Origin of the sequence: Glycocaulis sp. (assembly GCF_050485565.1) — a bacterium.
Taxonomy (GTDB): Bacteria; Pseudomonadota; Alphaproteobacteria; order Caulobacterales; family Maricaulaceae; genus Glycocaulis.
The window spans coordinates 56,026-112,756 of sequence record NZ_JBJHBQ010000003.1 but is presented as its reverse complement, the minus strand read 5'-3'; the positions used below and the strand labels follow the sequence as shown (position 1 = coordinate 112,756).

55 protein-coding genes, 1 tRNA gene and 1 pseudogene (2 of these 57 running past the window's edge) are annotated in these 56,731 nt (G+C 62.7%); 12 read left to right on the top strand and 45 right to left on the bottom strand.

Annotated features, from left to right (window positions below; all coding sequences use genetic code 11):
• From ACQ5ID_RS04385 to ACQ5ID_RS04205, 37 genes and pseudogenes are all read right to left on the bottom strand, one after another.
• Positions 1-360 carry the 5' portion of an OmpH family outer membrane protein gene (locus ACQ5ID_RS04385; RefSeq protein ID WP_429911250.1) on the bottom strand. The gene continues 237 nt to the left of window position 1, outside the view, so 360 of the gene's 597 nt are visible here — the first part of the coding sequence; the start codon lies at positions 358-360; its stop codon lies off the left edge, out of view.
• A gap of 4 nt (positions 361-364) precedes the next feature.
• Positions 365-2,737: an outer membrane protein assembly factor BamA gene (gene bamA, locus ACQ5ID_RS04380; RefSeq protein WP_429911249.1), complete on the bottom strand. Its 2,373-nt coding sequence runs from the start codon at positions 2,735-2,737 to the stop codon at positions 365-367.
• A 34-nt stretch (positions 2,738-2,771) separates the two neighbouring features.
• Entirely contained in the window at positions 2,772-3,971 is a 1,200-nt protein-coding gene (locus tag ACQ5ID_RS04375) for a M50 family metallopeptidase (protein WP_429911248.1), read from the bottom strand.
• 6 nt (positions 3,972-3,977) lie between these two features.
• A complete protein-coding gene (gene dxr, locus ACQ5ID_RS04370) occupies positions 3,978-5,177 on the bottom strand; it encodes a 1-deoxy-D-xylulose-5-phosphate reductoisomerase (RefSeq protein WP_429911247.1) in 1,200 nt (399 codons plus the stop codon).
• Positions 5,178-6,005, bottom strand: coding sequence for a phosphatidate cytidylyltransferase (locus ACQ5ID_RS04365; protein ID WP_429911246.1), 828 nt, complete (start codon positions 6,003-6,005; stop codon positions 5,178-5,180).
• Positions 6,002-6,724, bottom strand: a complete 723-nt coding sequence (locus tag ACQ5ID_RS04360; protein ID WP_429911245.1) for an isoprenyl transferase — start codon at positions 6,722-6,724, stop codon at positions 6,002-6,004. Before ACQ5ID_RS04360 ends, ACQ5ID_RS04365 begins: the two co-directional genes overlap by 4 nt.
• A gap of 43 nt (positions 6,725-6,767) precedes the next feature.
• Positions 6,768-7,334, bottom strand: a complete 567-nt coding sequence (frr, locus tag ACQ5ID_RS04355; protein WP_429911244.1) for a ribosome recycling factor — start codon at positions 7,332-7,334, stop codon at positions 6,768-6,770.
• Positions 7,335-7,341: 7 nt separating this feature from the next.
• Positions 7,342-8,106, bottom strand: coding sequence for a UMP kinase (gene pyrH, locus ACQ5ID_RS04350; protein ID WP_429911243.1), 765 nt, complete (start codon positions 8,104-8,106; stop codon positions 7,342-7,344).
• A gap of 69 nt (positions 8,107-8,175) precedes the next feature.
• A complete protein-coding gene (tsf, locus tag ACQ5ID_RS04345) occupies positions 8,176-9,117 on the bottom strand; it encodes a translation elongation factor Ts (RefSeq protein WP_429911242.1) in 942 nt (313 codons plus the stop codon).
• Positions 9,118-9,151: 34 nt separating this feature from the next.
• On the bottom strand, positions 9,152-9,997 hold the full coding sequence (gene rpsB / locus ACQ5ID_RS04340; protein WP_429911241.1) for a 30S ribosomal protein S2: 846 nt from the start codon (positions 9,995-9,997) through the stop codon (positions 9,152-9,154).
• A gap of 207 nt (positions 9,998-10,204) precedes the next feature.
• Entirely contained in the window at positions 10,205-13,663 is a 3,459-nt protein-coding gene (dnaE, locus tag ACQ5ID_RS04335) for a DNA polymerase III subunit alpha (protein WP_429911240.1), read from the bottom strand.
• A 319-nt stretch (positions 13,664-13,982) separates the two neighbouring features.
• A complete protein-coding gene (locus tag ACQ5ID_RS04330) occupies positions 13,983-14,663 on the bottom strand; it encodes an ABC transporter ATP-binding protein (protein WP_429911239.1) in 681 nt (226 codons plus the stop codon).
• Positions 14,656-15,978: a lipoprotein-releasing ABC transporter permease subunit gene (locus tag ACQ5ID_RS04325; RefSeq protein WP_429911238.1), complete on the bottom strand. Its 1,323-nt coding sequence runs from the start codon at positions 15,976-15,978 to the stop codon at positions 14,656-14,658. The genes ACQ5ID_RS04330 and ACQ5ID_RS04325 overlap by 8 nt, the downstream gene beginning before the upstream one ends.
• Positions 15,975-17,309: a proline--tRNA ligase gene (proS, locus tag ACQ5ID_RS04320; RefSeq protein ID WP_429911237.1), complete on the bottom strand. Its 1,335-nt coding sequence runs from the start codon at positions 17,307-17,309 to the stop codon at positions 15,975-15,977. Before proS ends, ACQ5ID_RS04325 begins: the two co-directional genes overlap by 4 nt.
• 314 nt (positions 17,310-17,623) lie before the next feature.
• A complete protein-coding gene (locus ACQ5ID_RS04315; protein ID WP_429911236.1) occupies positions 17,624-18,001 on the bottom strand; it encodes a DUF1467 family protein in 378 nt (125 codons plus the stop codon).
• Positions 18,001-18,429 carry a methylmalonyl-CoA epimerase gene (mce, locus tag ACQ5ID_RS04310; RefSeq protein ID WP_429911235.1) on the bottom strand — a complete coding sequence of 143 codons (429 nt, stop codon included), beginning with the start codon at positions 18,427-18,429 and terminating at the stop codon, positions 18,001-18,003. Before mce ends, ACQ5ID_RS04315 begins: the two co-directional genes overlap by 1 nt.
• Positions 18,430-18,442: 13 nt before the next feature.
• Positions 18,443-20,056 (bottom strand): ribonuclease J, encoded by a 1,614-nt coding sequence (locus tag ACQ5ID_RS04305; protein ID WP_429911418.1) that lies wholly within the window; start codon positions 20,054-20,056, stop codon positions 18,443-18,445.
• Between the two features lie 63 nt (positions 20,057-20,119).
• Positions 20,120-20,902, bottom strand: coding sequence for a type III pantothenate kinase (locus ACQ5ID_RS04300; RefSeq protein WP_429911234.1), 783 nt, complete (start codon positions 20,900-20,902; stop codon positions 20,120-20,122).
• 5 nt (positions 20,903-20,907) lie between these two features.
• Entirely contained in the window at positions 20,908-21,645 is a 738-nt protein-coding gene (locus ACQ5ID_RS04295; RefSeq protein WP_429911233.1) for a biotin--[acetyl-CoA-carboxylase] ligase, read from the bottom strand.
• On the bottom strand, positions 21,646-23,097 hold the full coding sequence (nuoN, locus tag ACQ5ID_RS04290) for an NADH-quinone oxidoreductase subunit NuoN (protein ID WP_429911232.1): 1,452 nt from the start codon (positions 23,095-23,097) through the stop codon (positions 21,646-21,648). It abuts the gene before it with no gap.
• A gap of 19 nt (positions 23,098-23,116) precedes the next feature.
• Positions 23,117-24,631 (bottom strand): NADH-quinone oxidoreductase subunit M, encoded by a 1,515-nt coding sequence (locus ACQ5ID_RS04285; protein ID WP_429911231.1) that lies wholly within the window; start codon positions 24,629-24,631, stop codon positions 23,117-23,119.
• Between the two features lie 2 nt (positions 24,632-24,633).
• A complete protein-coding gene (nuoL, locus tag ACQ5ID_RS04280) occupies positions 24,634-26,607 on the bottom strand; it encodes an NADH-quinone oxidoreductase subunit L (protein WP_429911230.1) in 1,974 nt (657 codons plus the stop codon).
• Positions 26,608-26,617: 10 nt separating this feature from the next.
• The gene (gene nuoK / locus ACQ5ID_RS04275; RefSeq protein ID WP_429911229.1) at positions 26,618-26,929 is read right to left on the bottom strand and encodes an NADH-quinone oxidoreductase subunit NuoK; all 312 of its coding nucleotides are present in this window, start codon (positions 26,927-26,929) and stop codon (positions 26,618-26,620) included.
• Positions 26,929-27,537: an NADH-quinone oxidoreductase subunit J gene (locus tag ACQ5ID_RS04270; protein WP_429911228.1), complete on the bottom strand. Its 609-nt coding sequence runs from the start codon at positions 27,535-27,537 to the stop codon at positions 26,929-26,931. The genes nuoK and ACQ5ID_RS04270 overlap by 1 nt, the downstream gene beginning before the upstream one ends.
• A 102-nt stretch (positions 27,538-27,639) precedes the next feature.
• On the bottom strand, positions 27,640-28,128 hold the full coding sequence (gene nuoI, locus ACQ5ID_RS04265) for an NADH-quinone oxidoreductase subunit NuoI (RefSeq protein WP_429911227.1): 489 nt from the start codon (positions 28,126-28,128) through the stop codon (positions 27,640-27,642).
• A gap of 9 nt (positions 28,129-28,137) precedes the next feature.
• The gene (nuoH, locus tag ACQ5ID_RS04260; RefSeq protein WP_127567170.1) at positions 28,138-29,190 is read right to left on the bottom strand and encodes an NADH-quinone oxidoreductase subunit NuoH; all 1,053 of its coding nucleotides are present in this window, start codon (positions 29,188-29,190) and stop codon (positions 28,138-28,140) included.
• 6 nt (positions 29,191-29,196) lie between these two features.
• On the bottom strand, positions 29,197-31,308 hold the full coding sequence (nuoG, locus tag ACQ5ID_RS04255) for an NADH-quinone oxidoreductase subunit NuoG (protein WP_429911226.1): 2,112 nt from the start codon (positions 31,306-31,308) through the stop codon (positions 29,197-29,199).
• A gap of 28 nt (positions 31,309-31,336) precedes the next feature.
• Positions 31,337-31,633 (bottom strand): YciI-like protein, encoded by a 297-nt coding sequence (locus ACQ5ID_RS04250; protein ID WP_429911225.1) that lies wholly within the window; start codon positions 31,631-31,633, stop codon positions 31,337-31,339.
• A gap of 6 nt (positions 31,634-31,639) precedes the next feature.
• A complete protein-coding gene (locus ACQ5ID_RS04245; RefSeq protein WP_429911224.1) occupies positions 31,640-31,834 on the bottom strand; it encodes a DUF2283 domain-containing protein in 195 nt (64 codons plus the stop codon).
• The gene (locus ACQ5ID_RS04240; protein WP_429911223.1) at positions 31,834-32,091 is read right to left on the bottom strand and encodes a DUF4258 domain-containing protein; all 258 of its coding nucleotides are present in this window, start codon (positions 32,089-32,091) and stop codon (positions 31,834-31,836) included. The genes ACQ5ID_RS04245 and ACQ5ID_RS04240 overlap by 1 nt, the downstream gene beginning before the upstream one ends.
• 6 nt (positions 32,092-32,097) lie before the next feature.
• Complete coding sequence (gene nuoF / locus ACQ5ID_RS04235) at positions 32,098-33,399, bottom strand: NADH-quinone oxidoreductase subunit NuoF (RefSeq protein WP_429911222.1); 1,302 nt, start codon at positions 33,397-33,399, stop codon at positions 32,098-32,100.
• A gap of 209 nt (positions 33,400-33,608) precedes the next feature.
• Positions 33,609-34,310: pseudogene (gene nuoE / locus ACQ5ID_RS04230) on the bottom strand (NADH-quinone oxidoreductase subunit NuoE); the annotation flags it as partial.
• 5 nt (positions 34,311-34,315) lie between these two features.
• A complete protein-coding gene (locus tag ACQ5ID_RS04225) occupies positions 34,316-34,687 on the bottom strand; it encodes a nuclear transport factor 2 family protein (RefSeq protein ID WP_429911221.1) in 372 nt (123 codons plus the stop codon).
• On the bottom strand, positions 34,687-35,889 hold the full coding sequence (locus tag ACQ5ID_RS04220) for an NADH-quinone oxidoreductase subunit D (protein WP_429911220.1): 1,203 nt from the start codon (positions 35,887-35,889) through the stop codon (positions 34,687-34,689). Before ACQ5ID_RS04220 ends, ACQ5ID_RS04225 begins: the two co-directional genes overlap by 1 nt.
• A gap of 116 nt (positions 35,890-36,005) precedes the next feature.
• On the bottom strand, positions 36,006-36,611 hold the full coding sequence (locus ACQ5ID_RS04215; RefSeq protein WP_429911219.1) for an NADH-quinone oxidoreductase subunit C: 606 nt from the start codon (positions 36,609-36,611) through the stop codon (positions 36,006-36,008).
• A gap of 32 nt (positions 36,612-36,643) precedes the next feature.
• Positions 36,644-37,207 carry a NuoB/complex I 20 kDa subunit family protein gene (locus ACQ5ID_RS04210; RefSeq protein ID WP_429911218.1) on the bottom strand — a complete coding sequence of 188 codons (564 nt, stop codon included), beginning with the start codon at positions 37,205-37,207 and terminating at the stop codon, positions 36,644-36,646.
• Between the two features lie 6 nt (positions 37,208-37,213).
• On the bottom strand, positions 37,214-37,579 hold the full coding sequence (locus ACQ5ID_RS04205) for an NADH-quinone oxidoreductase subunit A (RefSeq protein ID WP_371394354.1): 366 nt from the start codon (positions 37,577-37,579) through the stop codon (positions 37,214-37,216).
• A 335-nt stretch (positions 37,580-37,914) separates the two neighbouring features.
• Here ACQ5ID_RS04205 and ACQ5ID_RS04200 point away from each other — a divergent pair, with 335 nt between their 5' ends.
• From ACQ5ID_RS04200 to ACQ5ID_RS04185, 4 genes are all read left to right on the top strand, one after another.
• Complete coding sequence (locus tag ACQ5ID_RS04200) at positions 37,915-39,402, top strand: efflux RND transporter periplasmic adaptor subunit (protein WP_429911217.1); 1,488 nt, start codon at positions 37,915-37,917, stop codon at positions 39,400-39,402.
• Positions 39,402-40,091 (top strand): ABC transporter ATP-binding protein, encoded by a 690-nt coding sequence (locus ACQ5ID_RS04195; protein ID WP_429911216.1) that lies wholly within the window; start codon positions 39,402-39,404, stop codon positions 40,089-40,091. The genes ACQ5ID_RS04200 and ACQ5ID_RS04195 overlap by 1 nt, the downstream gene beginning before the upstream one ends.
• Positions 40,088-41,326, top strand: a complete 1,239-nt coding sequence (locus tag ACQ5ID_RS04190; RefSeq protein ID WP_429911215.1) for an ABC transporter permease — start codon at positions 40,088-40,090, stop codon at positions 41,324-41,326. Before ACQ5ID_RS04195 ends, ACQ5ID_RS04190 begins: the two co-directional genes overlap by 4 nt.
• Before the next feature lie 77 nt (positions 41,327-41,403).
• Positions 41,404-42,813: a fibronectin type III domain-containing protein gene (locus tag ACQ5ID_RS04185; RefSeq protein ID WP_429911214.1), complete on the top strand. Its 1,410-nt coding sequence runs from the start codon at positions 41,404-41,406 to the stop codon at positions 42,811-42,813.
• A gap of 83 nt (positions 42,814-42,896) precedes the next feature.
• On the opposite strand, the gene ACQ5ID_RS04180 is transcribed toward ACQ5ID_RS04185, so the two are convergent.
• The 4 genes from ACQ5ID_RS04180 to ACQ5ID_RS04165 all read right to left on the bottom strand — a co-directional run bounded on the left by ACQ5ID_RS04180 (position 42,897) and on the right by ACQ5ID_RS04165 (position 47,214).
• Positions 42,897-42,973 (bottom strand) — tRNA-Asp (locus tag ACQ5ID_RS04180).
• A 115-nt stretch (positions 42,974-43,088) separates the two neighbouring features.
• Complete coding sequence (locus tag ACQ5ID_RS04175) at positions 43,089-45,329, bottom strand: GumC family protein (RefSeq protein WP_429911213.1); 2,241 nt, start codon at positions 45,327-45,329, stop codon at positions 43,089-43,091.
• A gap of 125 nt (positions 45,330-45,454) precedes the next feature.
• Positions 45,455-46,753, bottom strand: coding sequence for an outer membrane beta-barrel protein (locus ACQ5ID_RS04170; protein WP_429911212.1), 1,299 nt, complete (start codon positions 46,751-46,753; stop codon positions 45,455-45,457).
• Between the two features lie 98 nt (positions 46,754-46,851).
• Entirely contained in the window at positions 46,852-47,214 is a 363-nt protein-coding gene (locus ACQ5ID_RS04165; protein WP_429911211.1) for a hypothetical protein, read from the bottom strand.
• Positions 47,215-47,600: 386 nt separating this feature from the next.
• Between ACQ5ID_RS04165 and ACQ5ID_RS04160 the strand changes: the two genes are divergently transcribed.
• The 4 genes from ACQ5ID_RS04160 (at position 47,601) to ACQ5ID_RS04145 (ending at position 51,290) form a co-directional block, all read left to right on the top strand.
• Positions 47,601-47,903, top strand: a complete 303-nt coding sequence (locus ACQ5ID_RS04160) for a hypothetical protein (protein ID WP_429911210.1) — start codon at positions 47,601-47,603, stop codon at positions 47,901-47,903.
• 583 nt (positions 47,904-48,486) lie between these two features.
• Positions 48,487-49,797 (top strand): hypothetical protein, encoded by a 1,311-nt coding sequence (locus tag ACQ5ID_RS04155; RefSeq protein ID WP_429911209.1) that lies wholly within the window; start codon positions 48,487-48,489, stop codon positions 49,795-49,797.
• Positions 49,798-50,350: 553 nt separating this feature from the next.
• Positions 50,351-50,812, top strand: a complete 462-nt coding sequence (locus ACQ5ID_RS04150; protein WP_429911208.1) for a hypothetical protein — start codon at positions 50,351-50,353, stop codon at positions 50,810-50,812.
• Between the two features lie 43 nt (positions 50,813-50,855).
• A complete protein-coding gene (locus tag ACQ5ID_RS04145) occupies positions 50,856-51,290 on the top strand; it encodes a hypothetical protein (RefSeq protein ID WP_429911207.1) in 435 nt (144 codons plus the stop codon).
• A gap of 146 nt (positions 51,291-51,436) precedes the next feature.
• On the opposite strand, the gene ACQ5ID_RS04140 is transcribed toward ACQ5ID_RS04145, so the two are convergent.
• Positions 51,437-51,880, bottom strand: coding sequence for a hypothetical protein (locus ACQ5ID_RS04140; protein ID WP_429911206.1), 444 nt, complete (start codon positions 51,878-51,880; stop codon positions 51,437-51,439).
• A 148-nt stretch (positions 51,881-52,028) separates the two neighbouring features.
• On the opposite strand from ACQ5ID_RS04140, the gene ACQ5ID_RS04135 reads away from it, so the two are divergent.
• On the top strand, positions 52,029-52,916 hold the full coding sequence (locus ACQ5ID_RS04135; RefSeq protein ID WP_429911205.1) for a CopD family protein: 888 nt from the start codon (positions 52,029-52,031) through the stop codon (positions 52,914-52,916).
• 38 nt (positions 52,917-52,954) lie between these two features.
• Here the strand turns inward: ACQ5ID_RS04135 and ACQ5ID_RS04130 are convergent, their stop codons facing one another.
• Complete coding sequence (locus tag ACQ5ID_RS04130) at positions 52,955-53,713, bottom strand: copper resistance protein CopC (RefSeq protein WP_429911204.1); 759 nt, start codon at positions 53,711-53,713, stop codon at positions 52,955-52,957.
• 181 nt (positions 53,714-53,894) lie between these two features.
• On the opposite strand from ACQ5ID_RS04130, the gene ACQ5ID_RS04125 reads away from it, so the two are divergent.
• The 3 genes from ACQ5ID_RS04125 to ACQ5ID_RS04115 are packed head-to-tail and all read left to right on the top strand — an operon-like array spanning position 53,895 to position 55,191.
• On the top strand, positions 53,895-54,182 hold the full coding sequence (locus tag ACQ5ID_RS04125) for a hypothetical protein (RefSeq protein ID WP_429911203.1): 288 nt from the start codon (positions 53,895-53,897) through the stop codon (positions 54,180-54,182).
• Complete coding sequence (locus ACQ5ID_RS04120; RefSeq protein WP_429911202.1) at positions 54,179-54,619, top strand: Spy/CpxP family protein refolding chaperone; 441 nt, start codon at positions 54,179-54,181, stop codon at positions 54,617-54,619. The genes ACQ5ID_RS04125 and ACQ5ID_RS04120 overlap by 4 nt, the downstream gene beginning before the upstream one ends.
• On the top strand, positions 54,616-55,191 hold the full coding sequence (locus ACQ5ID_RS04115) for an RNA polymerase sigma factor (RefSeq protein ID WP_429911201.1): 576 nt from the start codon (positions 54,616-54,618) through the stop codon (positions 55,189-55,191). Before ACQ5ID_RS04120 ends, ACQ5ID_RS04115 begins: the two co-directional genes overlap by 4 nt.
• 19 nt (positions 55,192-55,210) lie before the next feature.
• Here ACQ5ID_RS04115 and ACQ5ID_RS04110 read toward each other — a convergent pair whose 3' ends face one another.
• Entirely contained in the window at positions 55,211-56,548 is a 1,338-nt protein-coding gene (locus ACQ5ID_RS04110) for a multicopper oxidase family protein (RefSeq protein WP_429911200.1), read from the bottom strand.
• Positions 56,548-56,731: the final stretch of a TolC family protein gene (locus tag ACQ5ID_RS04105; protein WP_429911199.1), read on the bottom strand. 1,259 nt of this gene lie beyond the right edge of the window; the window shows 184 of its 1,443 coding nt (coding positions 1,260-1,443); its start codon lies beyond the right edge, outside the window; its stop codon occupies positions 56,548-56,550. The genes ACQ5ID_RS04110 and ACQ5ID_RS04105 overlap by 1 nt, the downstream gene beginning before the upstream one ends.

Here is a 56,731-nt window from a genome sequence, read left to right as displayed (position 1 = left end):
CAGACGGCGCAGACGCTCGAGCTGCTGGGCGTTCTGCTGCAGCTGCTGGGCGCGCTGGATCAGGTCCGGGCGCTGCTGGATGGCTTCCTGGCTGAGAGCCGAAGTTTCGGCCTGCAGGGCCTCGTTTTCCTGTGAGAGAGGCTGGGCGGCCGCCTCCAGTTCGGTCTGGATTTCGCGGCCGATCACCTCCAGCTGGCTGGCAATATGCCGCCCGACCTGGCTCTCGGTCAGAATGGTCTCTTCGTTGATCACCAGAATGTTCTGTGCGTGAGCAGCACCGAGCGTGCCCAGAGCAAGAACGATACCGGCAAAAAACGCACGCATGCGCTTGCTGGCAATCTGGCTGGTTTGGAAAGTCATGATGTTAGAACCCTGTGCTTGTGCTGAAACGGAAGAACTCCCGGCGGTCATAATCTTGATAAACCACGGCCTCCGCAAAGTCGAAACGGACGGGGCCAAACGGAGAGTCCCAGAAAATACTGATGCCAACCGACACGCGCGGTGCCAGTTCATCGATAGTGAAGGGTGATGTTGTTCCGCCTACGTCAGCAATCTGGTCAACTGAAGGCAGGATACCCATTGTCCCGAACTCACTAAACACGCTGCCGCGGACGCCATACTGCTCAGGCAAGCCCAGCGGGAAGCCCAGCTCAAGCGCACCGATAGCATAGAAATTGCCGCCCAGCGCATCGTCGCGCATCAGAAGGCCATCCGTGTCACGCTGAACCACGCGCGGCCCGATGCCCGCCGTTTCAAAGCCACGGAATGAGTTGCCGCCTTTGAAGAAGCGGTCATTGATCCGCACGTCATCACCGCCCCAGCCGAGGATCATCCCGGTCTCACCGGTCAGGCTGAGTACAACATCGGAGCGGAAGACATTGCGGTAGATTGCACCGCGCCCTTCAGTGCGAACATAGCGCACATCACCGCCGAAGCCCGCAACTTCCTGGTTCAGGCTCAGCCGGAAACCATTTGTCGGACGCTGGAAATCGTTAACACGGTTCCACGAGACGGAATACCCGACCAGCGAGGTCATACGCGACCCCGCCGCGCGTGCAATTGCACCCGAAACACCATAGAAAGTACGGACCTCATCATTGCGAAGTGTGAAATTCAACCCTGCCTCAACGGACGCTGTTAGCGGGAAGCCGGTGCGAAGGCTGAACCCCGTGGATTCGGTCTCGAATGACGCTTCCCGGGAGAAGTTGGAACGGACCTGGAACAGGTCGAAGCCCGCCGCAAGATTGCGGTCCAGGAAGCGCGGCTCGGTGAAGCGGATATCGATCTGACGGCGGCGCGAGCTTTCCGAAACACGGAATCGCAGAAACTGGCCGCGCCCGCGCAAATTGCGCTCTGACACCGAGAAATCGACAAGGAATGCGTCGGTCGACGAATAACCAACGCCGAACGCCAGCTCGCCCGTCGGCTGCTCGGTCACGGCGACCTGCAGCTGCGCGCGATCTGCACTACTACCCTGTACCGGCGTAATTTCAACGTTTTCAAAAAAACCAAGACGGCGGACACGCTGGCGTGACAGATTAACCAGTACCTGGTTGAACGCGTCGCCCTCCACCAGTTCCATCTCGCGCCGGATCACGCGGTCAAGCGTGCGGGAATTCCCCGCGATATCAATCCGTTCGATATACACGCGCGGCGCCGGGTTGATGACGTATTCGATGTCTACGGTTTGCGTCTCGCGGTTCGTGCGCACGCGAGGACGCACATCCACGAACGCATATCCCGCCGCACCCGCAGCAAATGTCAGTGTGTCTACCGACTCCTCAATACGGCTGCCCACATACAGCGCATCAGGCCGGGTCGACACGATGGCTTGCAGATATTCCGGGTCGAGATCCTCAATCTCGGTCGTAACCGTGATCTCGCCAAAGCTGTAAACCTGCCCTTCGTCGACCGTGTAGGTGACGTAGAATCCCGATTGATCGGGCACCAGCTCTGCGACGGCCGAACTCACGCGAAAATCGGCATAACCGCGATCAGCGTAGAATTCGCGCAACTGCTCACGGTCAAACTCGAGCCGGTCGGGATCATAATTGTCATTGGAGTCGAAAAACCGCCACCAGCGCGACTCGCTCGTCACGACCTCTCCGCGCAAACGCCGGTCGGAATAGGCCCGGTTGCCGACAAAGTTGATCCGCCTTACGCCTGTCGTCGGCCCTTCAGAAATCTCGAACACCAGATCAACGCGGTTTTGCGGCAGCTCGACGATCTGCGGGTTCACCTGAACGGCAAAACGTCCAGACCGGCGATATACCTCAAGGATACGCTGAACATCCGCCTGCACGCGGGTGCGCGTGAACAGGGAGCGCGGGCCGAGCTGTATCTCATCGTTAATCCGGCTGTCATTGATGGCCCGGTTGCCTTCCAGCACCACCCGGTTGATGACCGGATTCTCGCGCACATAGACGATCAATGTGGACTGTTCGATCGCGACCCGGACATCGGCAAACAGATTGGTCGCAAACAGCGTCTGGATAGACAGGTTAATCAGGCGCGGATCGGCCACATCACCCGGCCGAACCAGCATATAGGACAGGATAGTGTCCGCCTCGACGCGCTGATTGCCTTCGACAAATACCTGAAGGATCCGGGGAGCTTCCCGGCTCTCCTGCGCACTCGGCAATTCCGCAGCGGCGGCGTCTTCGCGGGCCGGCTGGGCATGGGCGAGCGGTGAGCACAGGAGCGCCAGGGCCGCTATCGTCCAGACGAAAACCTTCATTGACTGCACCACCCTGGTCCCGTTCCGCCAGCCATCAGGAGAAGAGGCCGGCCAGATAATTCAAATCATTCCATGTAGCGACCACCATCAGCCCGAGGATCAGCGCCAGACCGGCCTTGAGGCCAAGCGACTGAACCGAGGGGCTGGGTGGATGTTTCGCCACGGCTTCGTAGGCGTAATACACAAGGTGGCCACCGTCTAGAACCGGGATTGGCAGGAGATTCATCAATCCGATCGCCACGGACAGGAGTCCGGCCAGCAGAACGAGATTGGTAGCCAGACGCATCAGCGCTACGCTAAGGTCGTAGCTGCTGCCCTCTCCTGCGCCAGGATCGGCAACGGCGATGTTGGCGACCTGCCCGGCCGTGGTCGCGATGCCCAGCGGGCCATTGATGTGCTCCAGCGACGCCTGGAACGTGACCAGACGCGCCAGATAATCAACAATTGTTACCAACACGCGGCCCGTCTGGGTAACGCCATGGCCAAGCGCCTCAACCGGACCGAACCGGCGCTGTATGATTTGCGCCTCGGAAGACAGGCCAACGCCCAGAAAGCCGAACGCGCGCGTGCCGCCCAGCCCGTCAGCGCGCATCTCGCGGCGCGGCGTGGCGTGCAGGGTCAGTTCTGCCCCGTCGCGCTCCACGGTGAAGCGCATGGGCTGTCCTGCCCGCGTCATTACCGCTTGGGAAAGATCGGTGAAGGTGCGGGCGCGCTGACCATCGATCGTGAGCAGCAGGTCGCCGCTCTGGAAGCCTGCCGCTTCAGCGGGACTTTCAGCCGTGATTTCGCCGATGAGCGGCTCAATGGTGGCCTCCCCACGGGCCATGCCGACCGCGGCAAACAGGATTATGGCGAGCAGAAAATTGGCCACCGGACCGGCCAGCACGATGATCGCGCGCTGCCATACCGGCTTGAAATGAAACACCTTGTCCGCATCGGCGCGAGCGGCCTTCAGCCGCTCCAGCGTTGCCTGATCGCGGGCGCTTACTGCATCAGCATCGCCCAGAAAGCGGACATAGCCGCCCAGCGGCAAGCCCGCGATACGCCAGAGCGTGCCCTTTCTGTCATGCCAGCTGGCCAGGGTCGGGCCGAACCCGATTGAAAACACTTCCGCGTGCACGCCGAAATACCGGCCTGCCAGATAGTGACCAAGCTCATGAATGACCACGACAAACGAGATCACGGCCACAAAGGCCGCGACGCTGAGCAGTCCCGATCCAAGCAAGTCTGTCACGCTGCCTTATGCTCCCTGTGCGCGGCTAGCGCTGTGCTGCGCGCGCGCCTTCACCAGCGATGCCGCCAGCTCGCGTGCCGCAGCGTCCGCCGCATATACCGTATCGAAATCGGTCAATGAACCTCTGGCTACCCCCTCACCCCGCTCCAGAGACTCCGCAACGATTGCGGCGATGTCAAGGAAGCCGACATGACCATTCAGAAAGGCATCCACCGCGATCTCGTTGGCGGCGTTCAATACCAGCGGGCTGGTACCGCCCTGCCGGAACGCGGCGCGCGCCAGTTCGAGCGCCGGAAAGCGCTTCGGATCAGGCGCTTCAAAGGTCAGCTTGCCCAGGGCGGGCAGATCAAGGCGCGAAACGCCGGTCTCCATACGGTCCGGCCAGCCCAGCGCATGGGCTATCGGTGTGCGCATGTCCGGCGTGCCCATCTGGGCGAGAAGCCCGCCATCATAATGCTCCACCAGCCCGTGCAGGATCGATTCAGGGTGGACGATCACATCCACCTTTTCCGGCGGCAGGGCGAAGAGATGGCAAGCCTCTATAACCTCCAGCCCCTTGTTCATCATCGTCGCCGAGTCCACCGAGATCTTGGCCCCCATGGACCAGACGGGATGGGCGACGGCGTCGCGCACGCTGGCACGCGCCATGGTCTCAAGGCTGGCATTGCGGAACGGACCGCCAGATGCGGTCAGAATGATCCGGCGCACTTTGGCGGGATCGCTGCCGCCGAGTGCCTGAAAGATCGCGTTGTGTTCGGAATCAACCGGCAGAACCGTCGCGCCGGAGCGGCGCGCGCTCTCCATGAATAGCGGGCCGGCACACACCAGCGCTTCCTTGTTGGCCAGCGCGACGACCTGGCCGCGTTTTACGGCTGCCAGCGTGGGCGCCAGCCCCGCCGCGCCGACAATCGCCGCCATGGTCCAGTCGGCTTCCATGGACGCGGCTTCAGCGACGGCGGAAGGCCCTGCACCCCATTTGAGACCGGAACCGGCCAGCGCCGCCTCCAGCACAGGTGCGTGACGCGCATCGCCAAGGGCGGTAAAGCGCGGGCGCAGACGCAGGGCGATGTCTGCCAGCTCCTGCGCGCGGGTATTGGCCGTGAGCGCTACAAGCTCGTAGCGGCCCTCCGGCGCGGCGTCGATCAGGTCCAGCGTCGCCAGCCCGACAGAGCCCGTAGCCCCCAGAATGGAGATCGTGCGCGTCATCTAGATACCACTGCCCGGCCAGCCAGCGGGAGCCAGCATTGCAAACAGGCCGGCAAAAACGGTCGCAAGCATCAAGGCGTCCACCCGGTCGAGCACCCCGCCATGCCCGGGGATCAGCGTGCCTGCATCCTTCACGCCAAACCGGCGCTTGGCGAGTGACATTACCAGATCACCCGCAACAGCCATGCCAGCGGCAGGCAGAGCAGCGGCCAGAGCATAAGCGGGGTCCAGCCCCCACAGCCCTGCCACAATCACCCCGGCAGCCGCGCCGCACCCGACGCCGGCGACCAGCCCGGTCCATGTCTTGTTGGGACTGGCTGCGGGCAGAAGCTTCGGACCGCCAAGCCACGTGCCCGCCAGATAGGCGAACGTGTCAGCCGCCCACACCACCGCCAGCAGGAACAGGACCGCGCCCAGCCCGCCATCAGCACCGCGCAAGCCCACAAGTATACTCGCCGCGCTGGCGACATAGATCACACCCAGCGGTGCCTCCCATGCCCTGCCCCGCCTGCGCCGGTCGAGATAGGCTGATACCGCACCGGCCAGCACCCATAGGGCGCACCACGCCCATTCGCCATTGGCTGCCAGCAGGACGCTGCCAACGGCGGTTCCGGTGGCAATCGAGAAGGCGCGCGGCGGCGCATCGCGGTCAGACATGCGCACCCATTCCCACGCCATGGCGGCAGCGAAGGCGGCCACGAAAATCGCGAACGGATAGCCGCCATACCAGACCAGGCCGAGCGCCAGCGGCGCGAGCACCAGCGCGGATGCCAGCCGGCGCAGGAAAACCGGGTCGCGCGGTCCGGGAAGGCGTGCCAACAGACTCACGGGCGCCCGCCAAACCGGCGATTGCGTGACTGGTAGATACCAATCGCCTCTTTCATGTGCTCGACGGAAAAGTCCGGCCACAGCACATCCATGAAGACCAGCTCCGAATACGCGCCCTGCCAGAGCAGGAAGTTGGAGATGCGCATTTCACCGCTGGTGCGGATAATCAGGTCCGGATCGGGCAGTCCGCTGGTATCCAGCCGTGCGGCGAAAGCTTTTTCGTCAATCTCGCCTTGCAGGGCGCCGGCCTGAAACTCCGCCAGCAAAGCTCTGGCCGTCCGGACGATTTCGTCGCGGCCGCCATAGTTGAAGGCGACATTGAGATTGAAGCGCGTATTGACGGCGGTGCGGGCCTCAGCCCGGTCAATGATCTCGCGGATATCAGCTGACAAGCCGTCCCGGCTGCCCAGAATGCGCACCCGCACGCCGTTTTTCGCCAGATCGTCCAGATCAGCGTCGACAAACTGCTTGAGCAGGTCGAAAAGCGTACTCACCTCTTCGGTGGAACGCCGCCAGTTCTCGGTAGAAAACCCAAACAATGTCAGGTGAGTAACGCCCAGATCGGCAGAGCCACGCACAAGCGCGCGAACCGCCTCTACGCCCTGACGATGCCCCATGGCCCTGGGCAGGCCACGCGCCGCAGCCCAGCGCCCGTTACCATCCATGATGACGGCCACGTGGCGCGGCACGGTGATCTGGCCGCCGGGTTCAGCTGACATCGCAAACAGTCCTCCCCGGACCTGTCAGACAGCAAACAGGTCATCAGACCTGGGTGATTTCGTCCTGCTTGGCTTTCAGAAGCTCGTCAATCGAGCCGATGCTGTTATCGGTCGCCTTCTGGACCTGATCAGAAAAGCGCTTGTGCTCATCCTCGCTGATCAGATTGTCTTTCTCGGCGCGCTTCAGCGCCTCCATGCCATCACGGCGGACATTACGCACCGCCACACGGGCCTGTTCAGCATAGCTTCCGGCCGTCTTGGCAAGCTCGGCGCGGCGTTCTTCGTTGAGCGGCGGGATCGGAATGCGGATCAGCGTGCCTTCCACCACCGGATTGAGGCCCAGTGATGAGTTGCGGATCGCCTTGTCGACAGCCGGTGCCAGATTCTTGTCCCAGACCTGTACAGACAGCATGCGCGGTTCCGGCACAGAAACCGTCCCCACCTGATTGATCGGTGTGGGGCTGCCATAGGCGTCGATCTTGATCGGATCGAGCAGCGCAATGCTCGCGCGGCCGGTTCGCAGCCCGGCGAACTCCTTCTTCAGCGCTTCCACAGCGCCGTCCATGCGGCGCTCAATGTCCTTCAGATCAAAATCGCCAGCCTTGCTCATGCTGTCCTCACTGTTTCATCGCCGGCCGGGGGCCGACCACGGTGCATACGCCCCGTCCGTCGAGCACATCGGCCAGGCCGTTTGTACGGTGGATATCGAACACGACGATGGGAATCTGGTTGTCGCGCATAAGCGTGACGGCTGATGCATCCATCACCTTCAGGTCACGCGCGATCACGTCCAGATAATCCAGCTGGTCATAGCGCTCGGCCTTCGGGTCTTTCTTCGGATCAGCCGAATACACGCCGTCAACCTGCGTGCCCTTGAACAGCGCGTCACAGCCCATCTCTGCTGCGCGCAGCGCCGCCGCCGTGTCGGTGGTAAAGAAGGGATTGCCGGTACCAGCCGCGAAAATGACCACCCGGCCTTTTTCCATGTGGCGCACGGCCCGGCGGCGGATATAGGGCTCGCACACCGTCGTCATCGGTATGGCGGACTGGACGCGCGTCTGTACGCCCCGGCGCTCCAGCGCCGTCTGCATGGCCAGCGCGTTCATCACCGTCGCCAGCATGCCCATATAGTCCGCCGCAGCGCGGTCCATGCCCTTGGCGGCTGCCTGCAGGCCACGGAAAATATTCCCGCCGCCAATGACCAGACACATTTCATATCCGGCCTTGACCGCAGCGCCGACTTCCTCGGCAATGCGCTCGGCCGTTTCCATGTCGATCCCGTAGGCTTGGCTTCCCATCAACGCCTCGCCCGAAACCTTCAGCAACACCCTGCGATAGGGGCCTGCCGGTACCGGACGTTCGTCATGGGGGGTGTCGCTCACGGGGATCGTTGCTCCGTTCTGGAAAGCAGTTCCGGCGGCTGGATGATCCAGCCGCCGGAGATATTCAGATCACGATTTGCCGAGCGCGGCCACTTCGGCAGCGAAATCTTCTTCTTTGCGCTCTACGCCTTCACCGAGCACCATGCGGACAAAACCCGTCAGCTTGATGGGGGCGCCCGCATCTTTGGCCGCCGCCGCAATGGCGCCTTCAACCGTCAGATCCGGATCAAAGACGAAGACCTGCTTCATCAGCACGACTTCCTCGTAGAACTTGCGAAGGCGCCCTTCCACCATCTTCTCGATGATAGCTTCGGGCTTACCGGACTGGCGTGCCTGGTCAGCAAAAACGGCCTTCTCACGCTCGATGACGTCAGCAGACAGCTCATCGACATCGACCGCCAGCGCCACAGCCGGCGAACCGGCAGCAACGTGCATGGCCACCTTGCGGCCAAGCTCTGCGAGCACAGCCTTGTCGCCGGTGGACTCCAGAGCCACCAGCACGCCGATCTTGCCAAGCCCGTCCGCCGCAGCGTTGTGGACATAGCTGGCCACCACACCGGCATTGACCGACAGGGCCGACACGCGACGCAGGGACATGTTCTCGCCGATCTTGGCGATCAGGTTGGTCAGACTGCCTTCCACGGTTTCACCAGAAGCCATCTTGGCCTGGCGCAGGGCATCAACATCGTTCGCATCAATGCCCAGCGTGGTGATTTCGGAAACAGCAGCCTGGAACAGCTCGTTACGCGCGACGAAATCGGTCTCGGCATTCACCTCGACCGCAGCTGCCGCCATGCCGTCGCCACGATCAACCGACGCGACGCCGACCAGACCGTCAGCGGCAACACGGTCAGCTTTCTTGGCAGCCTTGGACAGGCCCTTCTTGCGAAGCCAGTCAATGGCTGCTTCGAGGTCACCATTGGTTTCGGCGAGCGCTTTCTTGCAGTCCATCATGCCCGCGCCGGTGCGTTCGCGCAGGTCCTTGACGAGAGCGGCTGTGATCTCGGCCATGGGGAGTCTCCTGTTATTTTTTGTGTCGTTCGACTTAGGCTTTGGTGTCTTCGCCGGCAGGTTCGGCCGCAGCGGCCTCACCTTCTGCGGGGGCCGCATCAGCCGGCGCCTCGGGGGCTTCTTCGGCCAGCGCAGGCTCCACAACCGGGTTTACCGCAGCGCCCATATCGACGCCCAGCGATGCCTGGCTGTCGGAAATGCCGTCCAGCACCGCATCGGCGACGAGGTCGCAGTAAAGCGCGATGGCGCGGGCCGCATCATCATTGCCGGGGATCGGGAAATCGACCGGATCGGGATCGCAATTGGTATCAACCACGGCCACGACCGGAATGTTCAGACGGCGGGCTTCCTGGATCGCGATCGCTTCCTTGTTGGTGTCGATCACGAAGATGAGGTCCGGCGTGCCGCCCATTTCCTTGATTCCGCCCAGCGAGCGCTCAAGCTTCTCGCGTTCGCGGGTGAGCATCAGGATCTCTTTCTTGGTGAGGCCCTGCGGGCCGCCATCCTGATCGAGAATGCCTTCCAGCTCACGCAGGCGGGCGATCGAAATAGAGATCGTGCGCCAGTTGGTCAGCGTGCCGCCGAGCCAGCGATGATTCATGTAGTACTGCGCGCAACGCTGTGCAGCCTGCGCGACCGGCTCGGACGCCTGACGCTTGGTGCCGACAAACAGGACGCGGCCGCCATTGGCGGCAACTTCGCGCACCTTCACCAATGCCTGGTGGAGCAGCGGAACCGTCTGTGACAGGTCAATAATGTGGATGTTGGAACGCTCACCGAAGATGAACGGACGCATCTTGGGGTTCCAGCGGTGGGTCTGGTGACCGAAGTGCGCACCAGCTTCAAGGAGCTGACGCATGGAGAAGTCAGGAAGGGCCATATCGATTTTCCTTTTCCGGTTGGCCTCCGCAGGGCGGAGCCGGTCTCCCTGCAAAACAGGAAAAGCCAGGCACCGGATCGACGGGTCCGAACACCGAACCTGCCGTTGCCCCACGTGCGGGATTGCGGGCGCGCTTATAGGCGTGCTTTGCCTTGCAGACAAGCGCCTGTGTGCGTTGAGCGGCCAGAACACCGCCGCGCCCGCCGGTCAGACAGCCAGCGCCTCGACCGCGCTGACGCCCGGCACCTCTTTGAGCGCGCTGCGCAAGGCCGGATCAAGCCGGTATCCGCCCGGCAGGCGCACACGCGCCCGCGCGCGTCCATTCACCGGCAAATCGAGCACTACCACCCCGCGCGCCTCGCCCCCGGCGTCGGCCAGGCGCGACAGCCGGGCATGAATGCCCTCCAGCGCGGCCGCATCATCAAGTTCCACGCACAGGCCCGGCAATTGCGCTTCCCGCAGGAGCCCTTCCAGAGGCTCACAGCCATCCATGATGAGGCGTATCTGCTCGTCCTGATCTTCAACGCGGAAGGTTGCCAGAACGCCTTGGCCAGCCTCCAGCAGGTCGCGCACCTCGGAAAACACCTTTGGCGGCACCAGCGCCTCGAACTCGCCGCTGGGATCAGACAGGGTGAGGAAGGCAAAGCGTTCATTGGAGCGGCGGGAGATTTTCTCCTGACGGCGCCGGACGATGCCGGCCATCCGCGCCGCTCTTACCCCGCCTTCCTGGACGCGCTGGACCAGCTCCGACCAGCCGATCGCGCCGCGCCGGGCGAGCACTTCGCTGAACGCATCAAGCGGATGACCGGACAGGTAGAAGCCGATGGCTGCCAGCTCTTCATCGAGGCGGCGCGACGCCTCCCACGGCTCGAAGGCGGGCAAGGGCGGACGCTCAAGCGCCACCTTGTCACTGCCGCCGCCGCCAAACAGCGATACTTGCGCTGAATCGCGCTCGGCCTGCGCGGCCTGCGCAATTGCGCACAACGTTTCAGCCGCGGCCATGACGCGCGCGCGGTCCGGCTCGATACTGTCGAACGCCCCTGCCCTGGCCAGCGTTTCAAGCAGGCGCTTGTTGACATTGCGCGCATCCACGCGCGCGGCAAAATCATAGAGGTCCGCAAACGCGCCGCCCTCGCCGCGGGTACGCACAACCTCTTCCATGGCGCCCATGCCGGCACTGCGCACCGCGCCCAACCCGTAACGCACCGCGCCGTCCTCGACCGAAAAATCGGCCAGCGAACGGTTGATGTCCGGGCCCAGCACCGCGACGCCCATATGGCGGCATTCCTGGAAGAACACGGCGAGCTTGTCGGTATTGGCTGCGTCGAGGCTCATCAGGGCGGCCATGAATGCTACCGGATGGTGTGCTTTGAGCCACGCTGTCCGGTAGGCGATGAGCGCGTAGGCCGCCGCGTGGGATTTGTTGAAGCCGTAACCGGCAAACTCGGCAACCAGATCGAAAATGTAGGAGGCTTTTTCTTCCCCAACCCCGCGCTCGGCAGCGCCTGCCAGGAAGCGCTCGCGCTGCTTGTCCATCTCCTCTTTCTTCTTCTTGCCCATGGCGCGGCGCAGGAGATCGGCCTCGCCCAGCGAGTAGCCGGAGAGTATCTGGGCGATCTGCATCACCTGTTCCTGATAGATGATGACCCCGTGGGTCTCTTTCAGCACGGGTTCCAGATCGGGATGGAGGAAGTCAGGATCAGACCGGCCGAACTTGCGTTCAACATAGATGTCGATGTTCTTCATCGGGCCGGGACGATAGAGCGAGATCAGCGCGATAATGTCTTCAAACGTGTCCGGCTTCACCTTTTTCAGGGTGTCGCGCATGCCGGAACTTTCCAGCTGGAACACGCCGATCGTGCTGCCCGATGCCATCAGCGCGTAGGCCGCCGGATCATCGAGCGCCACCGCATCAAGATCAATCTCTTCGCCGGTGGACGCCTTGATATACTCCACCGCGCGGGCCATCACGGTGAGCGTTTTGAGACCCAGAAAATCGAACTTCACAAGGCCCGCAGGCTCCACCCATTTCATGTTGAACTGGGTTGCGGGGATGTCGGAGCGCGGATCGCGGTAAAGCGGCACAAATTCGGTCAGCGGCCTGTCACCGATCACTATGCCGGCTGCGTGCGTGGAGGCGTTCCGGTAGAGCCCTTCGAGCTGCAGCGCGACCGTCATCAGCCGGTCGACGGCCGCATCCTCGCGGCGCATGGCCTGCAATTTGGGTTCGGTATCCACCGCCTCGGCCAGCGTGACAGGCTGGGCCGGATTGTTCGGGACAAGCTTGGCGATCCGGTCCACGACCGGGAAGGGTATCTGCAGGACCCGGCCGACATCGCGCACCACAGCGCGCGCCTGCAGCGTACCAAAGGTGATGATCTGGGCCACGCGGTCAGAGCCATAGCGCTCCTGCACATAGCGGATGACCTCGCCCCGGCGCTCCTGACAGAAATCGATATCGAAATCCGGCATGGACACGCGTTCGGGGTTCAGGAAGCGCTCGAACAGGAGGCCAAAGCGCAACGGATCCAGATCGGTAATCGTCAGCGCCCAGGCCACGACCGAACCGGCACCCGACCCCCGGCCCGGCCCGACCGGAATACCTTGCGCCTTGGACCACTGGATGAAGTCGGCAACGATCAGGAAATAGCCGGGGAAGCCCATGCGTTCGATAACGCCCAGCTCGAAGGCCAGCCGATCCTCGTATTCTTTCAGGGACGCCGCCGGTTCCACCGCCGCCAGACGCGCCTTGAGCCCGTCCTGCGCCCGCGCGGCAAGCTCTTCGGCCTCGGTGCGCCCCTCAAGCCCCGGAAAGCGCGGCAGCACCGGATCACCGGTACGCGGCCGGTATGAGCACCGGCGCGCGATATCCAGCGTATTCGCGATGGCCTCCGGCAGGTCGGAAAACACGGCCACCATTTCAGCGCTGCTCTTGAAGTAGTGATCGGGCGTAACCTTGCGGCGGTCATCGACGATCACATAGGTCGACTGTGCGATACACATCAGCGCGTCGTGTGCTTCGTGGCGCTCGGCGGTGGCGAAGTACGGCTCATTGGTCGCCACCAGAGGCAGTCCGCGCGCATAGGCCACAGGGACCAGCCAGTCTTCGGCTGTCACATCATCGGCGCGCCCATGGCGTTGCAACTCGATATAGAGCCGCCCCGAAAATGCCTCGCAAAGCCGGTCCAGCACGGCCTCGGCCCGCGGCGCCTTGCCGGAGACAACCAGACGGTTGAGCGCGCCGTCATATCCGCCTGTGAGACAGATCAGGCCCTCATTGTGTTCCAGTATCGCGTTGAGCGGCACCGAAGGCTCGTCGGCGGGGCCGACATCGAGATAGGCTGACGAGGAGAGCGAAACGAGATTGCGGTAACCGGCCTCGTTCTGGACCAGCAAAACCAGCGTTCCGGCAGGAACAACTCTCTCTCCGGGCCGCTCCGCCTCCAACTTCACAGACAGGGTGCACCCGATGATCGGCTGCACGCCCGCACCGGACAGATATTCGGAAAACTCCAGCGCGCCGAACAGATTATTGCTATCGGTCAGCGCCAGCGCAGGCATGTCCATCTCGCCGCAGAGCTTTGCCAGCTCCGGGATACGCGTCGCTCCCTCCAGCAGGGAATAGGGCGAACGGCTGCGTAGATGGACGAATGCGCTATCGTTCATACCCGTCTCCTGTAGCCCCGCCCGTCAGGCAAGCCGCCAAGTCTCACCGGATTCGGACGGGCCACCGACCTGCCATGTCAGCCCTAGCCTATGAGCGCCGTGCTCCATGTCAGCACAACGGCCACGAACCCTAGCGTAACAAAGGCGGTGCTGGCTTCTTCGATCAAGCGCTTCATGTGAGAACTCCTGTTGATATCCGTTATATTCGCTATTTGTTCCACTTGAAATATTCGCCTTTTGTTCCGCCGTCAAGCAGAATCGGTCCGGCTGCGGGTACAAAGCCCGTCCGCGTTGATTTCATGGGGAAATCGCGATGCCGTCAGGCCGTGACGACGCGGCCATTCTCCAGCGTGACGACCCTGTCCATCCGCCCCGCAAGCGCAAGATTATGCGTGGCCACCAGAGCCGCAGCGCCCGCCTCGCGGCACGCCCCCGCCAACGCATCAAATACCTGGTCGGAGGTCGCCGGATCGAGATTGCCTGTCGGTTCGTCGGCCAGCACCACACGCGGCTCGCCCACCAGCGCGCGGGCGATGGCCACGCGTTGCTGCTCCCCGCCGGAAAGCTGCGCCGGCAGGTGTGTCAGCCGCGCGCCAAGCCCCAGCCTGGTCAGCCAGTCGCGCGCCTTGGCACGCGCCTTCGCCTTGCTCTCGCCCGCGATCAGGCGCGGCAGGGCAACATTGTCCAGCGCATCAAGCTCAGGCAGCAAATGATGGAATTGATAGACGAAACCGATTTCGCGGCGGCGCAGCGCGGTGCGTCCGCGTTCGTTCAGCTCGAGGCCGTCAACGCCCGCAATATGCACCGAACCGGCATTGGGCTTTTCCAGCAGGGCCGCCGCATGCAGGAGCGAGGACTTGCCAGAACCCGAAGGGCCGACGAGGCCGACCAGCTCGCCGGGCATCAGGTCGAGATCAGCGCCGCTCAGCACCTCGATCAGCTCAGCATCGGTCTGGTACTGGCGCACCAGGCCGCGAATGGAGAGGGCCGGATCACTCATAGCGCAGCGCCTCCACCGGATCGATCCGCCCTGCCCGCCAGGACGGTGGTAGCGTGGCGATCAGCGCGGTGGCAAAGCCCCACACGGCCACGAACGCCACTTCAGCCCAGTCCAGCCGCGCAGGCAGGCGGTAGAGCAGGTAGACGGACGGATCGAACACATCGACGCCCGTCACGAAGGCGAGGAAATCCTGTATCGGGCCGATAAACACGGCGATCAGCACGCCCAGGATGATGCCCGCAATAGTACCCAGCACGCCGATGGCCGCGCCGGAGATGAGGAATACGCGCATCACCGCGCCTTGCGTCGCGCCCATCGTGCGCAAAATGGCGATATCGCGGCTCTTGTTCTTCACCAGCATGACGAGGCCGGAAATGATGTTCATGGCGGCAATCAGCACGATGATGGAGAGGATCATGCGCATCGCCATGCGCTCCACCTGCAGCGCGGTCCAGAAGGACTGGTTCTGCCGGCGCCAGTCGAACACGGCCGAGCCCGCAGGCACCAGCTCGCGCACAGCCGCCACCACCGCTTCTGGATCATCGGGATTGGTGATGCGTATATCGATATAGTCCGCCCCGCCCGATCGCCCGAAAAACAGCGCGGCCTGCTCCAGCGGCATGAAGACATAGATCCGGTCGAGATCTAGAACACCCATGGAAACAACGCCGTCCACGACATAGTTCTTGCGCCGTGGCACGGTGCCCATGGGCGTAGACGCGCCCTGCGGTGCGAGCAGGGTCACCGTATCGCCTGCGCTGACGCCCAGCTGCGCCGCAATGCCCGAACCGATCAGGATGCCGTCGCCGCCATGATGGCCGACACCGAAATTATCGGCAGAGCCTTGCACGATGCCGCCACCCGCTGCGGCCGCCTCGCCCTCACCGGCGATGAGATCGAACTGGCCAAGGTCTGACGGGCGCACGCCTATCACCTGCGCGCCGGACGCGCCGCGCTCGGAGCTGATCAGGGCCTGCGCCGCGATTATCGGTCCGGCCTGGCGCACGCCCGGCACCTGATTGATCCGGTCCACCAGATCACCCGTCAGCGCCGCGCTTTCAGCGGTGTAGACATAGACATGCGGCTGCACGCCCAGAAGGCGCGACAGCAATTCGTGGCGGAAGCCATTCATGATCGACATGACAGCAATCAGCGCCGTCACCGCCAGCGTGATGCCGATAAAGGAAATCACCGATATCAGCGTCACCCCGCCATGCTTGCGCCGGGTTCTGAGATAGCGGAAAGCCAGCAGGAATTCCCAGGCGCTGAACGCGCCTGCGCCTTTGCTCCCGCCCTTGGCTTTCGCTGCGCTCATTTACCCGCCTGCTCCGCTGTCAGCTGAGAGAGTGCGCTTTCAAGGCTGACTTCGAAGCGCTCGCCAGTGGCGCGCCGCTTGATCTCCACCTTGCCCTCTTTCAGCCCGCGCGGACCGATAATGAGCTGCCAGGGCACGCCGATCAGGTCCATGGTGGCAAACTTGCCGCCGGGACGCTCATTGGTGTCGTCCAGCAGCGGGTCTTTTCCAGCCTTCATCAGCGCGTCATAGGCGCTCTGGCAGGCCGCATCGGTATCGGCATCACCGGGCTTGAGATTGATGATGCCAACGCCGAAGGGCGCGACGCTTTCCGGCCAGATACACCCGGCCTCGTCATGGTGCGCCTCAATGATCGCGCCCAGAAGCCGTGACACCCCCACCCCGTAGGAGCCCATATGGACCGGGCGGTCCTTGCCGTCAGGATGGGTGACGTTCGCGCCCAGCGGCGCGGAATACTTGGTGCCGAAATAGAAGATATGGCCCACTTCAATGCCGCGCGCGGAAAGGCGCCGCTCCTCAGGCACTTCCGATGTGAAGCGCTCCGCCTCGTGCATTTCCTGGGTCGCGGCATAGAGCGAGGTGCGCGCATCGACGAGGGGCTGCAGATCGCCCTCAAAGTCCACATCAAGGCCCGGTGCGCCCATGTCGACGAGGGCTGAATCGCAGAACACCTCGCTCTCGCCGGTCTCGGCCAGGATGATGAATTCATGGGAGAGATCGCCGCCGATAGGGCCGGTATCGGCGCGCATCGGCACGGCTTTCAGGCCCAGCCGGTCGAACGTGTTCAGATAGGCTACGAACATGCGGTTATAGGCGCGGCGGGCCGATGCCTCGTCCAGATCGAACGAATAGCTGTCCTTCATCAGAAACTCACGCCCGCGCATCACGCCAAAGCGCGGGCGGATCTCGTCGCGGAACTTCCACTGGATGTGATAGAGAATCTTCGGCAAGTCCTTGTAGGACCGGCAGTATGAGCGGAAGATCGCAGTGATCATCTCCTCATTGGTCGGTCCGTAGAGCAGGTCGCGCTCATGGCGGTCGACAATGCGCAGCATCTCCTTGCCATAGCCGTCATAACGCCCGCTCTCGCGCCAGAGATCGGCCGGCTGGAGCGTCGGCATCAGCAGCTCGATGGCCCCTGCCCGGTCCTGCTCCTCGCGTACGATCTGTTCGATCTTCTTGAGCACCCGGAAGCCCAGCGGCAGCCAGGAATAGATGCCAGCCGCTTCCTGCCGGATCATCCCGGCACGCAGCATCAGCCGGTGCGAGACGATCTGCGCATCGGCAGGCGTTTCCTTCAGGACGGGTAGGAAAAAGCGGCTAAGGCGCATGGAAACGGTCTCGCGTCGCAGGCGGGTTGAACAACTGGATCAACGATTAGACCGCACCGTCAACGCCCGCAAGGCACGCATTGCGGCTAAGGTGGTTGAAACGTGTCATGGCCCGCGCCTTCAGGGTTTCTCCCCCCGTGAACGGGGGGAGTGGCCCGAAGGGCCGAGGGGGGGGGATTGCACGAACAAGTTCCCCCCTCCGCCTTCTTCGAAGGCACCTCCCCCGTAAACGGGGGAGGAAATAGCAGCACGCTCCGAGCAGGAATCACCAGCACAAGCCGGGTGATGACAATGCAGGCAAGCCAGACTGCAGACTACCGGTACTCCGGCCCCCAGAGCGTGTTGAGGTCGATAATCCCCAGCTCCATCACCGCAAAGAAAACCAGCCAGAGCACGCTGGTAAGAACGGTGGTCAGGAAGGCTTTCTCCTTCAGCCGCGGATTGACCGGCGCGCCGGGTTCAGAGCCTTCGACGATCTCGCCGGTCTCGTACTGTCCCTGTATGCGCAAGGGCAGCACGGTGAAAATCACGATCCACCAGGTGATGAGATAGACCACCAGCCCTTCAACGAAGCCAACCTCGCCAGAGGGGATGAATAGCTGGGCAAACATGATCACCGGCGCCAGCACGGCGAGGAGTATGGCGAGATAGCGAAAGGCGGGCTGGACGGTGATGAGGAAACGCTCTGCCATCAGTGCGCTCCTTCGCCCGGTGCCTGCATCAGCTCGACCAGCACGCCGCCCGTATCCTTGGGGTGGACGAAGATCACCGGCACGCCGTGCGCGCCGATATAGGGCTCGCCGGTGCCGAGCACTGTTGCGCCGCATTCACGCATCGCATCACGTGCTGCCACTATGTCGCTGACTTCAAAGCACATATGGTGCTGCCCCCCTTTTGGGTTCTTCTCCAGGAATTTGTGGATCGGGCTGTCAGCGCCCAGCGGTTCGATCAGCTCGATCTGCATGTTCGGCACCGAGACGAACACCACGCGCACGCCCAGATGGGGGAAGTCCTTCGCCTCGGTCGCATCCGTGGCGCCATAGAGATCGGCATAGGTTTTCGCCGCCGCCTTCACGTCCGGCGTGGCTACGCCGACATGGTTCAATCGTCCGATTTTCATGGACACGCCTTCCCTAGACCATCAATACCATGGCTTCGACGATGGGCTTCTTGCCCCATAGCCGGTTGGCCTCGCGGCGCACGGCCTGTCTCACCGCTTCCTCCACCTCGTCCTCATCGCGGCGCGCCTTGTTACCCATTTTGGCAAAGGCACGCTCGGCGGCATCAGCCAGAGCATCGAGGAACTCATCCATATCATCACCGCCCGTATCGGGCACACCCAGCGCCCGCAGGTCCGGACCGGACACGATCTCGCCCTTGCCGGAGACAGCCATCGCCACGCTGATCGCGCCGCCATAGGCCATTTTGCGCCGTTCGCGCATGGAGCTGGCCTCGGCATCGACGATGAAATTGCCATCGAGATGCAGGCGGCCCGCCGGTGCCTCATCGATAATGCGCGCGCCGTCCGCGTTGATGGCAATCAGGCTGCCATTGCTGGGGATGACGGCGGACGGCACGCCAAGCTGCTTGGCATAGGCCGCGTGCTCGATCAGGTGGCGCGCCTCGCCATGAACGGGGATCGCCACTTTCGGCTTCGCCCATTCATACATCTGCTTCAGCTCATCGCGGCAGGGATGGCCGGAAACGTGGATATGCCGGTCGCGCTCGGTGATGATTTTCACGCCGCGCATGGCCAGCCGGTTCATCAGATCATAGATGCTGCGTTCATTGCCGGGGATCACGCGCGAAGAAAAGATCACCGTATCGCCGTCGGTGAGGGTCACATTGCGGTGCGAGCGGTCCGCGATACGCGAGAGCGCCGCGCGCGGCTCGCCTTGTGAGCCTGTGCAGACAAAGGCGATCTTGTCGCTGGGGAAATAACCCGCCTCTTCCTCTTCAACGAAGGGCGCGCAGGATTGCAACAGCCCGACGGACTTCGCCGCACCCGCCATGCGGTGCATGGAGCGGCCAACCAGACAGACGCGCCGGCCATTGGCCTCTGCCGCCAGGATCGCCGTTTCAAGGCGCGCCACGTTGGAGGCGAAGGCGGCAATGGCCACCTTGCCCTTCTGCTCGGCGATCACCTTGGTCAGGCTTTCGCGCACGCCCGCTTCGGAACCGGCCTCGCCCGGCGTGAATACATTGGTGCTGTCACACACCATGGCCAGAATGCCCTCACGGCCCAGCGCCTTGATGGCTTCGGGGTCCGTCGGTGCGCCGATGAGCGGCTCAGGATCGATCTTCCAGTCGCCGGTGTGCAGGATCAGTCCCGCAGGCGTGCGGATGGCAAGCCCGTTCGGCTCCGGGATGGAGTGGGTCAGCGTGATAAGCTCGAGATCAAACGGACCGATATCGAACCGGCCGGTCAGCGAAATCTCGCGCACCTTGGCTTCGTTCGACAGGCCACGCTCGGCCAGCCGGTCGCGCATCAGATAGGCGGTAAAGGGCGTGGCCCAGATCGGGCAGCGCAGCCGCTCCCAGAGATAGGCCACCGCGCCCATATGGTCTTCGTGGGCATGGGTCAGCACGATGCCCAGTAGCTGATGCTTGCGCTCTTCGATGAAGCGCGGATCGGGCATGATGACATCAACGCCGGGCGTCGTCAGATCACCGAATGTCACCCCGCAATCAACGATGATCCATTTGCGGTCCTCTTCCGGCCCGAAGCCGTAGAGGTTCAGATTCATGCCGATCTCGCCTGAACCGCCCAGCGGCAGGAAATAGACCGTATTTTCACTCTCACTCACGCCTCAGGCTCCTTTGCGGACGCTATTGAGGCGCCAGACTTCTAGAAGGCCGCGGATGGTCACATCCGCGTCAAAATGATCGATAGCGCGCGAGGCACCCTCAAAGAGCGAGGCCACGCCGCCGGTTGCGATAACACTCATGGGCTGGCCGTATTCGGCGCGGATACGCCCGATCAGCCCGTCTATGAGGTCGATATAGCCCCAGAACACGCCAGACTGCATGGCACCTACTGTGTTCTTCCCGATAACACGCTCTGGCCGCTCTATGGCGATACGCGGCAGCTGCGCCGCCGCATTGTGCAAAGCCTGCATGGAGAGGTTGATGCCGGGCGCGATGATGCCGCCCTCAAACACACCGTCGGCGGACACGATATCGAAAGTCGTCGCCGTGCCGGAATCCACGATGATGAGATGGCCGGTATATTTCACCTTGCAGCCCAGCGCATTGACCAGACGATCCGCGCCCGCCTCTCCCGGCCGATCCAGATTGACGCTGATGCCGAGATTGACGCCCGTATCACCGATCACCACCGGATCGGTCTTCAGATAGCGCTTTGACAGATTGCGCAGATTGAACAGCGATTGCGGCACCACCGATGAAATGACGCAAGCCGAGAGATCGTCGAAGCTCAGCCCCTGCAGGCTCATCAGCTGGGCCAGCCAGACCGCATATTCGTCCGCCGTACGCGGGCTGTAGGTGGCCGTGCGCCATTGCGCGCGCCAGTCCTGCCCGTCATGGACGGCAAACAGCGTATTGGTATTGCCGCAATCAATCGCCAGCAGCATCGCGTTCAGCCTTGTGGGTTAGCCGGAAAGAAGACATCGCCTGCGGAGATAAGCCGTCTTGTGCCATCTGCCAAATCCAGCCGCAGTGCGCCATCGGGCATCAGATCGGCGAATATGCCTTCCACCGTCTCGTTCTCCAGCCGCGCGGCGACCCGCTCGCCCAGACCGTGTGCGCGGGCAAGCCACGCATCGCGTATCGGGGCAAAGCCGCTCTCCTGCCAGCGCTGAAGCCAGATGTCGAAATGATGGGCCAGCCGCTCCCCGGCATGGGCCACGTCCGCCTTTGCGCCATGGGCGGCAAGGCTGGTCGCGGGGCGCTCAGAATCTTCCGGGTGGTGGGCGAGATTGACGCCAATCCCGGCTGCCAGCCACAGACCGCTGCCGGGAGCCGCGCCGGATTCCAGCAATATGCCACACACCTTGCGGCCCTCGATCAGCACGTCATTGGGCCATTTCAGGCGCGGATTGAGACCGGGAACAAGTTCCTCGACGAGATCGGCGACAGCCAAGGCTGCGGCGAAGGAGAGCCGCGCCGCATCACCGGCCTGTGTATCGAGCACGTAAAGCCCGGTGATGAAGAGATTGCCCGGCTGGCTTACCCAGGTGCGCCCGCGCCGCCCGCGCCCTGCGCCCTGCCGATCCGCGCGTATCCAGACCGGACCGCGCTCGCCGCCAAGCGCACGGCGGCGGGCCTCTTCATTGGTGGAGTCAATCTCGGCGTAATGATCGATGCGGACGGGCATCTAGCCGCCGATTGCCGAGCCCGCCTCGATGACACGGGTAAGCATGAACGGCACCAGCAGGAGCAAGCCCACGGTCGCAATGCCGGTCACGCGCGTGATGACGGCTACGCTGGCAGGCGGGTTGAGGAACTCGCCGCCCGTGGGCTCATCAAACCAGACGCGCTTCAGGATCATCAGATAGTAGGCAATCGAGACGGTGGAGAAGATACCGGCCAGCACCACCAGCCAGACGAGACCCGCCTGCACGGCAGCGTAGAACACGAACAGCTTGCCGAAGAAGCCGACAAGGAAGGGCATGCCGCCGATGGACAGCAGCAGGCCGGTAAAGGCGAGCGCGAGGCCGGGGCGGGACTTGGAGAGACCCGCCAGATCCTCGATCCGCTCCACCATGCCCTCAGCACGGCGCATGGAGAGGATGACGCCGAACGCGCCAGCCACACCGATCACATAGAGCGTCATGTAGAGCAGCACCGCCCAGACAGCCGCTTCGCTGGCCGCAGACAGGCCAACCAGCGCATAGCCCATATTGCCGATGGAGGAATAGGCCATCAGGCGCTTGATATTGGTCTGCAGCAGCGCGCCCAGCGCGCCGATACCCATGGAAAGGATCGCCAGAATGATGGTGATCTGCTGCCACTGGTCTGCCATGGCACCAAACGGCTCCATCAGCACGCGGATGAGCAGCACCATGGCGGCAAGCTTCGGCGCGGTCGCGAAGAAGGCAGCAACCGGTGTCGGCGCGCCCTCATAGACGTCCGGCGTCCACATGTGGAAGGGCGCAGCGGAGATCTTGAAGGCCAGGCCGGAGACCACGAATACCAGGCCGAAGATGAGGCCGACAGACGGGTTCTCTGCGGCCAGCGCGATCGCGCCAAACTCGGTGGAACCGGCAAAGCCGTAAACCAGCGACGCGCCGTAGAGCAGCAGGCCGGAGGAAAGCGCGCCGAGCACGAAATATTTCAGGCCCGCTTCGGAAGCGCGAAGGCTGTCACGGTTGAAGGCGGCGAGGATGTAGAGCGCGAGCGATTGCAGCTCGAGGCCCAGATAGAGCGCGATGAGATCACCGGCAGAGACCATGACCGACATGCCAAGCGTCGCCAGCAGGATCAGCACCGGGAACTCGAAACGCGCGAGGCGCTCGGTGCGCAGATAATGACCGGCCAGAACCAGCGCGATAGCCGCCGCAAGATAGACGACCGCCTTGGCGTAGAGCGAGAAGCTGTCGAGCACGAATGCGCCGTAGAAGGCCGTGCCACCACCTTGCGGGGCCAGAAACACCGCCACGCCCGCGCACAGCACCAGAAGCCCCATCGCGGCCAGCGACACCAGACGCGCGGCCGTTTCCTCACCCTTGATGAAGACACCTGCCAGCAGGAGCGCCATGGCGCCAACGGCGAGGATCAGCTCAGGAACGATGAGGCTGAGATCGGCAAGAAGCATGGATCCGGTCATGGGCATCAAGCCTTGAAGCTTACGGGTTGGCGGAGGCGGCCAGCGCCCCCTGATATTGCGAGATCAGCGCTTCAACCGAAGCGGTGGTGATATCGGTGATCGGGGTGGTGAAGAAGCCGAGCCAGATGGCCAGGAAGGCCAGCACACCCAGATTGATCCACTCACGCCAGTCGAGATCGGTGGCCGATTCCAGCTTCGGGTTCGTCATCTCGCCGAACACGACCTTCTTGTAGAGGGTCAGCATGTAGACGGCCGAGACGATCACGCCGAAGGCGGCACCAAAGGCGACGCGCGGGTCATACTCGAACGCGCCCATCATGGTCATAATCTCGCCGACAAAGCCCGACGTGCCCGGCAGGCCGACATTGGCCATGGTGAACAGGGCGAAGAAGGCGGCATAGACCGGCATTTTGTGCACCAGACCGCCATAGAAGGCGATGTCGCGGGTGTGGAAGCGGTCATAGATCACGCCGACGCACAGGAAGAGTGCGCCGGAGATAATCCCGTGTGAGATCATCTGGAAGATCGCGCCCTGCACGCCCAGCGCATTCATCGTGAAGATACCCATCGTCACGAAGCCCATGTGGGCGACAGACGAATAGGCGATCAGCTTCTTGATGTCGGTCTGCCGGAAGGCGACCAGCGAGGTGTAGATGATCGCGATGACCGACAGCACCATGACCATCGGCGCGAAGAAGGCGCTGGCGTCCGGAAACATCGGGATGGAGAATCGCAGGAAGCCATAGCCACCAAGCTTCAGGAGAATGCCCGCCAGGATGACCGAGCCGGCCGTCGGCGCTTCAACGTGCGCATCGGGCAGCCAGGTATGTACCGGCCACATTGGCATTTTCACCGCGAACGAGGCGAAGAAGGCGAGCCATAGCCACATCTGCGCATCACGCAGGAATTCGTGCTCCAGCAGCACGGTGATGTCGGTCGTGCCGGAGACGACAAACATGTAGATCATCGCCACCAGCATCAGCACCGAGCCGAGGAAGGTGTAGAGGAAGAATTTGAAGGCGGCATAGATGCGGTTGGCCCCGCCCCACACTCCGATGATCAGGAACATCGGGATCAGCGAGCCTTCAAAGAAGATGTAGAAGAGGACGAGGTCGAGCGCGCAGAAAATGCCGATGACCAGCGCTTCCAGCAGCAGGAAGGCGGCCATATAGTCTGCCACGCGCTTTTCCAGCTTCCAGCTCGCCAGAATACAGATCGGCATCAGGAAGGCGGTCAGCAGCACGAACAGCACAGACAGGCCGTCCACGCCCATGCGGTAATTGATGCCCAGAGCGGTCAGCCAGTCGGCCGTCTCGACAAACTGGAAGCCGGGCTGGGCGGTATCAAACTCCAGCACCAGCAGAATCGACAGCGCGAACACGAACAGCGTCACGAACAGGGCTACGCCGCGCGCATTGCGGTCCAGCGCCGGGCGGTCCTCGGAGCGCATCAGCGCGCGCAGCACCAGTATCGCCACCGCGCCCAGCGCAGGCAGGAAGGTCAGCGCAGTAAGGATGGGCAGTTGTCCCAGCATGCCTATTGTCCCCCGGCCCGCGCGACCAGCCAGACGGCAAGGCCCAGAACGCCGATCAGCATCACGAATGCGTAGTGATAGAGATAGCCCGACTGCAGGCGCACGATGCGGCGGCCCGCCTGCATGACGGTACCGGCGACGCCATCCGGGCCGAGCCCGTCAATGATGCGCCGGTCGCCCACTTTCCAGAACAGGTCACCAAGCCCGCGCGCGCCGCGCACGAAAATGAAGTCGTAGATCTCGTCGAAATACCATTTATTGGCGAGGAAGCTGTGGAGCGGACCGCCACGCGCAGCGATCTTCGCCGGCAGGCCTTCCTTCACCACGTAGAACCAGTACGCGAGCACGAAGCCGAGCACCGTCACCGCAATCGGGCTGAACAGCACCCAGTCCGGCGGATGGTGGCCGGTGGCCCCTTCCCCGTAATTGCCCTCCGCATAGGGACCGGCAGGCAGGCTGCCGCCCCAGAATTCCAGCGCACCGCGCCCCACAAAATCACTGCGGAACAGGAAGCCGGCAAACACCGCGCCGATAGCCAGCAGGAGCAGCGGGATCACCATGATCCACGGGCTTTCATGGGCGTGGTCAAGCGTGTGCTTGTCGCCGCGGAACTTGCCATGGAAGGTCATGAAGATGAGCCGCCAGGAGTAGAAGGAGGTCAGGCCAGCCGCGATGATGGCCACCAGGAAGGCGAAGTAGCCGAACGCCACGCCATCCGCTCCCGCCATGAAGGCTTCCTCGATAATCATGTCTTTCGAGTAGAAGCCGGCAAAGCCCAGATTGAGGAGCGGAATACCCACACCCGTCAGCGCCAGCGTGCCGATAATCATCATGATCCACGTCACGGGCAGCAGCTTGTAGATGCCGCCCATATTGCGCATGTCCTGCTCGTGATGGAGGCCATGAATGACCGAGCCGGCACCCAGGAACAGGAGCGCCTTGAAGAAGGCGTGCGTAAACAGGTGGAACATGGCCGCCGAGTAGAGGCCAAGGCCCGCCGCGAAGAACATGTAGCCCAGCTGCGAGCAGGTGGAATACGCGATCACGCGCTTGATATCGTTCTGCGCAAGGCCAACCGTGGCGGCAAACAGCGCCGTCGTCGCCCCGATAAAGGTGATGATGGCCGAGGTGTTGGGCGCCAGCTCGTAGATCGGATAGCAGCGGCACACTAGGAACACGCCCGCCGTCACCATGGTCGCGGCGTGGATGAGGGCGGAGACCGGCGTCGGGCCTTCCATCGCGTCAGGCAGCCAGACATGCAGGAAGAACTGCGCCGATTTGCCCATCGCGCCGATGAAGAGCAGGAAGGCGATCAGCTCCAGCGCCATGAACTCGAGGCCGAACAGGGTGAGCGTCTGGACGGTGCCGTCATCGACCTGACCAAACACGGCATCGAAATCGAGCGTGCCGAACACCGCAAACACCGCCATCACGCCCAGCGCGAGACCGAAATCGCCCACGCGGTTGGTGACGAACGCCTTGATGGCCGCGTCATTGGCCGACTTCTTCTTGTACCAGAAGCCGATCAGCAGATAGGAGGCGAGGCCGACGCCCTCCCAGCCGAAGAACATCTGCAGGAAGTTGTCTGCCGTCACCAGCGACAGCATGGCGAAGGTGAAGAGCGACAGATAGGCAAAGAAGCGCGCGCGGTGCGGGTCGTCGGCCATATAGCCCCACGAATACACATGCACGAGCGCGGAGACGCTGGTCACAACGACCAGCATTACCGCAGAGAGCGAGTCCAGCCGGATGTCCCAGCTAATGTCGAAATTGCCGACGGCCATCCATTGCGCGAGCTCGTAGGTGCGCGCATTGCCGAGGATTGCCACGTCCACAAACAGCCAGGCCGATGCCAAAGCGGCGGCGATCGTGGCCCCGGTGGTGATGAGCTGGCTGGCGCGCGTACCGATCTGTTTGTGGAACAGGCCGGCAATAATGGCTGCCAGAAGGGGTCCGAAAACGACGATAAAAGCCATGATAGCCGCTCTAGCCCTTCATCAGGTTGACGCCCTCAACCGCGATATCGCTGCGGTTGCGGAAGAAGACGACGAGGATGGCAAGGCCGACAGCGGCCTCCGCCGCTGCGACCGTGAGGATCAGCATCGCGAAGACCTGCCCGGTCATGTCGCCCAGATGGGCGGAGAACGCGACGAGGTTCACGTTCACCGCCAGCAGGATCAGCTCGATCGACATCAGGAGGATGATGACGTTCTTGCGGTTCACGAAAATGCCGAACACGCCAATCGTGAACAGGATCGCGGCCAGCGTCAGATAGTGTCCCAGACCGATCTCGAACATTAGCCGATCCCCTCGCCCGATTTGACCTCGACCAGCTCGACACCTTCCTCGCGGCGGCGCTGCACCTGGCGCGCGATATTCTGGCGGCGCACGCCCTCGCGGTGACGCAAGGTGAGGACGATGGCGCCAATCATCGCCACCAGCAGGACAAGGCCCGCCAGCTGGAAGAAGAAGACGTAACGGTCATAAAGGATGGAGCCGAGCGCCTCGGCATTCGTCATGTCCGTTGGCACCGGCGTCTGCAGCGCCGCGCCAGCCGTATCGGACACCACCCAGGTGATGCCGGTCAGGGACAGAATGCCCACCAGCGCCAGCGCGACCGCTCCGCCAAGCGGCAGATAGCTGAGGAAGCCCTCTTTGAGCGCGGCGAAGTCCACATCCAGCATCATCACGACGAAGAGGAACAGCACCGCCACCGCGCCGACATAGACAATGACCAGCAGCATGGCGAGGAACTCGGCCCCCAGCATCACAAACAGCCCCGCCGCCGAGAAGAAGGTCAGGATCAGGAACAATACGGCGCGCACAGGGTTGCGTGCGGCCACCACCATGAAGGCGGAGATAACCGCCGTCCCTGCCAGAATGTAAAACGCCGCTGCCTGCAGCATGGTCCCCCCTTGGGCCCGAACGGGCTGTGGGCTGTCTGGTCATTAACGGCACCGGAAAGGCTTTCCGGGCCGGGCTAATATGAGTCGGGCGCCCTTCTAGCGTTACCGGTAGCGGGCGTCGAGTTCGAGGTTCCGGGCAATCTCACGTTCCCAGCGGTCCCCGTTCTCCAGAAGCTTGTCCTTGTCGTAATAGAGTTCTTCGCGTGTTTCGGTCGCGTACTCGAAGTTCGGGCCTTCCACGATGGCATCGACCGGGCAGGCTTCCTGGCAGTAGCCGCAATAGATGCATTTCACCATGTCGATATCGTAGCGCGTGGTACGGCGTGAGCCGTCCTCGCGCGGTTCGGCCTCGATGGTGATGGCCTGCGCCGGACACACCGCCTCGCACAGCTTACACGCGATGCAGCGTTCCTCGCCATTGGCGTAGCGGCGCAGCGCGTGCTGGCCACGGAAGCGGGGCGACAAACGCCCCTTCTCGAACGGGTAGTTCACGGTCGGCTTGGGCGTGAAAAGCTGGCGCATGCCAAGGCCGAACGCGCCCCAGAAATCCATCAGGGCGGCTCCGCGCAGGGTTTGGGCGATACGGCTCATGAGGAGGTCCTAGCTTGCATTCGAGTAGACAACGACAGCGCCCATCACCGCGACCGCGACGAGCGAGGTCGGCAGGAAGATTTTCCAGCCCAGACGCATCAGCTGGTCATAGCGGTAGCGGGGTACGAGCGCCTTCACCATGGCGAACATGAAGAAGAGGAACAGCACTTTGAGGGCGAACCAGAAGACCGGCGGTATCCAGGTGAAGGGCGCGACATCGAAGGGCGCATGCCAGCCGCCGAGGAACAGCACGGTCATCAGCGAGCACATCAGCACGATGTTGAGGTATTCGCCGATCATGAAGAGCAGGTACGGCGTGGAGGAGTATTCTACCTGATAGCCCGCCACCAGTTCGGATTCTGCTTCCGGCAGGTCAAACGGCGGGCGGTTGGTCTCTGCCAGTGCCGAGATAAAGAAGATCACGAACATCGGAATGGTGATGACGAAGACCGGCCAGGGCAGAAGGTCAAACGACAATACGTGCCAGTTCCAGAAACCGCCGGCCTGCGCCATCACGATCTCGGAAAGGTTCATCGTGCCGGCCATCAGAAGGATGGTGACGATCACGAAACCGATGGAAACCTCGTAGGAGACCATCTGCGCGGCAGAGCGCAGCGCGCCAAGAAACGGATATTTCGAGTTTGACGCCCAGCCGCCAATGATGATGCCGTACACGCCGAGCGAGGAAATCGCGAACAGGAAGAGGATGCCGACATTGATGTCGGAGATCACCCAGCCCGGCGCGACCGGGATCACCGCCCAGGCGATGAAGGCGAGCGTGAAGGTGATCAGCGGCGCGAGAATGAAAAGCGGACGGTCCGCGCCGGCCGGAATGACGATTTCCTTCAGCACGAACTTCAAAAAGTCGGCAAAGGACTGGAGCAGGCCGAACGCGCCGACCACGTTGGGGCCTTTGCGCATCTGCACCGCCGCCCAGACCTTGCGGTCCATCAGCAGCAGGAAGGCCAGCGACAGCAGCAGCACGACCATGAAGGCGAGGATCTGGCCAACCGCCAGCGCCGTGCCCCAGACCGGACCGAATTCGGTGACGAAATCGTTCATCAGCCCCTACTCCGCTGCCTGCAGCGTGGCACGCGCGGCCTTCGCCGCAGCCGAGCACTCCGCCATGGTTCTGGACGCCCGCGCGATGGCGTTCGTCAGATAGAAATCCTTCACCGGGCTGACGAAGGGCTCGGAGGAAACCTCGCCCGCCTCGCCCAGCGTGGACGGATCAAAGCCGCCCGCGCCTTCTGCGCCCGGCGCATGGTCGATCTGACCGAAGCTCTCGATCTCCTCGATGAGCTTGGCCCGCAGCGCATTCAGGCTGTCATAGGGCAGCGTCTTGTTCAGACGCGCCGACAGCGCACGGAAGATCGCCCAGTCCTCTTTGGCTTCGCCTTTCGGGAACACAGCCCGCTCGGCAATCTGCGCACGGCCTTCGGTATTCACGTAAAGCCCCGGCTTTTCGGTGTAAGCCGCTGACGGCAATATCAGATCGGCGCGCATGGCACCGGCATCGCCGTGATGGCCGACATAGATGACGAAGGCCTTGCCGAGCCTGGCCGTGTCGATTTCGTCGGCGCCAAGCAGGACCACCGTGTCCAGCTCGCCCTTGCCAGCGGCTTCGAGAATGGCCGTAGTGTCGCGTCCGCCCTCGCCCGGCAGGAAGCCCAGATCAAGCCCGCCCACGCGGCTCGCCGCCGTGTGCAGCACCGAAAAGCCATTCCAGTCCCCGCGCACCACACCAGCGGCCTTGGCCAGCTCTCCGGCGGCGCGCAGCACCTGCGCCCCATCGGCACGCGCAGTGGCGCCGCTGCCCAGAATGATGATCGGGTTCTTCGCGTCCTTGAGCGTCTTGATGAAGCCGGAGCGTTTCCTGGCGAGCGCGCCAATGGCATCCGGGCCGCTGCCCAGATGCTCATAAGGATAGGTAAGGTCAACGGCCTCGCCGATCATCGCCACATCGAGCTGGCCATTCAGCCAGCGCTGGCGGATACGGGCGTTGAGCACCGGCGCATCAAGGCGCGGATTGGCGCCGATAAAGAGGATGGCATCGGCCTTGTCGATACCGGCAATCGTCGTGTTGAAGAGATAGCCTTCACGCGCGCCGCCGCCGAGCTTCGACCCATCCTGACGGCAATCGAGCGACTTTACGCCGAGCGCATCAAAGAGGTCCTTGGCGGCTTTCAGGCCCTCTGCGTCATTGAGATCGCCTGCGATCACACCGACTTTTTCAGGCTTGCCGGAGAGTTTTTCCGCCGCGACGGTCAGCGCTTCATCCCAACCAATGGCGGTGAGCTTGCCGTTCTTGCGCACATAAGGCTTGTCGAGGCGCTGGCGGCCGAGGCCATCCCATACAAAGCGGGTCTTGTCGGAAATCCATTCCTCGTTCACGCCTTCATGGATGCGCGGCATGATGCGCAGCACGGCGCCAGAGCGGCTGTCCACGCGGATATTGGCACCCAGCGCGTCCATCACATCGATGGTCTCGGTCTTGATCAACTCCCAGGGGCGGGCGTTGAAGGCATAGGGGCGCGAGGTGAGCGCGCCGACCGGGCACAGATCGATGACATTGCCCGAAAGCTCCGATGTCATGGACTGTTCCAGATAGGTCGTGATCTCCATGTCCTCGCCGCGCCCGATGGCGCCGACTTCCGGCACGCCGGCAATCTCGGTGGCAAAGCGCACGCAGCGCGTACACTGGATGCAGCGCGTCATCACCGTCTTGATGAGCGGGCCCATGTATTTTTCTTCGACCGCCCGCTTGTTCTCGCCAAAGCGCGAGGTGGCACGGCCATACATGAGCGACTGGTCCTGCAGATCGCACTCGCCGCCCTGGTCACAGATCGGGCAGTCCAGCGGGTGGTTGATGAGCAGGAACTCCATCACCCCTTCGCGTGCCTTTTTGACCAGCGGAGAGAGCGTGCGCATCGCAGGCGGTTCGCCATTCGGCCCGCCGCGCATGTCACGCACCAGGAAGGCACAGGACGCCACGGGCTTCGGCGCACCGACCAGCTCCACAAGGCACATGCGGCAATTGCCGGCCACCGACAGGCGCTCATGGTAGCAGAAGCGCGGAATCTCGCGCCCCGCCGCCTCGGCAGCCTGCAGCAGGTTGTAATCCTGCGGAACGGTGATTTCCTCGCCGTCAATGATGATGGTGCGCGTATTCTCGCTCATCAAACCTGCTCCACGGCCCCTTCGGGCATCAAACTTTCGTCAGGGCGCCTTCGCCCACTACGGTTGTCCATTCACGCACACGCCAGTTCGCGATCAGCCCGTTCTTCACATACGGGTCCTCGTTCGCAAACCGCTCGGCGACGCTTCTGTCTTCACCCTTGAATACCAGAACCGCGCCATCGGCGGGATCGGCCAGCGCGCCGGCCAGCACCAGCTCACCGCGCGCTTCGAACTCGCGCGCGAGATTGAGGTGTACCGAGCGGAACTCGCCCCGGCGCTCCATGTAATCCGGCGCGGTCTCGTAGAAGAGGATGAAGTGCTTCATTGCGCCCTACTCCGCTGCCGCTGGGTGGAGGATGGAATCGGCCAGCCGCCGCGACGCATGCAGCACCTCAATGCCGACAATCTTGTTGTCGGCATCCAGATCGATCACGATGTCCTCGGCCACCTCGTCGCTTTCCACAACTTTGGCATCCGTGAGGCGCAGATAGGCTGCATCTGCCTCGTGGTCATACCGCCAGTTCATCACTCTCTCCTGCTCCGGCGCTCTCCGCGGTCGAAGAATGCCGTCACGATTGTGTAGCCACCCGACTCTTGCCGGGAAACCACTCTGAGGACCCTCCCATTAAACTCGGGCAGGGTCTTGAAATATCTAACCAGATCCGGGTCCTTCGGGTCTGGCTCTGTCCGGTCTGGATGAGACACCGCCGCCTCAATCCATTCCGTTTTTACACCTCTTGCTTCGATCCGCTCACGCGCATGTGCCGTCAATCGAAGCCTCACCCCGCCCTACTCCGCTGCGACCGGAACAAACACCGGCTTGCCGGCGCGGTAATTATTGATCCGGTTCTCGATCTCGTGGCGGAAATGGCGGATCAGGCCCTGCACCGGCCAGGCCGCCGCATCGCCGAGCGCGCAGATCGTGTGGCCTTCCACCTGCCCCGCCACGTCGAGCAGATCGTCGATCTCGCCGATCTCCGCCTCGCCGCGCGCCATGCGCTCCAGCACGCGCCACATCCAGCCCGTACCCTCACGGCACGGCGTGCACTGGCCACAGCTTTCGTGCTTGTAGAAATAGCTGATGCGGGCAATCGCCTTCACCACGTCGGTGGAGTTGTCCATCACGATGACGGCAGCGGTACCGAGGCCCGATTTCACATCGCGCAGCGCATCGAAATCCATCAGCACGTCGTCGCAGATCTCTTTCGGGATCAGCGGCACGGACGAGCCACCGGGGATCACGGCCTTGAGATTATCCCAGCCGCCGCGCACGCCGCCCGCATAGGTGTCGATCAGCTTGCGAAGCGGGATCGACATCGCCTCTTCCACATTGCACGGCGCGTTCACATGGCCGGAAATGGAGAAGATCTTGGTGCCGGAATTGTTCGGACGGCCAAACTGGAGGAACCACTCCTTGCCCCGGCGCAGGATTGTCGGCGCAACGGCAATGGATTCCACATTGTTCACGGTGGTCGGGCAGCCATAAAGGCCCGCGCCGGCCGGGAATGGCGGCTTCATGCGCGGCTGGCCTTTCTTGCCCTCAAGGCTTTCCAGCAAGGCCGTTTCCTCGCCGCAGATATAGGCCCCTGCGCCGTGATGGATGTAGACGTCGAAATCCCAGCCGTTCACATTGTCCTTGCCGATGAGTTTGGCCTCATAGGCTTCGGCGACAGCGGCTTCCATGCGTTCGCGCTCATGCACGTACTCGCCGCGCAGATAGATGTAGCAGGCATGGGCCTGCATCGCGAAGCTGGCGATAAGGCAGCCTTCAATCAGATGGTGGGGATCATTGCGCATGATCTCCCGGTCCTTGCAGGTGCCAGGCTCGGACTCGTCCGCATTGACCACAAGATAATGCGGGCGCGCGCCCACTTCGCGCGGCATGAACGACCATTTGAGACCCGTCGGGAAGCCCGCCCCGCCGCGTCCGCGCAGGCCGGAACCCTTCATCTCGTCGATGATCCAGTCACGCCCCTGTTGCAGGATTTCGGCCGTGCCGTTCCAGCAACCGCGCTTCTTTGCACCCTCCAGGCGCCAGTCATGGCGGCCATAGAGATTGGTGAAAATCCGGTCGTTATCGTGAAGAAGCATTATTCAGCATCCTTCTTCGTGGTGGGCTTTTTCGCAGCCGGTTTCTTTGCTGGCGTCTTCTTGGCCGCAGGCTTGGCGGCGGATTTCGGCGTGGCCTTGGTGTCAGCCGCTTTTGCCGCCTTGCGCGGCGCACTCTTTACCGGGCCTCCGGCCTCGTCAGCATCGGGTGCCTTGCGGGCCGGGCGCGCCTTCTTGATGGGAAAGGGGTCCTCTCCCTTCTCGGCCGCCTTTCTCGCTTCGGGCGTATTCGGCAGGTATTTCAACGATTTTGCCCGGCTGCCATCATACAGCTCTGCCGCCGTCAGAACGGCGACATCCGCTTCAAACGGCTCAGAGCATTTGCGCCCGGTCACAGGTCCCATCTCGACGGGTTTGCCAGCGGCCAGATCGTCCAGAATGCTGTTCAGCGCGTCGGCGGTCAGGTCTTCGTAATAGAAATCGCCATCCTTGTTGGCGATCTGGACCATGGGCGCGTTGGAGCAGGCCCCAAGGCACTCCACCTCTTCCCAGGAAAACTTGCCATCGGCGCTGATATTGCCGCGGCCCTTCTTGCCGATGCGCTTTTCGCACACCGCTTTGAGATCATCTGCCCCGCGCAGCCAGCACGGCGTGGTGCCGCACACCTGGATCAGGTGTTCGCCCACCGGCTCCAGATTGAACATGGTGTAGAAGGTCGCGACCTCGTAGACGCGGATATACGGCATCTCGCAGCGCGCCGCGATGTCGCGCAGGGCCGGTTCGGACACCCAGCCCTCCTGCTTCTGGGCCAGCCAGAGCAGCGGAATGACGGCAGATGCCTTCCGGTCTTCTGGATACTTATTCATCCAGAACGCGACCTTCTTCTCGCTTTCCTTTGAAAACGCGAAGCTTTCCGGCTGCACTTCGGCGGCTGCAAGACGGCGCACGCTCATCCCGGCTACCCTTCCCTTATGAAGTCGACGCGCGCGATAAACCCATCACGCACGGTGTAAATCACAACAAGATCGATGGGCGCGGACTTGCCCTCGCCTTCCAGCCAGACGCGCTCATGGTCGATCACGCGAGAGCCGATCACGGCGCGGTGGACGGCGATGGCGTGAAGCCCTTCGCTTTTGAACCGTTCGACATAGCGCGCGCGGAAGGCATCGCGGCCTTTCAGGCTCAGCACGCCGGGGAAGTCATAGACCTCCACATCGTCGGCAAAGCAGGCCGCGAACGCATCCAGATCGCGCGCATTATACGCCGCCAGCTGGGCCTCAGCGAGGCGCTCAGGGCTGGCGGCATCTGCTATGGCGTGCGCGGCGAGCATTAGCGGTCCACCTCTCCGAACACGATGTCCAGCGAGCCGAGAATGGCCGACACATCGGCCAGCATGTGGCCCTTGTTGAGGTGGTCCATGGCCGCAAGGTGAGCAAAGCCCGGCGCGCGGATTTTCACCCGGTAGGGCTTGTTGGAGCCATCAGCGACCAGATAGACGCCAAACTCGCCCTTGGGCGCTTCCACGGCGGCATAGCAATGGCCTTCAGGCACGTGCACACCCTCGGTGTAGAGCTTAAAGTGGTGGATAAGCGCTTCCATGGAGCGCTTCATCTCGGCCCGGCGCGGCGGCGCGAACTTGGTGTCGGTCGGCAACACTTCGCCCTGATTTTCAGGCTTTGAAAGCCACTCACAGCATTGCTGCATGATCTTGCAGGACTCGCGCATCTCCTCCATGCGGACGAGATAGCGGTCGTAGCAATCGCCGTTCTTGCCGATCGCGATCTTGAAATCGAGTTCGTCATAGACCTCGTAGGGCTGCGAACGGCGTAAGTCCCAGGCCATGCCCGAACCGCGCACCATCACGCCGGAGAAGCCCCAGGCGAGCGCATCTTCCTTCGACACGACGCCGATATCGGCATTGCGTTGCTTGAAGATGCGATTGTCGGTCAGAAGCGCGTCGATATCGTTGAGCGCCTTGGGAAAAGCCTCGCACCATTTGGCGATATCATCGATCAGCTCCTGCGGCAGGTCCTGATGGACGCCGCCGGGGCGGAAATAGTGCGCGTGCAGGCGTGCACCCGACGCGCGCTCATAGAAGATCATCAGCTTTTCACGCTCTTCAAAGCCCCAGAGCGGCGGGGTGAGCGCGCCAACGTCCATCGCCTGCGTAGTGACGTTCAGCAAATGATTGAGGATGCGGCCGATCTCGCAATAGAGCACGCGCACATACTGGCCGCGCTTCGGGACAGGGATGCCGGCAAGCCGCTCCACCGCCAGGCAGAAAGCATGCTCCTGGTTCATCGGCGCGACATAGTCGAGACGGTCGAAATAGCCGATGCCCTGCAGATAGGTCTTGTGCTCCAAGAGCTTCTCGGTGCCGCGATGCAACAAGCCGATATGCGGATCGACGCGCTCGACCACCTCGCCATCCAGCTCCAGCACCAGGCGCAGCACACCGTGGGCGGCCGGGTGAACGGGGCCGAAATTGATGGTGAAGTTGCGGATGTCTTCGGTGGCGGGCGTATCGGTCACAGCGGCGCACCTCCGTGCAAGAGCGAGTAGCGAGTAGCCAATAGCGAATAGCGGGCGCGCTCTGGCGTCCGGTCTTCAAAGTGGCGTGCGGCGGCGATGCTCATGTCTTTTCCCACTCACTGCGCCTTCTCGTCGCCGGGAATGACGAGCTTGGCGCCTTCCCACGGCGAGAGGAAATCGAAGTCGCGGTATTCCTGGATCAGGTTCACCGGCTCGTAGACTACGCGCCTTTGCGCTGCGTCATAGCGCACCTCGACAAAGCCCGTCAGCGGGAAGTCCTTCCTCAGCGGGAAACCTTCAAACCCGTAATCGGTGAGGATGCGGCGCAAATCGGGGTGGCCATCAAAGACGATGCCATACATGTCGAACGCTTCGCGCTCGAACCAGTTGGCGGCCGGATAGATATCCACCACGCTCTCGACGCTGGTGTCTTCGGCAACGGCGAGCATCACCCGGATGCGCGTATTCTGGTGCATGGACAGCAGATGGTAGACCACGTCAAACCGGTCAGACCGCGACGGCCAGTCCACCCCGCAAATATCAATCAGTGTCGTGAACCTGCAGGCCGCGTCATCGCGCAGGAAGCGCAGCACCTTCTTCACCCGGTCGCGGTGAATGGTCAGCGTCAGCTCGCCATGGGCAATGGCGTGCTCGCGCACATCCTCGTTCAGCGCATCGGAGATGTGCGCGGCCAGTTCTGAGAGGGTATCGGGCTTGCTCAAGAGAGGGGCTCGCTTGCTCTGACGGTGGTGTACTAGCGCTCGATCGTGCCTTCGCGGCGGATTTTCTTCTGCAGCTGGAGGATGCCGTAAACCAGCGCCTCAGCTGTCGGCGGACAGCCCGGCACGTAGATGTCTACCGGCACGATCCGGTCACAGCCACGCACCACCGAGTAGGAATAATGGTAGTAGCCGCCGCCATTGGCGCAGCTGCCCATGGAGATGACGTAGCGGGGCTCCGGCATCTGGTCGTAGACCTTGCGAAGCGCTGGAGCCATCTTGTTGGTGAGCGTACCCGCCACAATCATCACGTCCGACTGGCGCGGCGAACCGCGCGGCGCGGCGCCGAAGCGCTCCAAATCGTAGCGCGGCATCGCTGCCTGCATCATCTCGACCGCGCAGCACGCCAGACCGAACGTCATCCACATCAGCGAGCCAGTACGCGCCCAGGTGATGAGGTCGTCGGCACGCGCCACCAGAAAGCCCTTGTCGGCCAGCTGGTCGGACAGGCCGTCAAAGAACGGGTCGTGCTTTTTCGGATCGTAAGCGGGAACGCCGGTGCGCGCCGCAGACATTGCCGGAACTGTGGGGTTCGCCATGATCGCCTACTCCCAGTCCAGGGCGCCTTTGCGCCACTCATAGAGGAACCCGACGGTGAGAACGCCGAGAAACACCATCATCGACCAGAAAGCGAAGATGTTCCCGTCGAAGATCGGGAATATCCACGGGAACAGGAACGCCACTTCCAGATCGAAGATGATGAACAGGATCGCCACCAGGTAGAAGCGCACGTCAAACTTCATGCGCGCGTCCTCGAATGCGTTGAACCCGCACTCATAGGTCGAGACCTTCTCCGGGTCCGGATCAGACGGCGCCAGCACGGCAGCCGCCACGATGAAGCCGATCCCCATTGCCAATGCGATGGCAAAGAAGATCAGAACGGGAAGGTATTCCAGAAGTACCGCGTCCATGGTCCGCCCTGGCGTAGCTGTTCAGCCCCGGATGGCCGAAGCGCAGCTTGCCTGCGTCCAGCCGTTGCAAAAGCCCCTGACAGAAGGAGCACCCTCCTGTCAATTCGGGCGGAAGCTAGTGCGCACCGCCGCCGCCCGCAAGCCATATGCAACACCAATTGAAGTGCATATTGCCGCTGCAAGCACCTGTATTTGCGAGCCATTCTCATCTAGCTGGACAAAACTCAGCACCAGTTCATCTAAGCGACGGAAAATAGGCCGTCATCACGTTAGACCTCACATGGCGCCTTCCGGCGGAAGCCATCTTACATCCTATTCTCGCGGACAGAGCAGATATGAAAAAATTCCTCCTCCCCGGTCTTGCAGTCCTTGTCGCCGCACTGGCTGCGTACTGGGCATGGCAGATGTTTGCGCCGCCCGCCGAAGGCAGGCTGCAGGTAGAAACAGCGCGGGTAGAGGCCCGGGACCTGTCCAGACAGGTCGCGTCCACCGGTTCGATCGCGCCGCTCATCACGGTGGAGGTCGGCTCCCAGCTTTCTGGCCAGATCCTCGAGCTGATGGCGGATTTCAACGACGAGGTGGAGGCCGGGCAGATCATCGCGCGGCTGGACCCGCAGACCTTCGAGACCCGCGTGCGTGAGGCGCAGGCGAGCCTTGAGGTCGCGCAGTCCCAGGTCTCTGTCAGTCAGGCCAACCTTACCCGCTCGCGCTCCGAGGCACGCGAGGCCGAGCGGGCGTTCGGGCGTGCGCGCGAGCTCGTTGAGCGCGGTACCTATTCACAGGTCCAGTTCGATGTTGCCGAGACCGCGCGCGATTCTGCGGTGGCCAACGTTCAGGTCGCCGAAGCCAATCTCAGGAATGCCCGCGCGACGCTGGACCAGCGTCAGGCGAGCCTTGAGAGCGCGCAGGTGGATCTGGATCGCGCCACTATCCGCTCTCCCATTGATGGCGTGGTGATCGACCGGCAGGTCGATGTCGGCCAGACCGTTGCAGCGAGCCTCAATGCGCCGGTTCTGTTCATCATCGCGCGTGACCTGTCGCGTATCCAGATCGAGGCGCGGGTGGACGAGTCCGATATCGGCCAGATTGCGGTCGGTCAGCCGGTTACGTTCGAGGTCGATGCCTATCGCGAGCGCGAGTTTTCCGGTGAAGTCCGCCAGGTGCGCCTGGCGGCCATCACCGAGCAGAATGTCGTCACCTATACGGTCGTGATCGAGGCGGACAATCCCGGCCAACGCCTGCTGCCGGGCATGACGGCCAACGTCAATATCATCACCGGGGATGTGGCCGGCGCGCTGACGGTTCCGGCAACGGCCCTGCGCTTCCAGCCGCGCGGCGCGGCAGAGAGCCTAGTGGCGCCAAGCTCTGCTGGCAGCACCCCGGCGCAAGCCGGGCGCGGCAACCCCATGGCGGCCCGCCTGCTCGATCCGCTGGAGCTGCCTGATGACCGGCGCGCGCAGGCCGAGCAGGCCCTGCAATCAGCCATGGCCAACACGCAGCGTGGCGGTCCGCGCGGCATGGGAGGCGGCCGGGGCGGCAGCAACATGCAGGCTACGGTGCAACGCGCGCTCAGCGACGTGCTGACGGCTGAGGAAATGGCGCGGCTGAACGCGATGATGGCAGACGGCGGACGGCGCGGCGGCGCAGGCAGGGGCGCACGCGAGGAGGTCCAGCGCGGAACGATCTGGATACGCCGCAGCGACGGACGTCTGGAAGCACGCGCGGTGCGGGTGGGCCTGTCTGACGGCCAGTACACGCAAATTCTGGGCGAGAGCATCAGCGAAGGTGACAGCGTGGTCGTGCGCGTGCGTGAGGTGCGCTGATGGCTGATGCGCCAGTTCTTATCCGGGCGCGGCAGCTATCGCGTGTCTACAGGCTGGGCGGCGGCGATGTGCACGCCTTGCGCGGTGTCGATTGCGACATTGCCGATGGTGGCTATGTGGCCGTGATGGGCGCGTCCGGTTCGGGCAAGTCCACCTTCATGAACATGCTCGGCGCGCTGGACACGCCCACCAGCGGGGAGCTGACCATTGCCGGCCAGTCCCTGCTGAACCGCTCTCCCGACGAGCTGGCGAAATTCCGCAACGAGATGGTCGGCTTCGTCTTCCAGCAATTCAACCTGCTGCCTCGCACGACGGCGCTGGATAATGTCGCCCTGCCCCTGCTCTATCGCGGCATGCCGGCCGCAGAGCGGCGTGAACGCGCGGCGGCCTGTCTGGAGATGGTGGGGCTTGGCGACCGCATGGATCACCACCCCTCCCAGCTTTCCGGTGGTCAGCAGCAGCGCGTGGCGATTGCCCGCGCCCTCTCCAACGAGCCGCGCATCCTGCTTGCCGATGAGCCGACCGGCGCGCTCGATTCCAGAACCTCAGAGGATGTCATGGACATATTTGACCAGCTGAACGCATCCGGCATCACCCTGATACTCGTCACGCATGAGGCCGATGTGGGCGCGCGCGCGCGCCGCCGGATCGTGTTCCGGGACGGCAAAATCGTGGAGGACACACAATGAATCTCACCGCCGCTATTGCTGTCGCGCTGACCGCACTGAGGGTGAATGCGCTGCGCAGCTTCCTAGCCATGCTGGGCGTGATTATCGGCGTCGGCTCGGTGATCGTGATGATCTCGATCTCCCAAGGGGCAAAGGCCGCCGTGGACGCGCAGATCAGCGCGCTTGGGGCCAACTCGCTACAGGTGCGGCCCGGCTCGTCCTTCCGGGGCGGTGTCCGGGGCGGGTCCGGCTCAGCCACCCCGCTCAGCGATGAGGACGTGGAGGCGATACGCGAGAGCGTGCCTTATGTCATTGCCGCAGCCGGCATCATCCAGCAGCGCGGACTGACGGCCGTGGTTGATGGCGTGAACTGGTCCACCGAAGTGGCCGGCACCCACCCGGACTATTTCATCGTACGTGACTGGGGCGTGGTTGAAGGGCGGCCCTTCAACGTGTCCGAACTGGAGGGCGCGGCGCGCGTTGCCGTCATTGGCCGGACGGTTGCCAGCGAGCTGTTCCCGGCTGGCGGCGCCACCGGCGCAACCATCCGGATCAGCGGCGTTCCCCTTGAAGTCGTGGGCGTGCTGGCCGAGCGCGGCCAGTCCGGCTGGGGACAGGATCAGGACGATGTGATCTTCGTGCCTACGACCACCATGCGCGACAGGCTGGGCGGCCTCTCCAGCGCGGGCGTGCGCAACCCCGTCCAATCGGCATGGCTGGGTATCGACCGCGCGCGCAATATGGATGCTGCCGCCGAGGAGATTGCCGATCTGATGCGCGTGCGCCGCAATATCCGCATAGGCGGCGCGGATGATTTTGCCGTCGTCAATTTCGCCGAGTTCCTGCGCGCGCGCAATGAAACCGAAAGCCAGCTCGGCCTGCTTCTGGCCGCCACAGCCGTCATATCGCTCGTGGTTGGCGGTATCGGCATCATGAATATCATGCTGGTCTCGGTCACCGAGCGCACGCGCGAGATCGGGCTGCGCCTGGCCATCGGCGCCAAACAGGCTGATATCCGCAACCAGTTCCTGATCGAAGCGGTGGTATTGTGCGTTGCGGGCGGGCTCGTGGGTATGGCGTGCGGGGCGATTGGCGCACTGGTGGTCGAATCGCTTGGACAATTTCCTGTGTCCATCGAACCGACAATAGCGCTGGTTGCCATCGGCGCAGCGGCTGGAGTGGGCATATTGTTCGGCTTCTACCCGGCCCACCGCGCCAGCCAGCTCAACCCTATCGACGCCCTGCGTTACGAGTAAACCAGCCGGTTTCACAAAACCATCAAGACCGGCTGCTACCCCTTCTTGCACTCCAGTGACAAGAAAGGAGCGCCCAGATGCGTTTTGTCGCCGCCACGGCCATGGCTCTCGGCCTTGCCATTTCAGCCAGCGCGGACGAACCGCGCGCGCTTCCCAACCCGCCAGCTCCCCATGCACCGGGAGCTCCTTACGCTCCGGCGGGCGTTCCCGACCGCATTATTCTGACCGTGGGCGCCGATCCGGCCCGCTCTGTCGGCATCACCTATCGTACCGATACACGCCAGAGCGTGGGCCGTCTTGAGCTGGTGCGCGCCGTCCCCGGCCCCGCACAGAACCCGCAGCGTCAGATATTCGAGGCTGAGACGCACGCGCTGGAAACCGAGAACGGCATCGCCCACCATCATCGCTTCGCGCTCGACGGTCTGGAACCCGGCACCGCCTACAGCTATCGCGTCGAAGGCGCCTATGGCTGGACCGGATGGATCGATTTTCGCACCGCTGCAGACAGCGATGAGCCCTTCCAGCTCGTCTATCTGGGCGATGTGCAGAACTATATCGGCGAAGTTGGCCATCGCGTGATTACGCAGGCTATCCGGCACGCCGCAAACCCGGCTGTCATCACCACGGCTGGCGATTTCGTGTCCCAGCGCGCTGACATGGTCCACGACGATGAGTGGGGCCAGTGGTGGGATACCGGCACGATGCAATACGCATCGATCCCTCACATCCCCGCCGCCGGTAATCACGAATACATTCCCGGTCAGATGCCAGACGGCAGCTCCGTGCGCGTCCTCGGGCCGCACTGGCCGCTCCAGTTCGTGCTGCCGGAAAACGGCGTGCCGAGCGCGCAGGCCACCTCCTTCTATTCCGACTATCAGGGCGTGCGCTTCATCGTGCCGGATGTCACCGCCGTCCTGAGCCTTGGCCAGATGGAAGCCACCACAGACTGGATCCGTGAAGTTGCCAGCGCCAGCGAGGCCAACTGGAACGTGGTGGTGATGCACCAGCCGCTCATCACCTGCGCGCGGCCGGAAAACACCGACATGATCCATGAGACCTGGCTCCCCATGTTCGAAGAGGTGGGCATCCATCTCGTCCTGCAGGGTCACGATCACTGCTATGGCCGCTGGAGCAATACCGATAATCCGCGCCGTCCGGGCACCGAGCCTGCCCCGCAGAGCGGACCGGTCAGCATTGTGACGGTGGTGGGCGGCAAGATGTACGCGCTCAATGACCGTGTCGCCAACGAGGCTGACCGTTGGGGCGAAGGCACCCAGCTCTATCATTTGATCGACTTCTCGCGCGATGAGCTGGCCTTCACCGCCTACACCGCTCAAGGCACGCTCTACGACGCCTTCACACTGACGCGCAGGGAAGACGGCGCGGTATGGATTGCTGACGATCTGGCCAGCCTGCCGCCCGTACGCGAATGCGCCGATGACGACACAGGCCCGGACGGCTTTGCCTGCACCTCGCGGGAGAAGTAGCCCCCGGCAGCTTCCAGCCATAAAAGCAAAAAGGCCGCTCCGGGATAGAGCGGCCTTTTTTGGTATGATCTCTTGCGAAGAAGTGGCGCGAGTGACGGGGCTCGAACCCGCGACCTCCGGCGTGACAGGCCGGCACTCTAACCAACTGAGCTACACCCGCTTGGCACTTCTTCATCGGGGCTGGCCCCGAAGGAGACGCGTTACTTAATCGGCGTGTTCTGGCCGGTCAAGCCGGTTCGGTCAGGCCGCGGAGACGAAATGCACAGACCGGACCCCTAGCCCGAATAATAGCTGCGATAGTTCTTGTAGTAATAGGACGAGCCTTCATAACCGTAGCGGGCCTGCGCGTTCATATCCACCTGCGCCAGCGCAACGCCCAGCACGTTGGCCTTCACATCGCGCAAGGTGCCCAGCGCGCTCGCCGCCGCTTCACGCGGGGTGGTCTTCCATTTGACATTCATCACCACGGCGTCGGCTTTGGCCGCTATGACGCGTGTGTCAGTAACGGCCAGCACGGGCGCGGTGTCGATCAGCACCAGATCATAGCGCTCGCGCACGACAGACATGAGCGAGCGGAAGGAATCAGAGCTGAACACATCGCGCGGCGTGAACTGGGATTCGACCACAGGAAGAATGTGAAGCCCCTGTTCGGCGTCCTCAACCAGTACGTCGTCCAGCGTGCAATCGCCCGACAATACCTCCAACAGTCCTTTTGAGGCATCCGGGGCAGCCGCCTTCGTGAGCAACCGGCGGCGCAGATCACAATCGAGAATGAGCGTTTTTGACCCTGACATCGCCGATATGCGACCCAGCGAATAGGTGGTGGTGGTCTTGCCTTCACCTGGCAGCGCCGATGTGATGGCAACAACCTTGTGCACGGTGTCGATGTTCGACAGCAGTATGGCCGAGCGAATAACCCGGAAGGACTCCGCGATGCCCGAGAGCGGGTTTTCGCGGATATAGTCATAGGGCTGGCTGTCCGTGCCGGACTTCTTGCGCCCAAAGCGGGCCTGGGCGAGCATCGGTATGGACGCAATATGCCCCACGCCCAGTTCGCGCTCGACATCGGCCTCGGTGCGCACACCGTTATCGAACACCTCCAGCAGCGCCACGACACCGGCGCCCGCCACGCCGGCCAGCACAAGGCCCAGCGCCAGGTTGAGCAGCCAGTTTGGTGCGCTCGGTTCGTACGGCACCGGCGCGCGCGCCACGATGCGCGCATCGGCCGTTGCCAGATCATCCTGCTCGCTGGTCTGCCGGAAGCGGTTCAGGAAGGATTCAAACAGGGTGCGTGAGGCTTCTGCTTCACGCTCCAGCTCGCGCAGGCGCACCAGCGCCCGATTATTGGTCATCAGTTCGTCACGGAAGCCGGAAAGCGTGTTCTGCAAGGAGAAGACACGCTGGCGCGCAACATTCACCTCGGTTTCAAGCCCGGCAACAATGCGTTGGATCTCGCGGGAAATCTGTTCCTCAAGATCGGCCACTTCACGCTCAACAGCCAGAAACTCCGGGTGACGCGGGCCATAGCGCGAGGAGAGGTCGCTGCGCCGGCGGCTGGTTTCGGTCTGCTGCGCGCGTAAGGCGCGGATGGTTTCAGACCGCAGCACCTCGCCAATCGTGTCCAGCGAAGCACCGCGCTGGAGCTGCGCCTGCACGCTGCGCAAGGAGGATTCGGCGGCGGACAGCTCGGCGCGCTGTATCGCCAGCTGAGCGTTGAGATCGGATATCTGCTGCTCTGTCAGATTGCTGCCACCCGCATCCAGCAATCCGTGTTCTGCCCGGTACATCTCGACGGCCTGCTCGGCCGTGCGCACTTCCTCGCGCAACACCTCCAGCCGCGTGTTCAGCCAGGTATTGGCCCGTTCGGTCGCATCAAACTTCGCTTCCAGCTGGGACAGCAGATAAAGATCGGCGAACTGGTTGGCGATCCGGGCGGCCTTGGCCGGGTTCTCCGAACGAAATGAGATGGCGATGACATAAGTCAGCCCCGTACGCCGGGCAGACAACCGGTCGAGCACCGCGGAGGTTACCGCCTCGAGTGTACGCTGCTCTTCATCCGCATCGCTCTGAGCCGCCTGTGAAGGCACGAGAGCGGAGAAAAACCCGCGCAGCGCGCTGGCTACCGCCCCCAGCCCGGAGGGTTGGCGCAGACGGGTGTTGAACTCCGGGTCGGATGTGAGGTCGAGGCTGTTTATGACAGTGAGAGCCAGTGAGCGGCTCTGTATCAGCTGGACTTCGGTGTCCAGCGCCTGGCTATCAGATCCCAGGCCCGTCAGAACCGCGTCGATATCGATGACCTGTGATTGGCGTGGATCGATAATCACGCTGGCCGTCGCGGTGTATTGCGGCGTCATCTGCATGGTCACGATCACCGTCAGCGCAAAAACGGCGAACGCGACAGCGGCAAAGACCGGCAGGCGGCGGCGGAAAATCCGCCACAACTGGCGCAAATCTATCAGTTCGTCATCACCGGGCTGATCGGCATGAACCTGCTGCGGGCCTTGATTAAACGCCATGAATACCCCGGATTGTCTCTACACGGCCGTACGGACGCGCACCCCTGACGAAGTGCCTAGCCACCAGAAATTGTCAACTGGAAAGCAAAAAGGGGGCCGGCACCGCCCGCATTCCGGCGCGCGCATCAGTACTGAAGCACAACTCCGACCACGAAGCGGTTCGTGCGGAAATCGCGCGGGCCTGCCGTACCTGACGAGCTCTGATCGAGATGGCTATAGCTGGCCGACAGGCCAACATTGCGGTTCATCAGATAGGTTGCCTGGACAGTGGTGCCCCAGCGCTGGTCCTCACGGTCAATGCCCTGATACTCGTCATTGGCGTAATCAAGCCGGGCCGTCAGGATGACGTTGCGCAGCAGCTCATGGTCCACCTGGGCCGAAACCGCCGTTCCCAGATAGCCAGACGACGCCGCGATACCGGAGTCCTCAATGCCGCGGCTGGCGGTGAAGGTAAGGGTGGTCAGCTGGGTGGGGAACCATTCCAGCATGCCGTCAATACTTACGCCATCGACGGTGCCGAATGCCGGGCTGTCATAATCCTGCTTCATGTAACCCACGCCGATTCCGCCGCGGGCCAGACCGCCAAGATCAAACTCCACACCCACATCAAATGTGTAGCCGTCGGAGTCCCGGTTGGTCGCCACGGCGGGCGGCGCAAGGCGGAAATCGCGCTGGTTATAGCGATAACGGGCAAACACCGCAGTATCAGGGCTGATCGCCAAATCACCGCGCACGGTGAAACGATGCGTGTTCTGGTCGCGGAAGCCCTGGCTGGCAATGCCGCCACCAATCAGGCGAGCATCGTCATAGTCGGACTTGGCGAAATCATAGCCGCCGCGCAGGCGCAGACGGTTGAAGGTATGCTCGGCCCCGATAGCGAAAGTGGTGGTGTCGAAGCGGATGGGCTCAGCGGCAAAGCCTGCGGCGCCGGCCGAGGTTCTCGGCTCTGTCGAACGGCTGTGCGATACGCCAGAGATAATGGCGCTGCCCCGCGAGATATCCAGCCGTCCGCCCGCGCCCAGCGCGTAGTCGGTCGTGCTCTCGGAGCCGAAATCGGCGTACTCATTGCGCCGCGCATTGGCAAACGCATTGAAGGCGTGCCTCGACCAGGTCGTGTCCACCGTCACCGATGGAGCGATCACAAAGATCGTGTCGGATTCTTCGTTGGTCGCGGTGGCGAAAATATTGTCGTTGAATTCGACACCAAGCTCCAGGGCGGGACGCCAGATGAAGGCGCCGGAGCGCAAACCCAGCGCGTCATACTCCGGGCGTGGCCGCTGCGTGACGCTGACATTGCGGTCACGATCCCAAAGCCATTGGGCATCCGCATCGGCGGCGGCACCAACGCTGAAGGCACCGCCTGCCGTTACCGTCAGCGCGAATGTGCCAACGCCCGAAAACAATTTGTTGCTGAGACCAGCCATCACGTCCCCACCTTAGAATGCGTCCCGCCGCGTCCGATGTCCGGATCATCTCGCGGAGTGGCCTGCTTCAGACCATCCGCCGCCGGATCTGTGTCGTCTTAGTAGTCAGAGCCGCCACGGCCACCAGGAGGCGGAGGCGGCGGAGGTGTAGCCGCGCCACCGGCAGGGCCGCCCGGCACACCGGCAACACCGGAGCTAGCCAGCTGGCCGGATACGCTCTGGGCCGCTGCCTGAGCGGCTGCGCTCTGCATCACCGGACTGGCCGACGCGATTGCAAGCGCAGCAGCAGCCGTCTGGCTGTCAGCGCCACTGGCGAGGATCGCCGCCACAATGGCTGCCTCGATTTCCTCGGCACTGGCGTCCGGGCCGAGTGCGGCAACGGCAGCAACAATCGCATCAGCGACTTCCTGCGCGGTCGGCGCTTCCTGCACGGCAGTGATGGCGTGAGCGGTCACACCCATGGCACCAGCTGGCGCGAGAGCAAATACTGCGGCACCCAAAATGACTTTGGAAAGCTTTATTGCGGTTTTCATTGCAAACCCCCGAATTTACCTTCCATTTACCATTATCAAATTTGTCTTGACGTTGCTAGTAAAATCACGCCCCAGAAGGCGTATCCGGGCCGCCAAACGATTCTTCCACCCACCAGATGCATAAAAGTTACAGTGAAGGCCCTGCGCGCCTGTTCACCTGCCTGGCCACCGCAATGCCGGCACGGCAGTGCCGGCACCGCAACATCATCGCCGCAGCCGTTCAATTATCGTTTCTTTAAGTGCTTGAATCGCAATACTTGAAGAGTCGAAAATTTACTGAGGCTATTGCGATGACTGCCAATGCGCGATCCAGAATGGCTGACAGCGCCAATGCCCGTGCGCTGCCCGGCAGTGTCGACAATCGTGCAGGTGAGACACAGTCGGCCCCGGCGCTGGACACGGCAACGGCTTCATCACCCCCTGTCCTCTCCCCTGCCCAAGAGCTTCAACGCCATCTTGATGCCCAGCTGACAGGCTTCAGCTTTCAACTGACGGGTTCGGAGCTGCTGGCAGAAGCCGGGCGATGGTCCACGCGGCGGACGCTGGCGTTTGTCGTGGTCAGCAACGCTCTGGCCTGGGCCGCTCTGGTCTGGTGCGCGGCCATGTTGGCTGGCTAGCCCCGCCACAACCGTCACCGTGCCGGTACGCCGCAATGCGCGGCATGCATGCAGGACGTTCAGCTCAGAATATTTTCGGGAGGTTCACGCGGTGGCAGGCCCTAGGGGAGGTCCTTCCGTTGAAAAGATTCTCTCAATGCAATCAATTTCTTATTGCCTTTCAATGTGTTCGACAAGCCCCACCGTTGAAATCACCGTTGAAAAGGGCATCTCGATTCCACAGGAAAAACCGGTTGCTGGAATCAATCTCGCGTGGATAGCGTCGCTCACTGGAGGCCCCTGCCCGTCGATGGCGCGACCGCAGGAAGGCCACGGTGCCCAGACGACCAGAGGGGTGGTGAGGGAATTGCCGTCGCCATTCCGACCGACGAGAGATTTATGCGGAGTGCCCATCGACTCACATGACAGCCAAGAGCTCGATCTGATCTGTCTTATCCCCTGATCAGCGTACCGCGCGGACAAAGACGAAGTCCTAGAAAACGGCGTGCTGCCCGACCCTGGTCATGCCATTCCCAGACCGGATTTTCTGCGCGGGACCCATATGGGAGGTGCCGTGCGGATCATGCCCCATGGAACACCTACGATGCCAAGAACGCCAAAATATAAGCTGCCAACAACCGCTGGAGAATATGTCGAGGAGCTGCATGCAATTCGCAGATCGCGACGGGTCGATTACGAACGGGATGTCGCCGACCTCCGGCAGTTTCTGCGCGTACTGAAGCAGGAAGGCGCTCTCGATGCCTGGGAGGCAGAACTCGGCGGGCTGGTCGATGCTGTGGCGGCGGATTTTGCTCATAAACGCGACACCCAAAATCCAGCCCAGTTCGGCAATCGTGTAATCGACCGCAGGAAGGTTCAGCGCAAGCTGGAGGCCAAGCTTGAAACGAAGGCCAAAGCCAATGGCGCGTCAGGCGCTGAGGGTGAAGCTGGAAAAGACGATCACAGCAAGCCGGTCCCCTATCCCTATATGGCCGACGTTAATCTCGACGATGTGCCGGAAGGCGTCTTCTACCCGGACGCTGCGCCGACCAGCAATCCGTTCATCGACGAGTTCATTCGCGATCAAGCCATGAAGCTGGTCGCCGAGCGGGATGCGCAGCGGGCCATTCGGAAAATGTTCGGCAAGGCGCTCAGGAAGGTGGAAAACCACGACGAGCGAGCTGAACGGTATTTCGCCAAAGCGGACGCGATGAAGGTGCCAGCTATTGCGACGCCGACAGCTGCCACTTCAAGCAGTGACCCCACCGGGATTGCTACGCCAGCATTGGGCTCCGCACCTGCTGCCATACCCGGCGGCGGGACCATACCAGTTACCCCCCTTTTTAAAAAAACAGCTACAGGCTCTGCTCCGAAGAGAAAGCGTTGGGACGGAACGCCGGAGGAGACAAAAGCCGTGATGATGGCAAGGGCTGTTCATGAAGGCGGTAAGGGTCTGGCTATCTCGGTCAATCTCACGGACGAGATGGTCAGGAGCGCAGCGGGGCGGAGCCGGACGCTGGCCCAGCAACTCCAGGACCGCATCAGCAAGTTGCTCAAACGGAGGTTTGGGCACCGGCCCGACTTCTTCATCGTCTTGGAACGAGGCCCTCGCGAGGCCCCGCACTTTCACGGTGTCATCGACCTGCCCAACGACAGGGCTACTCTGGAGCAGGTCAAATCAGCCCTCATGGCGCTGGGCGGGACGAAGCTGGACGTCACCACGCTCAAGCGCAAGGTGAACATCCAATCGCTCTACAATCCGGCGCGATGGGGTGAATATCCTTTCAAGCATCAGGCGACATCAAAGCACAATCTGGGGACCACGCAGCTCCTGACCGCGACCAACAGCCTGCGTAAACGTGGAGAGGCGGCGTTCAACGCTGCCAAGCGGGCCAACAAGACGTCCGGGGCGTGACTGGCCCAGGTTCCGCTTGCTTCATGTTTCCTTCCGTCCCGGGCCTCAATCCGGAACCTACGGCCCTTGCCAGGGAATCTGGCGGGACGAAAAGGGAAGCATTGTGACGTAGGGGAGAGGCGGGAGAGGCGAAGCCAGTCAGGCTCCGACGCTATATATAGTCATATATATCAATAGCTTGCCGCGCTCTTCCGCCTTGCGCCATGTTTCGTTCCGGGATTTGGGCGGTTTGCGGCTGTCCATGTGCCGGTATAGGCGAAAGGCGGAGCGGCAAAACGCCTGCAGAGGCATGTCATCTGCGTAGTATGGGTCTGGCGGGGCAGGCATAAGGCGTAGGCAAAACGCCGCTTCGTCTGCCTGTCACCACCGGCGTTTCGAAAATGCCGCCCATACCGGCGGGCCGGATCAGCACCCCTCCCCATACCCCTTGCTGCTAGGGACCGTGTCCGACGCGATCTCCCAAGTGAACGGGACCCTGCGGTCTCTATCGTGATGGTCAGACGGTCAGCAATAGCGCTGCACCGGAAACCAACACACATGAGAGACACGCACCATGACACAGGCACAAACGCCTTCCACCACCACCGCCCCGGCATCGCTGATCGCGCGCTGGCTGACAGAAAACCTCAATACGCTGTCCGGCATGGACGACATGCAGATCGCCCGCCGGTTCGGCTATGCCCAGCAAGGGGGTATCCGCCAGTGGAAGGAGGGCACGCGTGCCGTCCCACCTGGAGCGATCTTCACCCTGGCCGAGATCACCGGCACGCACCCGGAAGAGTTGTTTCCGCTATGGGCGGCGCAGCTGCTTTCAACGCAGAGCGTCGAAGGCAAGGCGCTGACCGAACTGGCCGGGCGCTGTGTGCGCCCCGAGGCGCATGCGCTCCTCGCCCGGATGAAGCGCGCCGGGATCGAGCTCACCGCCATCACGGATGAGCATCTCGATCTGCTCCGGTGGATAATAGCCTCCGGTCATCAGCGGCGCGATGCGTTGCGGGCCATGGAAGCGGTATAGCGGGGCGGTCATGGCGCGATATAAAGCACCAAAGGATGAGATGATGACCTACAACGCACCCAACCGCATCAAGGGCAAGGGCGGTCCCCGCGCAGGCGCTGGCCGTCCACCCGGCGACAAGGAGACCGGTCCCGGCTACGAGCTAGCCATGTGGATCGACGAGCGGATCGACGATCTGCTCGCCAGCCGGGGCTGGCAGGCGAATGATCTGACATCCAGGCTCGGCTATCAGAAGCCGAACATCCTCTCGCAATGGCGGTCAGGCCGCAGCCGCGTGCCCATCGAGAAGCTCGTCCAGCTCTCCGGCCTCTTCAACATCGAGCTCGCGCCCCTGCTCCGGATGTGGCTGGAGCAGTATATCGGCACCCATGAGGACGCTCCGGCCCTGCTGGGCGTGTTCGACCGGATCGTGACCGAGGAGGAGTTCGAGATCGTGAAGGCCCACCGCGCGGCCTCGGGCAAGAACCCGACGGTCTAGCGTAGCTCTCACACCGGAATGCTCGCCTGTGACTCCATATCGCTCGCAGGCGAGCATCCCTGTGTCCGGTGCTGGTCAAGGTAGCGCAAACCCGCCAAGCGCGTCTGGCAGCGGTATAGAGCGATTGGCGAGCGCTGCTGCTGGGATCACTCCGTTGGAAAACGCAGCGTTGAAATCGGTGTCACCTCGTCGAGTGGCAGCGTCACATCGAAACTGACATCGTGAATCTCGCCCCACACCCGCACGTGATAACGGCCAGGCTCTGTCAGCATCACGTCAAAGGTATAGCGTCCGGGATGCGGATATTGCGGGCGTATATCGAAGGCTCTGCGTGTTTCGCCATCTGGCGCAATGAGCTCGGCATACAGTCCGTCTTCCAGCCCCGGAATCGCTTCGCGTTCGCCTGCAGGGCGGATGATCAGATCAAGGCCGTTACGCTCACCAGTGAAGATCGGCTCGTTAACGAAGCCAACGATCACGAGATAGCGGCCATCGCCGACAACTTCCACCTCGTGTGCCTGCGCGGCGGTCGTCCAGAGGCCGAAGAGCGTGGCGGCGGCAAGCCGGACTCCGAGCGAAACAAAGGTCATCTTCTTCTCCTTGCTATCATTGAAGGCTGTCAGGTGTGATGGCGTCCGGTCTGGGCGATGCCCTTCCCGGAGCAGGTGAAACTGGACAAAGTGACGCTGGACTCCGGCGCGTATAGGCCCTTAGTGCAAGACCGCTGGAGTGGGCATCATGGACGCTGCGGAGATAACTGTTCGCACACTGCAATACGGGACGGGGCTGCTTGGTGCCGGTGTTCTCGCAGCCCTGCTCTGGGCGGGGGAAAAACCCGGCAGGGCAAGCCGGGTGGTCCTCGCACTCTGCTGCGGCCTGCTGACCGCCGGAGCTCTTGCAAATGGTCTGATCTTCTCTCACGCGGTCCTGGACTCGTGGCCTGAGGTGTTCTCGCCGGATGGAGCGGTCTTCATTCTGACGACCTTCGATCCGGCCCTGGGTTTCCTCGCGCGCACGATCCTTGCCGGTCTCGCACTCGGCGCGCTTCTGGTCTGGCGCGGACAATCTGGAGCATGGGCCGCCCTTGTGCTCCTCGCTGCAGCGCTCGCGAGTTTCGCCTGGACCGGCCATGCCGCCTCCGGTGAGGGCCTGCAAGGCGGGCTGCACAAAGTCTCTACCGTTGCCCACATACTCGCAGCGGCAGTGTGGTTGGGTGCGCTTGGCCTCTTTCTTTCGCGGCTGTTCGCTCCGCAGGCTGCGTCGAGAGACTACCGCCAGCGGACCGCTCAGCTCCTGTCGCGCTTTTCCGGCATCGGGAGCGTTGCCGTCGCGGCGCTGGTCTTCACGGGCGTGACTAACACCGTGCTTGTTGCGGGGCCGGGCCGGGTGATGTCGACGCTCGAGACCGCTTATGGCAGCTGGTTGATCGTCAAGCTCGCCCTGTTTGCCGGGATGGTAGGCCTTGCGGCGCTCAACCGCTTCGTTCTTGCGCCAGCGCTCGCCCAGCACCTGACCGATCAGGCCGCCGGACGGATACGATGGGCGGTACTGGTGGAGGCCGGTCTCGGCGCAGGCGTGGTGGCGTGCGTCGCCGTACTGGGTATAACCCCGCCCCATTCTGGCTGATCGCACGCGCACCTGCATCAAGCGCCAGCGCCTCTACTCTACTCGACAGTGAAGCGGACAGTCCCGCTCATCTCATGGTCGCCACCATCAGCCCGCCAGCTCAACTCGTATTCGCCGGGGTCAAGAGGTTCGGTAGCGGCCTCAATGGAGGTGACTGGGGCCTCCTGCGCCTCGAACTCAACGGTAATCCGCTCCATTGCGAGCGTAGACAGCTGGATCGACCGCACGGCCATCGGGTGATCGAAATGCAGCTCAATCCGTTCGAGGCCGCTATCGACGGTAGCACCGTCGGACGGGACTGACCGGATCAGCCCCACCATATCACCATGCCCTGCGTGATCATCGTGCGCGTCCTCATCGTGATGACCATGGTGATGGTCGTGGTGATGAGCATGGTGATCGTCGTGTCCGGAAGACTGTTGCCCGTGCTCATCGGCGTGTGCATCGGCGTTCAGCTCGAAGGCTATTTCGCCGCGCATGACATGGCCGTCCTGCGCTACGGCGCGCCACCTGATTACGTAATTGCCTTCTTCGAGCGGCGGGAACGGTACCGAAAACTCGTCCTGCATTCCCCGAACGCGCTCAAACCCGATATCGATTGCGTCTCCGTCGACAACGGCAAGCTCAAGCCCGACGAGAGAGACAGGATCGGCAAAACCGAAATCGAACGACGAAGGCGCTTCGCCCAGCACGTCACCATCGCGGATATTGGAATGGGTCATCACCGTGTGTGCGAACGCGGCGGCGGCCAGCAACATGACGGCGGCGCTGGCTATTGCGAGTCTGAGTAATGGCATTGATTGCTCTCCCTGATCAGGCGTTTCTGGAGTATTTACGCATTAGCGGGCGTTATCCCTTCCCGGCCGCTGACGGATCATTTCAGCTGGAACGCCGCGCCGTTACCGGCCGGTGGGCACCAGCAGATGAGGGACATGCCGCGCCGGGACGTAAAATCTTAGGACGTATGAGGCGAAAACCATGAACCAGCTGGATAATCTTCTGACCCGCCTACTCAGGACAGAGCCAGACCGCGATCTCACCGGATTGGAAGCGCGCGTCTGGAGCCGGATCGAAGCCATGCAGGCTGGCCGGGTAACGGCCTGGCTGCGCGCACTTCCTGTAACGGCAACGGCCTCGGCGCTAGCGCTCGGCTTTGCCACGGCGCTTCTTAGCGCGCCGCAACCGCATGCGGCAGAGGATATGGCGGTGTTCTCCACCAACACCCCGCTTGCTCCATCGACATTGCTGACGAGAACAAGCCGATGACGCGACTTCGTATCTACCTCGCTCTCAGCCTCGTCCTCGCGGTCCTTGCAGGCGTGTTTGCGGCCTGGTGCGCCACACATTACTTCTCGCCCGCTGCAGCAGAGCCATCCCTTCACCGCATCATACATCACGAGCTGGACCTGTCTGCAGAGCAGAGAGCCCGCGTCGCCGAGATCGAGGCGCGCTATACCGCTCAACGTCAGGCCCGCGAACGCGAAATGCGTGCGGCGAATACCCGGCTGGCGGCAGCCATCGAGGCAGACCACCAGCTCGACGACAATGTTCGCGCCGCGATCCATGACTTCCATCACGCGATGGGCGAGCTTCAGCTGGAGACGATCCGCTATGTTCTCGATGTGCGCGAGATACTCGATGCCAGCCAGAGAGAACATTTTGATGCGACCGTAACCGCTTCCCTGACCGATCAGGACTGGTGACCGGGGAGCCACAAGACAGCGACACCGACCTCGTTCACCGCGCTCTCGCAGGTGAAGAGCGTGCCTATGGGCGGTTAATGACACGCCACAAGGACGGGCTGTACCGCTTTGCGCGCCGCTACAGCGGCAATAGCGATGATGCTCTGGAGATTGTGCAGCTCACGTTCATCTCGGCCTGGCAGGCGCTGGCAAGGTTCGATACTGGCCGGGCTTTCGATGTCTGGCTTCGCGCGATTGCCCTTAACAAGTGCCGTGATATGGCGCGGCGCCGGAAGGTTCGCCGTTTCATGATGGCGCTCGGCCAGGTTTCCGAAAGGCAGGCTGATCCGCCCTCGCCCGAGGCCGGTCCTGAAACCCGGCTTCTGGACCGCGATGAGCTGCGCCGGGCCGATGCCGCCATCTCGAGCCTGCCGGACGGTCTCAAGGCGCCATTGCTGCTCACCGCCCTCGAGGGCCTCACCATGGCTGAGGCCGGAGCCGTTCTCGGAATGAGTGCCAAGGCTGTCGAAAACCGCCTTTACCGTGCCCGCAAGGCGCTGGCGCAAACGCTCCAGCTGCCTGAGGATTCCTGAAACCGGGTGAAGCCACCCGTCACGTGCGAATGCCGTCCCGCGAGAGTTCGCCGGGTGTTGCCACGCGCGCCGTGGTTCCGTCCGGTGCCCTGTACCAGCCCGGATCATCATAGCGTGTGATGCCGGGACGCACCTTCATGATCGTGAACATCCCGCCCATGCCGATATAGTCGAACGGACCTTGTGCTCCCACCATCGGGATGGAGTTCTCAGGAATGGCCATATGGCCCATTTCGACATGTTCGCCGTGGGCCGCCATGTCGTTGCCATCCATCGCCATGTAGCCGGGCACCAGATCTCCAACCAGCCCGGCAAACGAGGACTGGTCCACTCCGACCATGTTCTCGATATCGTGTCCCATCTGGTTCATGACGTGATGGGTCATGTGGCAGTGAACGGCCCAGTCGCCGGGATTATCTGCAACAAACTCGATGGTGCGTGCAGAGCCAACCGGCACCAGGACCGTGGCTTCCGGCCAGCGCCCCGCTTCCGGTATCTCGCCGCCGTCAGTGCCGACAACCTGGAAGGTATGGCCGTGCACGTGGAATGGGTGATGGTCCATCGCCGACAGATTGGCCACCCGCATGCGGACCTTCTGGTCCTGCCTCACCACCAGCGGGTCGGTGCCGGGGAAGGCTTTGGCGTTGATCGTCAGGATGTTGAAATCCGTCATCTCGTTGGGATCGGGACGGCGCGCTCCCGGCCTGATCTTCCACGTCGACAGAAGCAGGGCGAAGTCGCGGTCGACACGCCGCTCAGCCCGGCGGGGGTGGATGACGAACATACCCATCATTCCCATTGCCATCTGGGTCATTTCGTCGTGGTGGGCGTGATACATCTGCGTTCCGTGCTGCACGAGCGGGAACTCATACCGGAACGTCTCGCCCGGACGGATCAGCCTCTGCGTCAGGCCGCCGACACCATCCATGCCGGACGGCAGGATCAGGCCATGCCAGTGGACCGATGTCGCCGCGCGCAGCCGGTTGGTGACGTAAATCCGCACCCGGTCGCCCTCAACGGCTTCAATCGTGGGGCCATGGACCTGGCCATTGAAGCCCCAGCAGGTAGCCGTCAGCCCCGGCGCGAACTCGTGCTCGACCTCTTCAGCGACAAGGTGGAACACCTTCACGCCGCCGACGAGCCTGTAGGGAAGCGTTGAGCCGTTCGGCGTGACTACAGGAGTGTAGTGAACGCCGGGCTCTCCGGGAGGGTAGTCGCCGGGTTCCACGCTGCGCGCATGATGGGGGCCGGGATTGGACGCCGAGGCGTTCGCGCGGCCCGTTGCCAGACCTGCCCCGGCTGCGGCCAGACCGGCTGCGGCAATCGCTCCGCGACGGCTAAGTAGAAACTGGCTCATCAGTGAACATGCCCTTCATGCTGGTGGGTTCGATCATGTGTTGCAGGAGACGGAGCGTTTGCGGGCGTTTCCTGCCGACGGGACGGTTCAGGTGACGTTTCGATCTCCGCCACCCGTACATGCCGTTCAAGGTCGGCGCGTGCCTGCCAGTATTCGGCAACGGCCTGAACATAGTCGCGGCCC

Bases quoted from the DNA above. Each gene is read 5' to 3' on its own strand.
- ACQ5ID_RS04140 (WP_429911206.1), bottom strand. From the start codon at position 51,880: ATGACCTTTGTTTCGCTCGGAGTCCGGCTTGCCGCCGCCACGCTCTTC.
- nuoI (WP_429911227.1), bottom strand. From the start codon at position 28,128: ATGAGCCGTATCGCCCAAACCCTGCGCGGAGCCGCCCTGATGGATTTC.
- ACQ5ID_RS04145 (WP_429911207.1), top strand. From the start codon at position 50,856: ATGACCTACAACGCACCCAACCGCATCAAGGGCAAGGGCGGTCCCCGC.
- ACQ5ID_RS04330 (WP_429911239.1), bottom strand. From the start codon at position 14,663: ATGAGTGATCCGGCCCTCTCCATTCGCGGCCTGGTGCGCCAGTACCAG.
- ACQ5ID_RS04305 (WP_429911418.1), bottom strand. From the start codon at position 20,056: ATGAATCTGAACCTCTACGGCTTCGGGCCGGAAGAGGACCGCAAATGG.
- ACQ5ID_RS04205 (WP_371394354.1), bottom strand. From the start codon at position 37,579: ATGGACGCGGTACTTCTGGAATACCTTCCCGTTCTGATCTTCTTTGCC.
- ACQ5ID_RS04315 (WP_429911236.1), bottom strand. From the start codon at position 18,001: ATGGCAGAGCGTTTCCTCATCACCGTCCAGCCCGCCTTTCGCTATCTC.
- ACQ5ID_RS04160 (WP_429911210.1), top strand. From the start codon at position 47,601: ATGGCTGACAGCGCCAATGCCCGTGCGCTGCCCGGCAGTGTCGACAAT.
- nuoF (WP_429911222.1), bottom strand. From the start codon at position 33,399: ATGCTTCTTCACGATAACGACCGGATTTTCACCAATCTCTATGGCCGC.
- ACQ5ID_RS04110 (WP_429911200.1), bottom strand. From the start codon at position 56,548: ATGAGCCAGTTTCTACTTAGCCGTCGCGGAGCGATTGCCGCAGCCGGT.
- nuoK (WP_429911229.1), bottom strand. From the start codon at position 26,929: ATGTTCGAGATCGGTCTGGGACACTATCTGACGCTGGCCGCGATCCTG.
- frr (WP_429911244.1), bottom strand. From the start codon at position 7,334: ATGAGCAAGGCTGGCGATTTTGATCTGAAGGACATTGAGCGCCGCATG.
- ACQ5ID_RS04185 (WP_429911214.1), top strand. From the start codon at position 41,404: ATGCGTTTTGTCGCCGCCACGGCCATGGCTCTCGGCCTTGCCATTTCA.
- ACQ5ID_RS04295 (WP_429911233.1), bottom strand. From the start codon at position 21,645: ATGCCCGTCCGCATCGATCATTACGCCGAGATTGACTCCACCAATGAA.
- nuoG (WP_429911226.1), bottom strand. From the start codon at position 31,308: ATGAGCGAGAATACGCGCACCATCATCATTGACGGCGAGGAAATCACC.
- ACQ5ID_RS04200 (WP_429911217.1), top strand. From the start codon at position 37,915: ATGAAAAAATTCCTCCTCCCCGGTCTTGCAGTCCTTGTCGCCGCACTG.
- dnaE (WP_429911240.1), bottom strand. From the start codon at position 13,663: ATGAACGATAGCGCATTCGTCCATCTACGCAGCCGTTCGCCCTATTCC.
- ACQ5ID_RS04125 (WP_429911203.1), top strand. From the start codon at position 53,895: ATGAACCAGCTGGATAATCTTCTGACCCGCCTACTCAGGACAGAGCCA.
- ACQ5ID_RS04120 (WP_429911202.1), top strand. From the start codon at position 54,179: ATGACGCGACTTCGTATCTACCTCGCTCTCAGCCTCGTCCTCGCGGTC.
- bamA (WP_429911249.1), bottom strand. From the start codon at position 2,737: ATGAAGGTTTTCGTCTGGACGATAGCGGCCCTGGCGCTCCTGTGCTCA.
- nuoL (WP_429911230.1), bottom strand. From the start codon at position 26,607: ATGGCTTTTATCGTCGTTTTCGGACCCCTTCTGGCAGCCATTATTGCC.
- ACQ5ID_RS04175 (WP_429911213.1), bottom strand. From the start codon at position 45,329: ATGGCGTTTAATCAAGGCCCGCAGCAGGTTCATGCCGATCAGCCCGGT.
- ACQ5ID_RS04210 (WP_429911218.1), bottom strand. From the start codon at position 37,207: ATGGCGAACCCCACAGTTCCGGCAATGTCTGCGGCGCGCACCGGCGTT.
- nuoH (WP_127567170.1), bottom strand. From the start codon at position 29,190: ATGAACGATTTCGTCACCGAATTCGGTCCGGTCTGGGGCACGGCGCTG.
- ACQ5ID_RS04225 (WP_429911221.1), bottom strand. From the start codon at position 34,687: ATGCTCGCCGCGCACGCCATAGCAGATGCCGCCAGCCCTGAGCGCCTC.
- ACQ5ID_RS04360 (WP_429911245.1), bottom strand. From the start codon at position 6,724: ATGTCAGCTGAACCCGGCGGCCAGATCACCGTGCCGCGCCACGTGGCC.
- rpsB (WP_429911241.1), bottom strand. From the start codon at position 9,997: ATGGCCCTTCCTGACTTCTCCATGCGTCAGCTCCTTGAAGCTGGTGCG.
- ACQ5ID_RS04250 (WP_429911225.1), bottom strand. From the start codon at position 31,633: ATGAAGCACTTCATCCTCTTCTACGAGACCGCGCCGGATTACATGGAG.
- ACQ5ID_RS04270 (WP_429911228.1), bottom strand. From the start codon at position 27,537: ATGCTGCAGGCAGCGGCGTTTTACATTCTGGCAGGGACGGCGGTTATC.
- ACQ5ID_RS04155 (WP_429911209.1), top strand. From the start codon at position 48,487: ATGCCAAGAACGCCAAAATATAAGCTGCCAACAACCGCTGGAGAATAT.
- ACQ5ID_RS04190 (WP_429911215.1), top strand. From the start codon at position 40,088: ATGAATCTCACCGCCGCTATTGCTGTCGCGCTGACCGCACTGAGGGTG.
- ACQ5ID_RS04165 (WP_429911211.1), bottom strand. From the start codon at position 47,214: ATGGGTGTGACCGCTCACGCCATCACTGCCGTGCAGGAAGCGCCGACC.
- ACQ5ID_RS04325 (WP_429911238.1), bottom strand. From the start codon at position 15,978: ATGAGCGCAGCGAAAGCCAAGGGCGGGAGCAAAGGCGCAGGCGCGTTC.
- ACQ5ID_RS04150 (WP_429911208.1), top strand. From the start codon at position 50,351: ATGACACAGGCACAAACGCCTTCCACCACCACCGCCCCGGCATCGCTG.
- ACQ5ID_RS04285 (WP_429911231.1), bottom strand. From the start codon at position 24,631: ATGCTGGGACAACTGCCCATCCTTACTGCGCTGACCTTCCTGCCTGCG.
- tsf (WP_429911242.1), bottom strand. From the start codon at position 9,117: ATGGCCGAGATCACAGCCGCTCTCGTCAAGGACCTGCGCGAACGCACC.
- nuoN (WP_429911232.1), bottom strand. From the start codon at position 23,097: ATGACCGGATCCATGCTTCTTGCCGATCTCAGCCTCATCGTTCCTGAG.
- ACQ5ID_RS04130 (WP_429911204.1), bottom strand. From the start codon at position 53,713: ATGCCATTACTCAGACTCGCAATAGCCAGCGCCGCCGTCATGTTGCTG.
- dxr (WP_429911247.1), bottom strand. From the start codon at position 5,177: ATGACGCGCACGATCTCCATTCTGGGGGCTACGGGCTCTGTCGGGCTG.
- ACQ5ID_RS04195 (WP_429911216.1), top strand. From the start codon at position 39,402: ATGGCTGATGCGCCAGTTCTTATCCGGGCGCGGCAGCTATCGCGTGTC.
- proS (WP_429911237.1), bottom strand. From the start codon at position 17,309: ATGCGCCTTAGCCGCTTTTTCCTACCCGTCCTGAAGGAAACGCCTGCC.
- ACQ5ID_RS04170 (WP_429911212.1), bottom strand. From the start codon at position 46,753: ATGGCTGGTCTCAGCAACAAATTGTTTTCGGGCGTTGGCACATTCGCG.
- ACQ5ID_RS04300 (WP_429911234.1), bottom strand. From the start codon at position 20,902: ATGCTGCTGGCGATTGATTGCGGCAATACCAATACGCTGTTTGCCGTC.
- ACQ5ID_RS04135 (WP_429911205.1), top strand. From the start codon at position 52,029: ATGGACGCTGCGGAGATAACTGTTCGCACACTGCAATACGGGACGGGG.
- ACQ5ID_RS04245 (WP_429911224.1), bottom strand. From the start codon at position 31,834: ATGAACTGGCGGTATGACCACGAGGCAGATGCAGCCTATCTGCGCCTC.
- mce (WP_429911235.1), bottom strand. From the start codon at position 18,429: ATGAAAATCGGACGATTGAACCATGTCGGCGTAGCCACGCCGGACGTG.